58 protein-coding genes, 1 pseudogene and 1 riboswitch (1 of these 60 running past the window's edge) are annotated in these 57,400 nt (G+C 42.9%); of the genes and pseudogenes, 14 read left to right on the top strand and 45 right to left on the bottom strand.

The genetic code is table 11. The annotated features are described in order from the left end of the window. Positions 1-108: 108 nt before the first annotated feature. Both ACQCVE_RS10945 and corA read right to left on the bottom strand, forming a co-directional pair. The gene (locus ACQCVE_RS10945) at positions 109-312 is read right to left on the bottom strand and encodes a hypothetical protein (RefSeq protein ID WP_426845068.1); all 204 of its coding nucleotides are present in this window, start codon (positions 310-312) and stop codon (positions 109-111) included. A gap of 77 nt (positions 313-389) precedes the next feature. Continuing rightward, positions 390-1,355 (bottom strand): magnesium/cobalt transporter CorA, encoded by a 966-nt coding sequence (gene corA, locus ACQCVE_RS10940; RefSeq protein WP_426862813.1) that lies wholly within the window; start codon positions 1,353-1,355, stop codon positions 390-392. Between the two features lie 195 nt (positions 1,356-1,550). On the opposite strand from corA, the gene ACQCVE_RS10935 reads away from it, so the two are divergent. Next, the gene (locus ACQCVE_RS10935; RefSeq protein ID WP_426845066.1) at positions 1,551-2,711 is read left to right on the top strand and encodes an aminotransferase A; all 1,161 of its coding nucleotides are present in this window, start codon (positions 1,551-1,553) and stop codon (positions 2,709-2,711) included. Between the two features lie 42 nt (positions 2,712-2,753). Here the strand turns inward: ACQCVE_RS10935 and ACQCVE_RS10930 are convergent, their stop codons facing one another. From ACQCVE_RS10930 to ACQCVE_RS10920, 3 genes are all read right to left on the bottom strand, one after another. Continuing rightward, complete coding sequence (locus ACQCVE_RS10930; protein WP_426862811.1) at positions 2,754-4,541, bottom strand: PAS domain S-box protein; 1,788 nt, start codon at positions 4,539-4,541, stop codon at positions 2,754-2,756. A gap of 305 nt (positions 4,542-4,846) precedes the next feature. Further along, positions 4,847-5,029 (bottom strand): hypothetical protein, encoded by a 183-nt coding sequence (locus tag ACQCVE_RS10925; RefSeq protein ID WP_426862809.1) that lies wholly within the window; start codon positions 5,027-5,029, stop codon positions 4,847-4,849. A gap of 102 nt (positions 5,030-5,131) precedes the next feature. Then, entirely contained in the window at positions 5,132-7,297 is a 2,166-nt protein-coding gene (locus ACQCVE_RS10920) for a peptidoglycan D,D-transpeptidase FtsI family protein (RefSeq protein ID WP_426845063.1), read from the bottom strand. A 379-nt stretch (positions 7,298-7,676) separates the two neighbouring features. Here ACQCVE_RS10920 and ACQCVE_RS10915 point away from each other — a divergent pair, with 379 nt between their 5' ends. Then, positions 7,677-8,519, top strand: coding sequence for a CAP domain-containing protein (locus ACQCVE_RS10915; RefSeq protein WP_426845062.1), 843 nt, complete (start codon positions 7,677-7,679; stop codon positions 8,517-8,519). 53 nt (positions 8,520-8,572) lie between these two features. On the opposite strand, the gene ACQCVE_RS10910 is transcribed toward ACQCVE_RS10915, so the two are convergent. From ACQCVE_RS10910 to ACQCVE_RS10860, 11 genes are all read right to left on the bottom strand, one after another. After that, complete coding sequence (locus ACQCVE_RS10910; protein WP_426862807.1) at positions 8,573-9,454, bottom strand: NAD(P)-dependent oxidoreductase; 882 nt, start codon at positions 9,452-9,454, stop codon at positions 8,573-8,575. 20 nt (positions 9,455-9,474) lie between these two features. Further along, the gene (locus ACQCVE_RS10905) at positions 9,475-10,260 is read right to left on the bottom strand and encodes an SDR family oxidoreductase (RefSeq protein WP_426845060.1); all 786 of its coding nucleotides are present in this window, start codon (positions 10,258-10,260) and stop codon (positions 9,475-9,477) included. Positions 10,261-10,526: 266 nt separating this feature from the next. Beyond that, complete coding sequence (gene splB / locus ACQCVE_RS10900) at positions 10,527-11,555, bottom strand: spore photoproduct lyase (RefSeq protein WP_426862805.1); 1,029 nt, start codon at positions 11,553-11,555, stop codon at positions 10,527-10,529. A gap of 26 nt (positions 11,556-11,581) precedes the next feature. Next, entirely contained in the window at positions 11,582-11,821 is a 240-nt protein-coding gene (locus ACQCVE_RS10895) for a transcriptional regulator SplA domain-containing protein (RefSeq protein ID WP_426845058.1), read from the bottom strand. 162 nt (positions 11,822-11,983) lie between these two features. Then, positions 11,984-13,528, bottom strand: coding sequence for an ATP-binding protein (locus ACQCVE_RS10890; RefSeq protein ID WP_426845057.1), 1,545 nt, complete (start codon positions 13,526-13,528; stop codon positions 11,984-11,986). A gap of 167 nt (positions 13,529-13,695) precedes the next feature. Then, positions 13,696-15,417, bottom strand: a complete 1,722-nt coding sequence (gene ptsP / locus ACQCVE_RS10885; RefSeq protein WP_426862803.1) for a phosphoenolpyruvate--protein phosphotransferase — start codon at positions 15,415-15,417, stop codon at positions 13,696-13,698. Continuing rightward, positions 15,417-15,683, bottom strand: coding sequence for a phosphocarrier protein HPr (locus ACQCVE_RS10880; protein ID WP_426845055.1), 267 nt, complete (start codon positions 15,681-15,683; stop codon positions 15,417-15,419). Before ACQCVE_RS10880 ends, ptsP begins: the two co-directional genes overlap by 1 nt. Positions 15,684-15,784: 101 nt before the next feature. Beyond that, the gene (gene ptsG, locus ACQCVE_RS10875) at positions 15,785-17,884 is read right to left on the bottom strand and encodes a glucose-specific PTS transporter subunit IIBC (RefSeq protein ID WP_426845054.1); all 2,100 of its coding nucleotides are present in this window, start codon (positions 17,882-17,884) and stop codon (positions 15,785-15,787) included. A gap of 238 nt (positions 17,885-18,122) precedes the next feature. Then, complete coding sequence (glcT, locus tag ACQCVE_RS10870; protein WP_426845053.1) at positions 18,123-18,968, bottom strand: glucose PTS transporter transcription antiterminator GlcT; 846 nt, start codon at positions 18,966-18,968, stop codon at positions 18,123-18,125. 113 nt (positions 18,969-19,081) lie between these two features. Further along, positions 19,082-19,489 carry a DUF6843 domain-containing protein gene (locus tag ACQCVE_RS10865; RefSeq protein WP_426845052.1) on the bottom strand — a complete coding sequence of 136 codons (408 nt, stop codon included), beginning with the start codon at positions 19,487-19,489 and terminating at the stop codon, positions 19,082-19,084. A gap of 45 nt (positions 19,490-19,534) precedes the next feature. Beyond that, positions 19,535-20,596, bottom strand: a complete 1,062-nt coding sequence (locus ACQCVE_RS10860) for a Gfo/Idh/MocA family oxidoreductase (protein ID WP_426862801.1) — start codon at positions 20,594-20,596, stop codon at positions 19,535-19,537. A gap of 181 nt (positions 20,597-20,777) precedes the next feature. On the opposite strand from ACQCVE_RS10860, the gene ACQCVE_RS10855 reads away from it, so the two are divergent. Further along, a complete protein-coding gene (locus tag ACQCVE_RS10855; RefSeq protein ID WP_426845050.1) occupies positions 20,778-20,909 on the top strand; it encodes a hypothetical protein in 132 nt (43 codons plus the stop codon). A gap of 332 nt (positions 20,910-21,241) precedes the next feature. Here ACQCVE_RS10855 and ACQCVE_RS10850 read toward each other — a convergent pair whose 3' ends face one another. Both ACQCVE_RS10850 and ACQCVE_RS10845 read right to left on the bottom strand, forming a co-directional pair. Further along, positions 21,242-21,325: a putative holin-like toxin gene (locus tag ACQCVE_RS10850; RefSeq protein WP_426845114.1), complete on the bottom strand. Its 84-nt coding sequence runs from the start codon at positions 21,323-21,325 to the stop codon at positions 21,242-21,244. A 352-nt stretch (positions 21,326-21,677) separates the two neighbouring features. Next, a complete protein-coding gene (locus ACQCVE_RS10845) occupies positions 21,678-21,920 on the bottom strand; it encodes a hypothetical protein (RefSeq protein ID WP_426845049.1) in 243 nt (80 codons plus the stop codon). An 886-nt stretch (positions 21,921-22,806) separates the two neighbouring features. Here ACQCVE_RS10845 and ACQCVE_RS10840 point away from each other — a divergent pair. Next, on the top strand, positions 22,807-25,998 hold the full coding sequence (locus tag ACQCVE_RS10840) for an efflux RND transporter permease subunit (RefSeq protein ID WP_426845048.1): 3,192 nt from the start codon (positions 22,807-22,809) through the stop codon (positions 25,996-25,998). Positions 25,999-26,032: 34 nt separating this feature from the next. On the opposite strand, the gene ACQCVE_RS10835 is transcribed toward ACQCVE_RS10840, so the two are convergent. The 4 genes from ACQCVE_RS10835 to ACQCVE_RS10820 form a co-directional block, all read right to left on the bottom strand. Further along, positions 26,033-26,227, bottom strand: a complete 195-nt coding sequence (locus ACQCVE_RS10835) for a YvrJ family protein (RefSeq protein ID WP_426845047.1) — start codon at positions 26,225-26,227, stop codon at positions 26,033-26,035. A gap of 55 nt (positions 26,228-26,282) precedes the next feature. Continuing rightward, positions 26,283-26,501, bottom strand: coding sequence for a DUF2922 domain-containing protein (locus ACQCVE_RS10830; RefSeq protein WP_426862799.1), 219 nt, complete (start codon positions 26,499-26,501; stop codon positions 26,283-26,285). Positions 26,502-26,517: 16 nt separating this feature from the next. Then, the gene (locus ACQCVE_RS10825; protein ID WP_426845045.1) at positions 26,518-26,736 is read right to left on the bottom strand and encodes a DUF1659 domain-containing protein; all 219 of its coding nucleotides are present in this window, start codon (positions 26,734-26,736) and stop codon (positions 26,518-26,520) included. Positions 26,737-27,059: 323 nt separating this feature from the next. Next, a complete protein-coding gene (locus ACQCVE_RS10820; RefSeq protein WP_426862798.1) occupies positions 27,060-27,437 on the bottom strand; it encodes a PilZ domain-containing protein in 378 nt (125 codons plus the stop codon). 201 nt (positions 27,438-27,638) lie between these two features. On the opposite strand from ACQCVE_RS10820, the gene ACQCVE_RS10815 reads away from it, so the two are divergent. Then, a complete protein-coding gene (locus ACQCVE_RS10815) occupies positions 27,639-28,109 on the top strand; it encodes a hypothetical protein (protein WP_426862796.1) in 471 nt (156 codons plus the stop codon). A gap of 235 nt (positions 28,110-28,344) precedes the next feature. On the opposite strand, the gene pfkA is transcribed toward ACQCVE_RS10815, so the two are convergent. Continuing rightward, positions 28,345-29,304 carry a 6-phosphofructokinase gene (pfkA, locus tag ACQCVE_RS10810; RefSeq protein ID WP_426862794.1) on the bottom strand — a complete coding sequence of 320 codons (960 nt, stop codon included), beginning with the start codon at positions 29,302-29,304 and terminating at the stop codon, positions 28,345-28,347. A 153-nt stretch (positions 29,305-29,457) separates the two neighbouring features. Here pfkA and ACQCVE_RS10805 point away from each other — a divergent pair, with 153 nt between their 5' ends. After that, positions 29,458-30,486, top strand: a complete 1,029-nt coding sequence (locus ACQCVE_RS10805) for an EAL domain-containing protein (RefSeq protein WP_426862792.1) — start codon at positions 29,458-29,460, stop codon at positions 30,484-30,486. A gap of 189 nt (positions 30,487-30,675) precedes the next feature. Here ACQCVE_RS10805 and ACQCVE_RS10800 read toward each other — a convergent pair whose 3' ends face one another. The 3 genes from ACQCVE_RS10800 to ACQCVE_RS10790 are packed head-to-tail and all read right to left on the bottom strand — an operon-like array spanning position 30,676 to position 33,388. After that, on the bottom strand, positions 30,676-31,776 hold the full coding sequence (locus tag ACQCVE_RS10800) for a M24 family metallopeptidase (protein ID WP_426845040.1): 1,101 nt from the start codon (positions 31,774-31,776) through the stop codon (positions 30,676-30,678). Then, positions 31,773-32,276: a glycosyl-4,4'-diaponeurosporenoate acyltransferase gene (locus tag ACQCVE_RS10795; protein ID WP_426845039.1), complete on the bottom strand. Its 504-nt coding sequence runs from the start codon at positions 32,274-32,276 to the stop codon at positions 31,773-31,775. Before ACQCVE_RS10795 ends, ACQCVE_RS10800 begins: the two co-directional genes overlap by 4 nt. After that, entirely contained in the window at positions 32,273-33,388 is a 1,116-nt protein-coding gene (locus ACQCVE_RS10790) for a glycosyltransferase (protein ID WP_426845038.1), read from the bottom strand. Before ACQCVE_RS10790 ends, ACQCVE_RS10795 begins: the two co-directional genes overlap by 4 nt. A 216-nt stretch (positions 33,389-33,604) precedes the next feature. On the opposite strand from ACQCVE_RS10790, the gene ACQCVE_RS10785 reads away from it, so the two are divergent. From ACQCVE_RS10785 to ACQCVE_RS10775, 3 genes are all read left to right on the top strand, one after another. Continuing rightward, entirely contained in the window at positions 33,605-35,116 is a 1,512-nt protein-coding gene (locus ACQCVE_RS10785) for a phytoene desaturase family protein (protein WP_426845037.1), read from the top strand. Between the two features lie 179 nt (positions 35,117-35,295). Continuing rightward, positions 35,296-36,414, top strand: a complete 1,119-nt coding sequence (locus ACQCVE_RS10780) for a glycosyltransferase (RefSeq protein ID WP_426862790.1) — start codon at positions 35,296-35,298, stop codon at positions 36,412-36,414. 124 nt (positions 36,415-36,538) lie between these two features. Continuing rightward, a complete protein-coding gene (locus tag ACQCVE_RS10775; protein ID WP_426862789.1) occupies positions 36,539-36,730 on the top strand; it encodes a hypothetical protein in 192 nt (63 codons plus the stop codon). 144 nt (positions 36,731-36,874) lie between these two features. Here the strand turns inward: ACQCVE_RS10775 and ACQCVE_RS10770 are convergent, their stop codons facing one another. The 7 genes from ACQCVE_RS10770 to ACQCVE_RS10740 form a co-directional block, all read right to left on the bottom strand. After that, positions 36,875-38,782 (bottom strand): heavy metal translocating P-type ATPase, encoded by a 1,908-nt coding sequence (locus ACQCVE_RS10770; RefSeq protein ID WP_426862788.1) that lies wholly within the window; start codon positions 38,780-38,782, stop codon positions 36,875-36,877. 734 nt (positions 38,783-39,516) lie between these two features. After that, positions 39,517-39,876: a hypothetical protein gene (locus ACQCVE_RS10765; protein WP_426862786.1), complete on the bottom strand. Its 360-nt coding sequence runs from the start codon at positions 39,874-39,876 to the stop codon at positions 39,517-39,519. Between the two features lie 70 nt (positions 39,877-39,946). Continuing rightward, a complete protein-coding gene (locus ACQCVE_RS10760; protein WP_426862785.1) occupies positions 39,947-41,272 on the bottom strand; it encodes a polysaccharide biosynthesis protein in 1,326 nt (441 codons plus the stop codon). Between the two features lie 75 nt (positions 41,273-41,347). Beyond that, positions 41,348-42,415 carry a Ger(x)C family spore germination protein gene (locus ACQCVE_RS10755; RefSeq protein WP_426862784.1) on the bottom strand — a complete coding sequence of 356 codons (1,068 nt, stop codon included), beginning with the start codon at positions 42,413-42,415 and terminating at the stop codon, positions 41,348-41,350. Further along, on the bottom strand, positions 42,415-43,509 hold the full coding sequence (locus tag ACQCVE_RS10750) for a GerAB/ArcD/ProY family transporter (protein ID WP_426862782.1): 1,095 nt from the start codon (positions 43,507-43,509) through the stop codon (positions 42,415-42,417). The genes ACQCVE_RS10755 and ACQCVE_RS10750 overlap by 1 nt, the downstream gene beginning before the upstream one ends. 15 nt (positions 43,510-43,524) lie before the next feature. Then, on the bottom strand, positions 43,525-45,000 hold the full coding sequence (locus tag ACQCVE_RS10745; protein ID WP_426862852.1) for a spore germination protein: 1,476 nt from the start codon (positions 44,998-45,000) through the stop codon (positions 43,525-43,527). Positions 45,001-45,208: 208 nt separating this feature from the next. Further along, the gene (locus ACQCVE_RS10740) at positions 45,209-45,829 is read right to left on the bottom strand and encodes a cell wall hydrolase (RefSeq protein WP_426862780.1); all 621 of its coding nucleotides are present in this window, start codon (positions 45,827-45,829) and stop codon (positions 45,209-45,211) included. 282 nt (positions 45,830-46,111) lie between these two features. Between ACQCVE_RS10740 and ACQCVE_RS10735 the strand changes: the two genes are divergently transcribed. Continuing rightward, positions 46,112-46,600, top strand: a complete 489-nt coding sequence (locus ACQCVE_RS10735) for a sigma-70 family RNA polymerase sigma factor (RefSeq protein ID WP_426862779.1) — start codon at positions 46,112-46,114, stop codon at positions 46,598-46,600. A gap of 74 nt (positions 46,601-46,674) precedes the next feature. Here the strand turns inward: ACQCVE_RS10735 and ACQCVE_RS10730 are convergent, their stop codons facing one another. From ACQCVE_RS10730 to ACQCVE_RS10720, 3 genes are all read right to left on the bottom strand, one after another. Continuing rightward, positions 46,675-46,869 carry an abortive phage infection protein gene (locus ACQCVE_RS10730; protein ID WP_426862777.1) on the bottom strand — a complete coding sequence of 65 codons (195 nt, stop codon included), beginning with the start codon at positions 46,867-46,869 and terminating at the stop codon, positions 46,675-46,677. Between the two features lie 63 nt (positions 46,870-46,932). Beyond that, positions 46,933-47,571: an SDR family oxidoreductase gene (locus tag ACQCVE_RS10725; RefSeq protein WP_426845026.1), complete on the bottom strand. Its 639-nt coding sequence runs from the start codon at positions 47,569-47,571 to the stop codon at positions 46,933-46,935. 61 nt (positions 47,572-47,632) lie between these two features. Beyond that, positions 47,633-48,508 carry a patatin-like phospholipase family protein gene (locus tag ACQCVE_RS10720; RefSeq protein ID WP_426862775.1) on the bottom strand — a complete coding sequence of 292 codons (876 nt, stop codon included), beginning with the start codon at positions 48,506-48,508 and terminating at the stop codon, positions 47,633-47,635. Positions 48,509-48,730: 222 nt separating this feature from the next. Here ACQCVE_RS10720 and ACQCVE_RS10715 point away from each other — a divergent pair, with 222 nt between their 5' ends. Next, complete coding sequence (locus tag ACQCVE_RS10715; protein ID WP_426845024.1) at positions 48,731-48,913, top strand: YkvS family protein; 183 nt, start codon at positions 48,731-48,733, stop codon at positions 48,911-48,913. Between the two features lie 63 nt (positions 48,914-48,976). Here ACQCVE_RS10715 and ACQCVE_RS10710 read toward each other — a convergent pair whose 3' ends face one another. After that, a complete protein-coding gene (locus ACQCVE_RS10710) occupies positions 48,977-49,774 on the bottom strand; it encodes a peptidoglycan-binding protein (RefSeq protein ID WP_426862774.1) in 798 nt (265 codons plus the stop codon). 206 nt (positions 49,775-49,980) lie between these two features. Between ACQCVE_RS10710 and ACQCVE_RS10705 the strand changes: the two are divergent. Both ACQCVE_RS10705 and ACQCVE_RS10700 read left to right on the top strand, forming a co-directional pair. Then, positions 49,981-50,442: pseudogene (locus ACQCVE_RS10705) on the top strand (N-acetyltransferase family protein); the annotation flags it as partial. Next, positions 50,439-50,963: a GNAT family N-acetyltransferase gene (locus ACQCVE_RS10700; protein WP_426862772.1), complete on the top strand. Its 525-nt coding sequence runs from the start codon at positions 50,439-50,441 to the stop codon at positions 50,961-50,963. The pseudogene ACQCVE_RS10705 and the gene ACQCVE_RS10700, both read left to right, overlap by 4 nt. A gap of 48 nt (positions 50,964-51,011) precedes the next feature. On the opposite strand, the gene ACQCVE_RS10695 is transcribed toward ACQCVE_RS10700, so the two are convergent. From ACQCVE_RS10695 to queC, 8 genes are all read right to left on the bottom strand, one after another. Beyond that, positions 51,012-51,242 (bottom strand): hypothetical protein, encoded by a 231-nt coding sequence (locus tag ACQCVE_RS10695; RefSeq protein ID WP_426862770.1) that lies wholly within the window; start codon positions 51,240-51,242, stop codon positions 51,012-51,014. Positions 51,243-51,425: 183 nt separating this feature from the next. Beyond that, on the bottom strand, positions 51,426-51,671 hold the full coding sequence (locus ACQCVE_RS10690; RefSeq protein WP_426862768.1) for a hypothetical protein: 246 nt from the start codon (positions 51,669-51,671) through the stop codon (positions 51,426-51,428). Between the two features lie 36 nt (positions 51,672-51,707). Further along, positions 51,708-52,931, bottom strand: coding sequence for an ATP-grasp domain-containing protein (locus ACQCVE_RS10685; protein ID WP_426862850.1), 1,224 nt, complete (start codon positions 52,929-52,931; stop codon positions 51,708-51,710). A gap of 151 nt (positions 52,932-53,082) precedes the next feature. Continuing rightward, positions 53,083-54,108 (bottom strand): YheC/YheD family protein, encoded by a 1,026-nt coding sequence (locus tag ACQCVE_RS10680; protein ID WP_426862767.1) that lies wholly within the window; start codon positions 54,106-54,108, stop codon positions 53,083-53,085. 364 nt (positions 54,109-54,472) lie between these two features. Continuing rightward, positions 54,473-54,970 (bottom strand): preQ(1) synthase, encoded by a 498-nt coding sequence (gene queF / locus ACQCVE_RS10675; protein WP_426862765.1) that lies wholly within the window; start codon positions 54,968-54,970, stop codon positions 54,473-54,475. A 12-nt stretch (positions 54,971-54,982) separates the two neighbouring features. Continuing rightward, positions 54,983-55,714 (bottom strand): 7-carboxy-7-deazaguanine synthase QueE, encoded by a 732-nt coding sequence (gene queE, locus ACQCVE_RS10670; protein WP_426845018.1) that lies wholly within the window; start codon positions 55,712-55,714, stop codon positions 54,983-54,985. Beyond that, positions 55,707-56,147 (bottom strand): 6-carboxytetrahydropterin synthase QueD, encoded by a 441-nt coding sequence (gene queD / locus ACQCVE_RS10665; RefSeq protein WP_426862763.1) that lies wholly within the window; start codon positions 56,145-56,147, stop codon positions 55,707-55,709. The genes queE and queD overlap by 8 nt, the downstream gene beginning before the upstream one ends. Further along, positions 56,144-56,803, bottom strand: coding sequence for a 7-cyano-7-deazaguanine synthase QueC (gene queC / locus ACQCVE_RS10660; protein WP_426862762.1), 660 nt, complete (start codon positions 56,801-56,803; stop codon positions 56,144-56,146). Before queC ends, queD begins: the two co-directional genes overlap by 4 nt. A gap of 161 nt (positions 56,804-56,964) precedes the next feature. After that, positions 56,965-57,009, bottom strand: a riboswitch (PreQ1 riboswitch). An 81-nt stretch (positions 57,010-57,090) separates the two neighbouring features. On the opposite strand from queC, the gene ACQCVE_RS10655 reads away from it, so the two are divergent. Next, positions 57,091-57,400, top strand: the 5' end (the start) of a protein-coding gene (locus tag ACQCVE_RS10655; protein WP_426862760.1) for a DUF2254 domain-containing protein. It continues 1,010 nt past the right edge of the window; 310 of the gene's 1,320 nt are visible here — the first part of the coding sequence; its start codon is at positions 57,091-57,093; the stop codon falls past the right edge of the window.

Genomic DNA, 57,400 nt, shown 5'->3' with positions numbered 1-57,400 from the left:
TTGCCAGGTGTATGGAATCTGGATTTTCTGCAGCATCCCTGACGTTAGGGAATGGTTCTATCGGAATGAGCATGAAAAAACTTTTTTGCATTAAAAAATCCGGTCTCTCTATACAAGGGACCGAATTTCATCTTCCATTTTTTTCATCTTTTCTTTAAACTCTTCTCTTCTTTCCGCCTGTTCATAAATTTTATCCAATTCCTGTTTATAAAATTTCATATGCTCTAATGTCAGAGCATTAAACATTTCGCTCCTTAATTTGACAACAAGTAATTTTTCTTCCGGTGTAAGATAGGTATCATCTGGAAGCACAAATTTCACCTTCTTATAAGGATTTTTTGTGTACATATAGATTTTCGATTAATAAATAGGTCTTATGGGGGGGCGGGCTATAATTTTGATTTTTTGTAGCGGAGCCAGCCGACCTTCCAAAAGAATCCAACCATAACAATCACGATAACAATCATGATCCCAAGAACAACAAAATAATTGTTTCTTCCCTGCAGCTCCGGCATATATTGAAAGTTCATTCCATACAGACCGGCGATGAAGGTAAGCGGAAGAAAGATGGATGACATTACGGTAAGAGTCATCATAATCCGGTTCATTTTATCCGAACTGATGGAAAGGTAACTGTCTCTAATATCCGCAGTCAGCTCTCTGTTTGCATCAATCATTTCAACCAGCTTCAGCAGGTGATCATAAACATCCTGCAGGTAAATTTCTTTTTGCTTTAGACCGCTGAGCTTTGAAGAGGAAATCATACGGTACAGCAAGTCTCTCATAGGGATAATGCTTCTGCGGAGACTGGATAAATCTGTACGTATTTTAAACACTTCTTCCATAATGGAACTGATTGTCTGCTCCCCGGATTTATCTTCCATCGAATTGAGCACATCTTCCAATTGGTAGACTGGAGGAAAATATTCATCCACCAGTTTATCAAGTATCTCGTACATGATTTGCATGGGCCCGGATTGCATACCAGCATCCTTTTTCACACGCAAAAATAAATTACTGATTTCCCTGACAGGCTTTTTATGAAAAGAAACAAGATACCGGTCACTGACAAATAGATCGACTTCTTCGGCATCCAGGGTTTTTTGATGGATGGAGTGGAGCACCAAAAAGAAATAATCGTCATAAAAATCCATTTTGGGCCGCTGTACAAATTCTACACAGTCCTCAATTGCGAGTGGATGGAACCTGAAAAATTTTGAAAGCAGCTGAATCTCTTTTTCGGAAGGTTCCTGAAAGTCAACCCAGTACCACTTGTATCCTTCTTTTTTCAATGAACCCAGCGGTAAATCGTATATAACTTCTCCGGAATCTGTTACGGCGAGTGTTCGAATCATTTATTCCATCTCCGATTGGCAGTTTTACTTTTAAAAATTTACCCTGATTAAGCAGATTCAAACCTTGCGTACCATTTTAACATTCCATTAGGCGCTTTTAAAAAGGCAATTGGCATGAGAAAATGTTTATCTTTACAAAATGGAGATAAGATTTGTTAAAATGATACATAAGCACGAGGAAGAAAAGGTGATTTGATGGAGCATTTAATCCAGCCCAGAGTAAAAGAGATCGAAATGTCTGGAATCAGAAAGTTTTTTAACTTAGTTGAGAATTATGAAGATGTTGTATCCCTGACAATCGGGCAGCCCGATTTTTTCACCCCGCATCATGTTAAGGCTGCGGCAAAAAAAGCAATTGATGAAAACTTCACCTCCTATACTCATAATGCGGGGTATGCAGAGGTTAGAAAAGCAGCAAGCGACTTTTTACTGAAGAAGTACAAACTCTCCTATAGTCCTGAAGAAGAAGTCATTGTAACCGCAGGAGCAAGCCAGGCCATTGATATAACGCTAAGGACAATCCTCTCTGAGGGAAGTGAGGTCATTCTCCCCGGGCCGGTTTATCCCGGGTATGAGCCGATTATCAGGCTTTGCGGAGCCGTTCCTGTTCATGCTGACACAGCCAGAACCCAGTTCAAATTAACAGCAGAACAGATTGAAGCACGATTAACAGAAAGGACAAGATGTGTCATCCTGCCTTATCCATCCAATCCGACAGGCGCTGCTCTGGACCGTGAAGAGCTTGAAAAAATCGCCGATCTTTTAAGAGGACGGGATGTTTTTGTTCTTTCAGATGAAATCTACAGTGAATTGGTGTTTACTGGAACTCACTATTCCATTGCAGCATTGCTGCCTGAACAAACCATAGTTATAAACGGGCTGTCTAAATCCCACAGCATGACAGGATGGCGAGTGGGGTTTGTATTTGCCCGGAAAGAGATTGCAAAGCACATGCTTAAGGTACATCAGTATAATGTATCCTGTGCTTCCTCCATTTCTCAGAAAGCCGCTTATGAGGCGCTGACAAACGGAATTGATGACGCGTTTATCATGCGCGAACAATACAGGAAAAGAATGGAATACGTGTACGGCAGGCTTATAAAGATGGGAATTGAAACAGCCAGGCCTACGGGTGCATTTTACATATTTCCTTCCATCAAAAAATTCGGCTTATCTTCCTTTGACTTTTCTCTTTCCCTAGTCAGTGATGGAGGAGTAGCCGTGGTGCCGGGAAGTGCTTTTTCCAAGTACGGGGAAGGATTTATCCGGATCTCTTACGCTTACTCAATGGAGCAGCTGGAGACAGGGATGGACCGCTTTGATCATTTTATCCGAAATGTGGTCCAGCCGGTTTAAAAGAGATTTTGACAGCTGAATGCTATAAAAAAGGGAGGACGCTCACCTGACTGAGCGTCCTCCTTTTGTTGGAAAGCAGATCGTGAATGTGGTGCCCTTTCCTTTTTCACTTGCAATGGTTACTTTTCCAAAGTGGTTTTCAATGATTTTATATGTAATCATGAGTCCTAGACCGGTCCCCTTTTCTTTCGTCGTAAAAAATGGATCACCCATCCGCTTTAAGATGGACTCGGATATCCCTTCCCCCTCATCCTGAACGGTTACCACGATTTCGTCGCTGCTTCCGCTCGTGTTTATCTTAACTGAACCTCCATTTGGCATCGCATCAATGGCATTCTTAATCAAGTTAATAAAAACTTGTTTCAGCTGATTGGGGTCTCCGTATAAATTTGAGTTTTCGTTCGTAAGAGAAGTCTTAATGTACACTCCGTTCAAATTAGCCTGTGTTTCAAGAAGAGTGGTCACTTCATGGATCAGCAGGTTTAAATTTGTTTTTGTAAACATGCTCGTTTGCGGTTTAGCAAGCACAAGAAGCTCGCTCAAGATTAATTCAATTCTGTCCAGTTCCCCAAAAACGATTTTAAAATACTCATCATTGCTGGTGTCTTTTGTTTTCATAAGCTGTAAAAATCCTTTGATTGCTGTAAGCGGGTTTCTGATTTCATGGGCGATCCCCGCAGCCAGCTGTCCCGCTACAGACAATTTTTCAGATTGCAGCATCAGCTCTTCAGTTTTTTTCTTTTCTGTTAAGTCCCTTAAGATTACTTGAACCGCAGGCTCACCAAAGTAACTGGTGGGAATGCAGACCATCTCGGTAAATATAAGCTGGTTTTCGTAGGTTTTCCACTCCACTTCCCCAACCCTTGAATCCGACTGCCCTGTAAGAACCTCACGAATGAGAGTTTGTGCATGAATGAGCTGATCTTCCTTCATAAATCGGGTATAGCTCTTCCCAAGCATATCCTGATAGCCTGAAGCTCTAAACAGACGTACCCCTGATTCATTAATAAATACCCATTTATCATTATGAATCACAGCGATGGTGTCCAAAGAATTTTGAATCAGTCTTTGATAGCGTTCCCTGCTTTTTTGAAGGATTTTCTGAAATCTTTTTCTGGCAGATATATCAAGCAGGACTACAAGCTCTGCATGCTCTTTTCCATATTGGATCGATGACGTTTTCACTTCCAGCTCAATTGGTGTACCGTCAAGCCTGTGCCAGATTTGTTCAGTAACACCTGCCCTCGCTCCCTTTTGAAGCCGTTCAATCCTGTTGCGGAAAATCTCCTTGTAATCTTCCTGAATTAACTCCAGGGAATTCAGTCCAATCAGCCTGGCGTCATTTGCTCCTGCTTTCAGCAGCGCAACCGCTTCTTTGTTGGCAAAGTGAATCACCCCTTTAACCGTTATAATAAGCGGGCTTGGCAAATGATTCAGAAACATCTTTTCCGCCGTTTCTTCGTCCAGGAGCGTGGATGGATTGGATAAAGCATCTTCCGGATCAGAAAACGTGATCTTCAGGACGATTTCTTCCCGTTCGCCTGCTTCTTTATGGCTCCGGATAAAATCCATCACTGCTTCTGCCCAAACACTTCCGTTTTCCTTCGTTTTCATTCTGAATGAACACGGAAACATATAGTGCTGATTCTGCAAATAGCTCTCTACAGCCTGCACATCCTCACTATGTACATAGTCTGAAAGGTATCTCCCTATGAGTTCTTCCCTGCCGGAGCGTATAAATTCCTCTGCATTGGCTGAAACGTAGAGAATCTTTCCTTTAGAGTTTAGGACCGTGTATACGTAATCTGTTTCTTCCGTTTGCTGATCCATTGCTTCCCCCCCTTTTTCGGAAAAGCTTTCAATTGGAGCATACTTTTAAATCTTCAGCCTGGGTATGATATCTATAAAACAATTCGAGAAATTTTATCTGAATCCTTCAAACACTTTCAAAAGTTTCCAATATTTTCAGGCCTAGCTTAACCTTGCAAGAGCTTGCTCGAGACTCTCAAAATGAAGAGGGTGCTTTTCCCTGTGCCATGTTCCGGCAGGACCGGAAGTCAATGTGAGCTAATGAACATCATCTTCACGTAAACCGCAAAAAAAACACCCGCTTTGGTTAAAGCAGGTGTTTCGGCTCAATTCATTCCTTTGTATTCCCCTTGATTTTTAGACGCCTTTTCTTTTTTCGCTTTCTCATGATGAAGCTGATTGACATGATGGCTTCCTGATTCATGGGCAAATTCAGTATCTTGCTTTGAAGAATCAAATCCTTTTTTATTTTTCTGTTCAGCATCATTCTTCTTTGTGCGTTTTGCCATTCTTTTTTCACCCCTTTTCTTTCCTGCTTTATAGTTTCTTTCGAAAAGGGGCAGTATATGATTGGCAAAAAAAAGAACCGTATAAACTGCGGCCCTTTATGATTAGCTGGCGGCTTCTTTCTTTTTGTCAATGATCACTTTCGATTTATCTTCTTGGGCATTATATTTTTTTTCAAGCTGTACATAAGCCTTCATGATCCGGTCTCCGATAAGCCTGCTTGCGGCAGTCGCCGAAGACCTTTCCTTCACATTCGGCACGGTTACACTAAACGCTACTTTGGGATGGTCGGTCGGGTAATACCCTACAAAAGTAACATTGCTTACAGGCTTTAATTTAATTCCCTGCTGGATATTTGTGTAAAAAGATTGAGTGGTTCCCGTTTTCCCCGCAACATCAAGGCCGTTAAAATAGGCCCTGGCTGTCCCCCGGGAACCTTTTGTAACGAGTTTCATCCCATCCTGGATCCGCTTGATTTCATCTGAAGTATTATTAATGGCATTCAAAATTTTGGGGTCTCTCTCAAATACAAATGGCCCAAGCTGATGATCGTTCATCGGTTCGTGAACAGACCTGACGACTCTTGGTTCAACCCGGTATCCTCCGTTTGCTATGACAGAGATGTACTGGGCCATCTGCAAAGGAGTATACGTATCATATTGGCCGATTGCGACATCAAGAAGCAATCCGCCTACCGAGTCCGGATACGCTCTTTGACCGTCTGCTTCACCGGGCAAATCGATGCCGGTGGGCACTCCGAGGCCAAATTGATCGTTCAGGTTGCGGAATTTCCGCAGGTCATCCGGTCCCGCGGAGAATTTCCCGTTGGGTACATATGGAATATCGGCAATTTCCATCGCCGTCCGGAACATATAAACGTTCGAGCTGACTTCCAGTGCCTCGCGGTCATCGACCCATCCGCTCGGGTGCAGGGATTTTTTCGGAGCGGTACCCTTGAGAAGAATCGGGATATTGTCATTAAATGACGTCCCAGGCTCCAAGCCTTCCTGAAACCCCCCTAAGAGGGTAGCCCCCTTAACAGCTGATCCCATTTCATACTGGGTTGTGTAGGCTCCATAAGAAAAATCATAATATTTTTTTGAATTAAAGCGGTCGTAGCCTTTTCCAGCCATAGCGAGGATATCGCCCTCGTAGGGATCCATCATCACTGCAAAGGCACGGTCGGCATATGGGCTTACGGCTACAGCTTTTTTCAATTCTTCCTCGACAATTTTTTCTACTTCACGCTGAAGCTCCGCATCAAAAGTCAGCTTCAGATCAAGTCCTCTTCTGCCAGGGTCCACGACCTTCTCGGAAATAGTGCTGCCGTTTTTATCTGTGATATATTCAACCTTCGCTTTACGCGGATTTAAAAATTCTTCATATTGATACTCAAGGCGAGACTTCCCTACTCGGTCGTTGCGTGCGTACCCTCTCGCCTGGTAATAAGGCTTACGTTCTTCCAATATACCCTGGGAGGAGCTTGTGACCCCTCCAAGTATACTTTCCAGCGTATCTCCAAATACGTAGCTCCGGTTCCAGTCTGTAATGATGTTAACACCCGGCAGAGATTCGATATTCTCTGAAACCCGGGCCATTTCATCATTCGTAAGCATATTATGCGGCCCTGGAACTTCATCTTTAGGAGCTGCCTGCGACTTAATGATTTGCGGTTCATACTCATATCCTGAAGAGAAACGTTTGTATAGCACCGCAAGCTCCAGTTCACCCGGATTGTTTTTTATCACATTCACTTCATGCTGAGGCACCCTCTCAACCTGAAGCTTATATTGATCCTTCCCTTTCCTCTCCAAATCCTTTGCCGTTAAAAGTTTTTTAGCCTCCTCTTCGTGGGAGGCCAGCCAATAATCACGGATATCCCGTTCGCTTTCCTGTCCGGCTGTATATTGAATTGCTTCTTTTTCAACCTCGATGTATTCGGCAAGCTTTCTTGCTGTCTCCAGCTTATCTGCCGTTTTCGTGCTTTTTTCTACCGTGTAAGTAATGGCAGGTACACTTACGTTGTCAACAACCACTCTGCCATACCTGTCATACATTTTCCCCCGGGGCGCCGGATAAGAAGAGATATTTGCTTCCGTTCTGGTTACTTCCTTCGTATACTCCTCTCCTTTAACAATCTGAATAACGCCCAGACGGACGATAAGCATCGTGAAAATGAGAAATACGCAAAAGAAAAAAATATTGATGCGAAAATGGCGGGCTCTTTTCAGCTTTCGATCCTCCGATGAATGTGTCCCTTGTTCTGTCAATTTCGTACTCCTTTCAAAATAGATATCTATTAAATGAAAAGTTTTGTAAAATAACATCCCTATTGTAACACTTGTGTAATAGTTGTCATATGTCGAACGGCCTATTTTTTGTGTCAAGTACAAATTCAATGAAAAAACTTCAACAGATGGTATTTTAAGGAGATTTTCGACTGTGAAAAACTGCTCTACTTACAGAATGAAAGTGGATTAAACCACTATTATATAAGGGATTTTTTAAGTTTCGGGGTTTTATTTCAAAGGTAAACATGTCAATGGAAATCGGTGGCTGAAATATTACAATTCTGCCGTGTTATGATGAGTTTGTGCAAGAGAGAAGCACGAAAATACAATCACACATTTTTTAGGAGGGCTTTAATTTATGAAGAACACTACTAAGAAATCTTTTATTATATCAGTCGCTGCTGCGGCAGGATTCGCCACTTTCGGAGGAGGCAACCCGGCAGGTGCACAGGAACTTTCTCAGCAGAATGTACAGGCTAAAGTGACTGAACTAAGCAAGAAATTTAATATCAGCCCTGAGCAAGTTCAGCAGGCAGCTGAAGGCAGCGGCAATCAGCAGCAAATTCAGGAGCAAATTCAGCAGCTTCTAGGCAAGCAGGCTCAGGCCGCACAAGGTCAGAACGGTAAGGATAAGGCTCAAAAACCAAACTGCCTGCCAGGACAAGAACCGGAAGCAGCTAAAGAACAGGCTCCAGCTCCTGCCAAAGAACAGGCTCCAGCTTCTGCTAAAGAGCAGGCTCCAGCTCCTGCACAAGGACAGCAGCAGGCTCCTGCCAAAGAGCAAGCTTCTGAACCTAAGCAAGAAACAGCTAAGTCCGGCGCCCTTAGCGAGTTTGAACAGCAGGTTGTTGAACTGACAAACCAAGAGCGTGAAAAACAAGGTCTTAAGCCACTTCAAGTAGATGAAGAGCTAAGCAAAGTAGCTAAAGAAAAGTCTGCAGATATGCAGAAAAATAACTACTTTGATCACAATAGCCCAACATACGGATCTCCGTTTGATATGATGAAACAATTTGGGGTTGAATACAAAACAGCAGGGGAAAACATTGCTATGGGGCAAAAATCACCTGAAGAAGTTGTACAAGCATGGATGAACAGCGAAGGTCACCGTAAAAACATTATGAATTCCGAGTTCACGCACATCGGTGTAGGACATGTTGAAGAAGGCAACTACTGGACTCAGCAGTTCATCGGTAAATAATAGTTTTATAGTTTAGCAGACAGCCGCTCGTAAGCGGCTGTCTTTTTTATCAATCAGGAGAGCCTTTTTTGCTTCCAAAGCTTGTATAAAGCATGTGTTCCGCTGTTCTCTTCTCCCATATTTTCCAGTGTTTCAAAAAGCTCCAGTGCCAGGTCAAGTCCTGGAGTAGGGAGGCCAAATTGCTCTGATTCCTCTTTGGCAATTCTCATATCTTTTATAAAATGCTTTACATAAAAGCCCGGTTCAAATTGATTGCTCAGCATTCGGGGGGCAAGGTTGCTGAGGGACCAGCTTCCTGCTGCCCCTGTGGAAATGCTTTTCAGAACCTGTTCCGGATTGAGACCTGAATTTTCTGCATAGGCTAGAGCTTCACATACCGCAATCATCCCTGAGGCAATTGCGATCTGATTGCTCATCTTTGTATGCTGTCCTGAACCTGCTCCCCCCTGATGAACGATATTGTTCCCCATTGCCTGAAAAAGAGGCAGACAGTTTTCAAATGCAGATTCTTCGCCGCCTGCCATAATCGCAAGCCTTGCTTCTTTTGCACCAACATCCCCTCCTGATACTGGAGCGTCGATGGCATAAAGTCCTTTGGAACGTGCTGCTTCAGCAATTTTTACCGCAAGTGATGGCTTAGAAGTTGTCATATCAATTAAATAGGCACCCTTTTGAGAGGAATCGATAATACCGTCTTCATCAAGATAGATCGCTTCAACATCACTTGGATAGCCGACCATCGTAATCACAAAGCCGGCTTCCGCCACAGCTTCCTTGACGGTATCGGCCCATTTTGCCCCTTTCTCAAGGAGATCTTCTGCTTTATTCTTTGTTCGGGTATATACTGTTAATGAATAGCCTTTACTCATTAAATGTTCTGCCATGCTATTCCCCATGACCCCTGTCCCGATAAATGCCACGTTTTCTCCCGCCATAGGACCTCTCCTCCTTGTTTCTATACCGATTTTACTAATCCGCCATCTACCAGCAGCGTCTGGCCCGTTACATATGTATTTACGCCTGAAAGCATAAAAACAGCATAATTGGCGAATTCCTCGGGATCACCATACCGGCCGAGCGGAATACGTGCTTTATTATTCTCGGCCGCCTCATCAGGAGTAATGCCCTGTCTTTCAGCTGCTGACTGATCCAGGAACGCTACGCGGCCGGTCGCAATCCTTCCCGGAGCAAGTGTGTTAATCAGAATATGATAAGGGGCAAGCTCCTGGGACAGAGTTTTAGTCAGTCCGACAATTCCCATCCTGAACGTATTGGAAAGCAATAACCCTTCAATAGGCTCTTTCACGGAGGAGGAAGCGATATTAATGATTTTTCCGCCTTTTTCTTTCATATGGGGCAGGACCTGACGGATTATGCGCACATAGCTGAGAAGATTCAACTCAAATGCTTCATACCAATTTTCATCTGTCATGTCCTCAAACGTTCCGGCTGGAGGCCCGCCTGCATTGTTCACAAGGATATCAATTTCCCCAAACTCATCGATGGTATGTTCAACAAGAGCTTTAATTTGCTGCGGGTCTGTAATATCACAAGTTTTACTGATAATTCTTCCGTCTCCTATGTAAGCAAGTTCCTGCTGAACACTTTCCAGCTTCTCAGCATCGCGCCCGCTCAAGATCACATTTGCGCCTTCCTGCGCTAATTTTTTGGCGACCGCTTTGCCAAGCCCCTGACTGGATGCAATAACAAGAGCTGTTTTATGCTGCAGATTCAAATCCATCCATATCACCCCTTTTCTAAGATACTCCAATTTTATCACACACAGGAACTGCTGGCATTTTCAGCGGCTTCCTGTCATTCCTGATAGACAGGGAAAATTTTGTATTCTCATTTTTTCTGTCAGGTATGCCAATGCTCGTGCATATTTTATAGAGCTTCAGATTAATCACTTTTCGACCCTTTTCAATACTCTTGCGCACCAAAAGAAAAACCCGAGAATGCTCGCAAATCAAGCATTCTTGAGTTTATCTAACCTTTTCCTTCTGTTTACGTAAAATATTCAATTTTCGCCTGCGGAAAGTAGGCTTCAATATAATCTTCCAGTGTATCCCTTAATTCCTGTTCCTCGTCCTTCTGATAAATATACTTGCCAATTCCGTACCTTCCCCATTTATATCTGCGCTCATCCTCGCTCATTTCTAGTTTTGTTTTCGGGTAATTCTTTTCGATTACCCTTTTTGCAGGCTTAGTAAAACGGTGCTGGATCATTTCAAACGTAATATCCTGAACAGCGTCTTTAGGGAGTGATTCATAAAGTTTAACAAACAGCTGTTTATATCCTTCCTGCCATCCTTCATGAATATAGATTGGTGCTACGATAAACCCGAGCGGATATCCTGCCCGGGCAACTTTAACCGCTGCCTCGATCCGTTTATCCAAGGGAGAAGTGCCCGGCTCAAAATGCTTAATGACATAATCTGCATTGACACTAAACCTAAACCTGGTTTTTCCGTTATGATCTGCATCAAGAAGATGGTCTACATGATGAAATTTAGTTACAAAGCGGAGCTGCCCAAGATCGCTTTTACCAAAATATTCAATCGTCTTTTTCAGTGAATGGGTGAGATGGTCAACTCCGACGATATCAGAAGTACAAGAGGCTTCAAACCTCGTTATATCTGGTGCTCTTTCCTCCATATATGACTGTGCCTGTTCAAGTATTTCTTCAACATTTACATATGTCCTAATGTAAGGCTTGCTTCCCATAGTCGTTTGAAGGTAGCAATAATGACAATGGCCCATGCATCCTGTAGCAAGCGGAATGGCGTATTCAGCTGAGGGCTTTGAGCTATCGAACTTTAGCGTTTTTCTGACCCCTATAACCAATGTTGATTTCGCATTTCGGTACTGCTGAAGGTGATTCTTTCCAGGTATATTCCGGACTTGGTTATGGGAGGTTGTCTCTCGTAGTTCAAGTCCCATTTTTTCGAATTTTTCTTTCAGTTCGACACCAAGGGGGTACTCCAGAGCCCTTGGTTCAAAATAAACAAGCTGTGGAACAAATGGTTTAACCAATCTTAATTCCCTCCTTTATGTATGCATCACTCGTATTGTTCACGGTCAAATAATTCATTATAGAGCTGCTCTGCTTCCTCAAATGAAGCAAACACCGCATCATCCGGAAGCAATTCGTGATAAGTGTCATATAGAAACAAAGCGATGTCATTCTTGTCCTCAGGGTGCTGGACCACTTCCGCTTCTTTGATTACTGCTACATTGGCTGTGTGAGGATTTCTATAAATAACGTAAACCGTATCTCCTGCTTTATGCTCTGCTCTCACTGATGTGTCAGCTCCTTTTCTGATCTTCTATGTTAATCTTTGCGGGATAGCTGAATTTTATGTCATGGCATAAAAAAAGACTGAACTATTGGGCAATAGTCAGTCAGGTATGTTTTAGGCGGATCCTGAACGAATTGGAGATTCCTTCTCATATTCATGGTTTTATGGAAGCGGAAGAATAAGCTTCACCGTTGTCCCTTTACCTTCCTCGCTTTCTATTTCAAGGGATCCCCCATGCTGGGCTGCAATTTTTTCTGTAATCACAAGCCCCAGTCCAGTTCCTTTTTCTTTAGTTGTAAAAAAAGGTTCTTTAATTTTATCCAGCTTTTGCTTAGGAATACCACATCCGGAATCATTAATGATAAGGGCAGCTGTTTTTCCATCATTTTTTTCTAAAGAAATTCGGATCGTTCCCCCATCAGGCATCGCGTCACTGGAATTTTTCAGGAGATTAATGAGTACTTGTTTAATTTGATTCCTGTCTCCGTATACAGTGACAGAGTCTATTTCGTCCATTTTTATCACAATATTTTTAAGCGCCATTTCAGATCCGAAAAAAGTAATCGTTTCTTTAAGGACTTCCCTTAAATTGAAGAGTTTACGGTTAACGGACTGGGGCTTTGATAAAATCAGGAATTCGCTGACAATGTCATTAAGGCGCTTAAGCTCAGAGAGCATAATTTCCGTATAGGGATAATCCTCTGGAGACTTTTCTTTTAAGATTTGAAGGAAACCTTGCAGAACAGTTAAAGGGTTTCTTATTTCATGAGCTACACCTGCTGCCATCTCTCCTGCTACTTTAAGTTTTTCTGCCTGAATAAGCATCAATTCTTCATTTCTTCTTTCGGTCACATCACGAATAACTTCGGAATGGGCAATCAGCGCGCCACTTTCACCATAGATAGGCGATACGGCAGCCTCGACCTCAACCCTCTGCCCGTCCGCTGTTAAATCTGAACGGGTTACCATGCTTCCAAAACTGTTCGGCTGAGCGATAGCTTGATGTGTATATTCACCGTATGGATACTGCTTCCCTTTTAGTTCATCCTCATGGAGCTTATATAACGATTCAAAGGCGGGATTTACAGCAATTACTTTATATTCCCGATCCATTAATACAATCGCATCCTTGCTCTGTGAAAATAACAGCTCAAGCTGCGCTTTAGTGGACTCCAGTGTCTCTGCCATTTCATCCTTTTGTTCATTGACCTGTTTCCATAGGCCGCCAATAAACCTTAAATAATAAAGCTGGAAAAACAATACCAGGATGGTGAAGAGGATGTAATAGGCTATTTCCTTTCGGGTAATATCCTGAAGGAGGACATCGAAATACGTATAAAAGAAATAAATCTGCACAGCAGCTGTAAAGAGGGAGGAAGAAATTAACAGGGTGCGGTTCTGATAAATGGTGCTGACCAAAATAGGCAATGTCAGAAACACAAGGTTTACAAAAGCAGGAACGGTCATATTCAGCATGATCAAATAAGCATAAAGCAGAGCAATCAAACAGAACATTAAATACTCCGGCTTAATCTTTTTTTCTCCCAAAAACAGAAAAATAAAAGGGATAGAAAAAGCAATTAGGAGGAGCCAATGATCCCGGTCCCCGTCTAACATATAAATAAAGAGTAAATCCAGTATGTAAAATACACAAAGCAGCCTAATTAAAAAGCGGTTCCTTTTTATAATGACAGGCTTTTTATCCATAAAACAACCTCTTCTTTATCAGTATAATCTCGTATGGACTGCCAAATGGTGCGGAACAGCCAGAACAAATGGTTATTCTTACCGCTATTATACCAGTTAATTCTAACCAATAGCCTATATTTTCTACATTAAACGCAAAAAAGACAGGCATTTGCCTGTCTTTTTAATCATGATTCTACATGAAAGGTTTGCTTTACAAAGTCAATTACTTCCTGAGTTGTTTCCATTCCCAAAATCTGTTCCTTATAGGAAGCAGCTTCTTCTTTTGACAGCCCCAGAATCTGAGTCCTTGCAGGAAGAATGGATGTTGCACTCATAGAGAATTCGTCCAGGCCAAGCCCAAGCAGAATTGGGATTGCAATTGGATCGCCCGCCATTTCTCCGCACATGCCAACCCATTTGCCCTCTTTATGCGCCGCTTCAATTACAAGCGTAATAAGGCGCAGAATGGCAGGATTGTATGGCTGATAAAGGTAGGAAACACGTTCATTCATACGGTCAGCAGCCATCGTGTATTGAACAAGGTCATTGGTCCCGATACTGAAGAAATCAACTTCCTTGGCGAAAACGTCAGCCATAACTGCTGTAGATGGAATCTCTACCATAATCCCAATCTCAATGTTTTCCGACACTTTCACACCTTTTGATTGAAGGCCTGCTTTTTCTTCAAGCAGGACCGCTTTAGCCTGCCTGAATTCATCAAGTGTGGCAATCATCGGAAACATAATGCGAAGATTGCCGTGAACGCTTGCCCGGAGCAGAGCCCGAAGCTGTGTTCTGAAGATATCCTGCTCCTCAAGGCATAGGCGGATAGCACGGAAGCCGAGGAACGGGTTCATTTCTTTTGGAAGATGAAGATAAGGCAGTTCCTTATCCCCGCCAATATCAAGTGTGCGAACTACGACTGGCTTGCCTTCCATATTAGTGAGAACGGCTTTGTATGCTTCAAACTGCTCGTCCTCTGTAGGAAGCTGATCACGCCCCATGTAAAGAAATTCCGTACGGTAAAGGCCTACTGCTTCCCCGCCGTTTTCGATCACACCCTTTACATCTTTTGGTGTACCGATATTTGCTGCAAGCTCGACATGATGGCCGTCTTTTGAAACGGTCGGCTCATTAACGAGTTTTGCCCACTCTGCTTTTTGAGCTTCATGCTTCTTTTTCTTTTCTTCGTAAGCAGCAATGGTCTCGGAGGAAGGATCGATGATTACATCACCGCTCAGTCCATCAACGATAACCATCGTACCGTTTTGAATTTTAGCTGTTGCTTCTTTTGTACCTACAACAGCCGGGATTTCCATGGATCGGGCCATGATGGCGGAATGGGATGTACGTCCGCCGATGTCCGTCGTGAATCCAAGCACAAATTGACGGTTGAGCTGAGCTGTGTCAGAAGGAGTTAAATCCTCCGCTATGATCACGACTTCTTCAGAAATAAGAGAAGGGCTCGGAAGCTCTACGCCAATCAGATGGGCAATAACACGCTTTGTAACGTCGCGAATGTCAGCGGCACGTTCCTTCATGTATTCATTGTCCATGGATTCAAACATACTGACAAACATATCAGCCGTTTCTTTCATGGCGAATTCAGCATTGGAAGCTTCACTGCTGATTTTATCTTTTACAGGATTCAACAGCTCCGGATCACTTAGTACCAGCAAATGAGCGGCAAAAATCTCTGCTTTGTCTTTACCAAGTTCGTTTAGTGCATGTTCCTTGATTCGTTCAAGCTCTGACTTTGATTTATGAATAGCTTCTTCAAACCGGCGGATCTCAGCATCCTGATCCGAAACTGTGGTTTTGGATACAGTAAGATCTGGTTCTTCAAGGCGGTATGCTTTCGCAATCGCAATACCGGCAGAAGCTCCGATACCGTTAAGTTCCAGCATTATTCTCCAAGTCCTTCATTCTTCATCGTTTCTTCAAGAGCAGCAATTGCTTCACTTTCATCAGAGCCGCTTGCTGTGATTTTAACTTCAGAATCTTTGGCGATTCCAAGAGACATAACGCCCATGATGGATTTAAGGTTGACCGTTTTTCCATTGTATTCAAGATTGATATCCGCATCAAAACGGCTTGCCGTTTGTACCAATACTGTTGCAGGACGTGCATGAATACCGGATTCCGCAGTTACTTTAAATGTTTTTTCAGCCATGTTAATCTTCTCCTTTATCACAATAGGTATTTTTAATTGTTCACAATATGTTATCTTACCAGTCCCGCTTGTCATCTGACAAGTGGGAGCTGGCATAAAGCTTATTTGCTGATCTTAATAATACTCTTTTGTTCGCTTTTCACTTCTCCTGTTTCCAGAATCTCAATGGACTCTCCGTCTTTGAGATTCGTGAATACAATCGGTGTAATGATTGATGGAGCATTGGCCTTTACAAACTCAAGGTTTACCTCGAGAAGCTTCTGGCCTTTCTTAACAGTGTCCCCTTCGGCAATGAAGGACTCAAAGCCTTCACCTTTAAGATTAACAGTATCAATTCCCACATGAATCAGAATTTCATGTCCGCTTTCAGATAGAAGCCCAATTGCATGCTTTGTCGGGAAGATATTTAAAATTTTGCCGTCTACCGGTGATACAACCGTTCCATCAATTGGATCAATCGCAAATCCGTCTCCCATCATCTTACCTGAGAAGACTTGATCCGGCACTTCAGTAATCGGAAGAATGCGGCCATGTATCGGTGATACAAAGTGTTCTTCATCAAAATGATTTTGCAGAGCTTCAGGATTCACTTCTTCAATTTGCTGCTCCACTTCATCTTTCATGCTGGAAGTATCAGCAGCTCTTGGGCGTTTGCCTGAAATAACATCTTGAATCTGCGATTTTAAATTATCGGATTTAGGTCCGAAGATCGCCTGAATATTGTTTCCTACTTCAAGCACTCCGGAAGCACCCAGGTTTTTCAGACGGTCCTTTTTCACATTCTTTACATCTTCAACCTGGACACGAAGTCTGGTGATACAAGCATCAAGGTGTTTAATGTTCTCCTGGCCGCCAAGTGCCTGAAGGACTTCATATGGAAGATCTCCGGCAGGACGTTGGGAACCTTCTCCGTCCGTTTCTGCATTTGCCTCTTCACGGCCCGGTGTTCCAAGATTAAACTTGCGGATAGCAAATCGGAAGCCAAAGTAATAGATGACAGCCATAACCAGTCCAACTGGAATGACTAGCCACCAGTCTGTACGGTTTGGCAGGATCCCGAATAGAACATAATCGATGACCCCGCCGGAGAAGGTCATACCAATTTTAACATCGAGCATTTGCATGATCATAAATGACAAGCCCGCAAATACAGCATGAATTCCGAAAAGAATAGGTGCGACAAACAAGAAGCTGAACTCGAGCGGTTCTGTAATACCAGTCAGGAAAGATGTTAGTGCTGCGGACCCCATGATCCCGGCAACAAGCTTTTTGTTCTCCGGGCGTGCCTCGTGATAAATCGCAAGTGCTGCAGCAGGAAGTCCGAACATCATGAAAGGAAATTTACCAGTCATAAACGTACCTGCAGTCAGTTCAGCACCGTCTTTTATTTGAGCCATAAAAATCCGCTGGTCGCCGCGGACAAGTTCCCCTGCCTGGGTCGTATAATTTCCGAATTCGAACCAGAATGGTGCATAGAAAATGTGGTGAAGCCCAAAAGGAATAAGAGACCGTTCAATAAGACCGAAAAGAAATGCAGCTAATGTACGGTTTGATTCAAGCAGTCCATTTGAGAAAGCATTCAATCCGCTTTGTACAGGCGGCCAGATAAACAGCATGATAATTCCGATAATTAGTGCTGAAACAGCTGTTACAATCGGTACAAAACGCTTTCCGGCAAAGAATCCAAGATATTGAGGAAGCTCAATATTGTAGAAGCGGTTATACATGGAGGCGGCAAGCACCCCTATAATAATCCCGCCGAAAACCCCGGTCTGGAGTGTGGCAATTCCCAGTACTCTGGCGTATTCAGGGTTACCCGCTGCTAAAAACTCAGCTAATTGTACAGCATCAGATGGTAGCTGTCCTGTTTGAGTAAGAACAGCACTCATCGTTGCGTTCATGACCAAATATCCAATGATTGCCGCGATACCGGCAACCCCATCGCCATTTGCTAAACCAATGGCAACCCCCACCGCGAACAGAAGCGGCAAGTTCGAGAAGACAATGTCCCCTGAGGACTCCATTACCTTTGCGATCAATGTAAAGGTTTCATTTGAAAGCGCTGGTATTTTTGCAGTGAGCTGGGGGTTCTGCATAGCATTACCGAAAGCAAGCAAGATCCCTGCTGCAGGTAATATAGCAACAGGCAGCATAAGTGCTTTCCCGATTTTCTGCAATACTCCAAATAAGTTTTTGAACATTCGATTCAATCCTCCTTGAGCCTATTGTGTGCTTGCAGCGGCTAAAAAATCCAACAATACATATTGAAACCGTTTTCTTACTAAAGGTAACTAAATGGGACCCTCAAAAATAAAACAGAAAAAGGCATGGTGAAAAAGGCATAGAGATTTCCTGTTTCTCCTTCCCTAAATGGAAAGCAGGAAAACCTTTCCCCTTTATCACTCATGCCTGATCGAATCAGTTACACGCTGGTACCGGTTACGATATTTTATTGGATAATCGGTATAAATGCATGGTCAGATAAACTGCTTCAGCATTATATACTGGCTTTTTAAGCGTTTGCTGCATCACTTTAATTAATTTCCAAGCAGTATTATAGCACAGTGGATATTCATTTTTCAATAGGTCAGCCATTTTTTCCGGTTCATCCAATTTTTCTCCAGCCCGAACCCGGTCTATCGTGAATCGGATATGGCGGACAAGCCTTAAATAGTTAATGCTTTCATGATCTATTTGGATTTTAAGAGAATCTTCAATTAAATTCGTCAGCCTGGCAATCAGCTGGGACGATTGGTTTACTTCACTTAAGGGTTTATCCGTAATGGCACCGTGAATATGAAGGACAATAAATCCCACTTCGCCTTCCGGGAGAACGACATCAAGGCGGCGCTCAATAATATCAACAGCCTCTTTTGCCAATTCATATTCCATCGGATAAAGGGTCTTCGTTTCAATCATGAAGGGGTTTTTTAGGTCCATGCCCTGTTTTATTCTCTTAAGTGCAAATGAAATGTGATCCGTCAGCCCAATATGAATATGTTCGTTCAAGGGGTGCTTAAGCTTAGTTTCTATGTGCTGGATCACTTCATGAATAATTGCTATCACATCTTCATCGATATGCGGCAGCAGCAGCTTATACTGCTCCTGTTCTTTCTCATCCTTTAAAACAAACATCTTTTCATAGGAATCTTCCTCGATCCGATCGCCTCTGGATCTGCCAAAGCCAATCCCCCTGCCAATCAGTACAACCTCTTGAAACCCCGGGTGATCAGCAATCAGCACATTATTATTAAGGACTTTCTTAACGATAAAGGGCGTACTCACGACCTACCCAGCTCCTTTTCCTGCTATAACCCTTCATATCGTACAGGTGTTTACGCCCGCCGTCAACGAATTTTGTCGGATACTGTAGAAAAAAAGCTGAATGGAATAGCTGGTTACGGATGCTCCGGTTTGTATTCGTTTTTCTGGAAATCCTTATCCGTACCTACAAAAAAGTACTGTTCTGCTGCTTCTTTGGATTCCCTCCCGCTGGAGTTGCCATGAATCATTTTATCAGGATTAAGTTTCGTCTTTGTTCCGTTTTTGCTTATATAGTAATAACTGCTTTGAGCCCATCCTTCGTGTATACTGCGGCCATTTGTCTTAATCAGCCCATTTGAGTCAGCTCTCAGTATTTCCTGATGGTTTTGGGAGGTCGAAGCTTTCATCGTGCCTTTATATTCCACCTTGACCCACCCGGTATAGCCTTCAGGGATCAAAAAAGTTCTGGGCGCTGCCTGGTCATCTTCTTTGCATCCGGCAAGAAGAAAAATAATTGTTCCTGCTAGTATCCATCTATTCATTATGCTCACTCCTCTTTTTCTTAGAGTGGCATAATCACTATTTCCCTATTCAGCACCGCGGTCAATAAAACGGATAGTCCTTCCCTCTGCCGCGCTTTTCCGGGCGCACTCGATGACATCAATGACAGCTGCTGCTTCCGAGGCACTAACAGGCACCTTTTTCCCATCTCTTATGGATTCATAAAGTTTGTTATAGAAGGTATTATATTGACCAGGCAGTGTTTCGATATTCCCTCTGAAGTGCAGACCATTGAAGTCTGTATTCAGGATTCCCCACGATTCTTCCGGTTCAAATCCAAAATCTTTTTCATCCGGCCAAGCTCCCGCCTTTAATCTTTCCTCCTGGGGATCTATTCCATATTTAATAAACGACCCTTTGCTGCCGTGAAGCTGATAACGGGGGCCCGGCTCTCTAATAAGCATACCTGATTTAAGAACAGCTGTAAGGGTTTTATAATGAAGGTGGATGTCAAATGCATCATCGGCCATTCCCCCTTCCCTCTGTATCTCGATATTGGCAGTTACCTCTTCCGGCTTTCCAAACAAACACAAAGCCTGATCGATCAAATGTGAACCCAAATCGAACAGTACCCCTGAACCGGGTAAATCTTTCTCTCGCCATGAATCGAAGTTCATGCCGCTTTCAAACCGGTCAAAGTGAGCCTCAAAAGCGGACGGGTTTCCTGCCAGTTCCTGCTTAAGCAAGGCCTGCACCGTAAGAAAATCCCCATCCCACCTCCTGTTATGGTAAACGGCAAGAACAAGATTTCTTTTTTTCGCAAGATCATCAAGCTTATACCCTTCAGATGAAGTGACCGTGAACGGCTTCTCCACCAGAACATGCTTATCTTTCATCAGCGCCTCTTTAATCATTTCAAAGTGGTATTCATTAGGAGTGGTGATTACAACAAGTTCAATGGAAGGATCCTGAATCATCTGATCAAAGGAATGGACCCGTTCAACATAAGGGTAGCGTTTTCTTGCAAGATTTTTCGATCTTTCCATTACCATCGCAAATTCAAATAAGGGGTTTGTGTGCAGAAACGGTGCGTGGAAAACCTCTCCCGATAAACCATAGCCAGCAAGTCCGGTCCGTATTTTTTTCAATTTTATTCACTCCTTTATTGGTGGGCAGTGCGGTGGTATTTTCGTCCAGGAACATTCGGAAGATTAAACTGATAAGAAGCCGCCAAAATGTATAATACAGAAAAAATAGGTAAAAATAGGATTCGTATGTGGTGAAAATATACCCCTTACGCTACATGTTTAAGCAAAGGAGGGATAGGAAATGGCTAAAAATCAGCAAAATGAGAGCAAGGAACAGCAAATGCAAAAACAGCAAAATCAGCAAAACCAGAAGTCTGATACTGAATTTGGTAAAGAAATGAACGCTCCGAAATCCAATAAAAATCAAAAATAAGAGCTACATACGAAAGGCGGATAGAATCTATTTCTACCCGCCTTTCGCTTGTTGAACAGGTCTGTTCTGGACACTAGGAAGCTATTCAATTTTTCCAATGTTTGAGGGGAGCACGGCGTGGGAAAATCAACCTGAAATACACGTGGATGGTTGAGCCGTTTTTCCGGTCAGCTTCCGCTTTTGTGATAAAAAAAAAGAGCATCAAAGCCCACTCTTATGATATACTGTTAATTGGATGATAAATGCCAGTTTAAAGGCTGATTAGATGCGCCAACATCTAATTCAGCCACAGCAGAATTACTCTTGAATTTAGCCTTCCCGCTTAGGGTGGGCTATTTTTTTCTCGGAAAAGAAAGAATCGCGATAACGACAGAACCAAACGTGAGCATTAAAATCAGACTCTCATAAATGGTCATGCTGCCTCACCCCCTTTCCGCAAGGGGATTCTCCCGTGATCCGGGCAACCTGCTGCAAGTCCATTATAGCATAAACCAAACCTGAAATAGAACATACGTTTGGTAAAATAAGTCCTATAGCCCATTATTGACTAATTCTATCTAAAACTTCCACGCTTTAAGGCTGTTTTTTAAACACCTTCTTATTTATATGTTTGCTCCGCCACAGTGGCGTCTCACCTGGCCCCGCTGCTCTTAGCTCGGAGTTTCAAGCCTTCCGCTACAGACTATAGGCATTTATAATCAGCACCATTCTTAAAGGTCCGGCTTTCCGGTTCAGACCTAAAAAAAATCCGCGGTCAGCGGATCTTTATTATTGCTTGGATTGTATTGCATTATAGGAGATTTGGACTTTCGCAAGCGTTCCCTTTAATAAATTCTCATGGCATATATCTTTTTTTTCATACATAAATGATAAATCACTTATCGATCTCGATAAAAGCTCCACAGCCTTCATTAGCCCGTTCTGATCTCCAACATAGCCGTCTTTAAGCAAAGTTTTTAAAATTTCTTCTGACAGCTTTTGAACCTCTTTCATTTTTTCCATTTCTGACACAGCCATCACCCCTTTTTAAAGTGTATGCTCCTCAGTGGAAAGTTAAAATCGTGTATAAAAACTATTCGACATGAAGCGAATGAATCCTTTATCGGGACTTGGGTTGAATTCTGTAATTCAACATTCCGGATTTTATGTTCGCTTCCTTATATTTAATATCGTTCCACACTTCTGTAAATAAGTGTTTGTTTGTATTTCCATCAAGGATACCCTTATAATTCTCCACTTCTTAAAATCCATAATTTTTGCATATCGAACACTCTGTACAACAAATGTGTACATAACATGATACCTCATATCCATATCCCTCCAAGTATACCGGGTTATGAAAAAGAACGAATGTTCCTTCTTGCCAGCATACCGCATGCTTGTTCGTATATGCTAATCTGAATAAGAAGATAGGGAGGCAGCATGATGAATTTTATTTTCCATAGCAGCATCGAGCATAGAAGACCCATTCAGCTCATTTATTTAGCTTCATCATCAGGAGAGATCACCCAAAGAAATATAATTGTATTGAAAAAATCTGCAGACTATTTGATTGCTAAATGTCTTCTGAAGGGCGGCATCCGTTCTTTCCGGCTGGATCAGTTACTCTCGGCAGGGTGCTCCGCATCACAAAAAAAAAGCGAATCGGCTAATGAGCCGGTTCACACTTGCAAATTAGCGTCAAGGCTGCAAAATGGAGCATTCTATACCCGTCACTTACAATCTTTAAGGAAAGAACACATTCCGCTATTCAAACAATTAAACGCATTCAGCCAGCCTTTTATTAAGTTTTCAGTTTTGACATAAATTAATTGGGATAATTGATGCAATTTCTGAACAAAGAGAGTATAGTAAATCTTGTATAACTTTTGTACAACTAATACAAAGAGGTGTAGCCATGAACTTTTTAACAAAATTCAGCCTTAAAAATGCAGTCGCGGTATTTATTATTTCTTTTTTGCTGATACTTGGAGGGCTATACAGCTTTACCCAGCTTAAAGTGGATCTGCTCCCAAACATTGAATTCCCTCAAGTATCTGTTGAAGCAGTTTACCCAGGAGCATCGCCTGATGATGTAAGCGAGCAGGTAACCTCCAAGCTCGAGGAAGAATTTAAAGCCATTGATGGTGTAAAAAAAATCACAAGCTCCTCATTTGAAAGTGTTGGAATCATAAACCTGGAATTCCCTTTTAACACGGATATCGATGAGGTGGAAGATCAGCTTAATACGTTAATTAGTGAAGCAAATCTTCCGGAAAATGCTCAAACGAATATTAACCGCTTCTCGTTTGGAACTTTCCCTATTTTTAATATCTCACTGTTCACAAAAGAAGATGGAGATATTGAAAAATTGCTCCAAGAGGATGTTATACCGGAATTGAATAAAATCTCAGGTATAAACAGCGTCTCTGTAGGGGGATTAAAAGAAGAGGCTGTGCGGATCACTGTAGATAAAGAAGCAGCAGAAAAGAATGGCCTGACTCTTACACAGATCAAAGAAAAAATCAACGCAAAATACTTATCATTCCCTGCTGGAAATATTACGAATGAAGAGACAGAAATACCTATAAGAGTTCAGGAAGGCTTAGATGAGGTAGAGGCCCTTAAGGAACTTCAGGTTTCAGCTGGAGCACCAGCAGCACCTCAGCAGGGACCATCTGGCCAGGCGCCGGGCGCCCAAGGCGGTCAGCCTGCAGGCGGCGGCGCGGAGTCTGGTTCCCAGTCAAGCGGCAGCTCCTCACAGAGCGGAGCATCCCCAGCTCCAAATGCCCAGCAGGCTCAGCAAGAACCGGTAAAGCTTAAAGAAATTGCTGAAATTGAAACCATCACGGAACGGCCGGAAATTACACGCTACAATTTAAAAGATTCTCTATCAATGGCCATTACAAAAAAACAGGATGCCAACACTGTGGAAGTCGCCGATCGGGTTATAGAGACCCTCGAAAAATATGAGGATAAACTTGATTACTCCATCGGATTTGATCAGGCAGAGGGCATTGAAAAATCAGTTGAAACACTTATTCGCGAAGGCTTGCTCGGGGCCTTATTTGCATCCGTTGCCGTTCTTGTGTTCCTTCGCAATTTCCGGGCAACCATCATAGCGATCATCTCCATTCCGCTATCCCTATTAGTCACATCCATTTTCCTCAATCAGCTTGATATCTCTCTGAATATCATGACACTTGGAGGTATGGCGGTTGCAGTCGGAAGGGTTGTAGATGACAGTATCGTTGTTATTGAAAATGTATTCAGGCGAGTCCGCAAAACAAATGCGGACGTTACGAATGAAATAATAGAGGATTCGACTAAAGAAATATTAAAGGCCATCACTTCCTCTACGATTACAACAGTTGTTGTATTTTTGCCGCTGGGCTTTGTTGGAGGAATCACAGGAGAGTTTTTCCTTCCTTTTGCTTTAACGATCATCTTTGCTTTGCTGACATCACTTATTGTAGCGGTAACAATTGTACCGATTCTCGCCCGATTCTCGTTTAAAAAAGTGCCGAAGGAAGAAAAAGAAGGTCCTTTGCAGAAGTTTTATGCAGGCGTGATCGAATGGTCCTTGAATCATAAAATTACCATAATCGGTTTATCACTGCTCTTGTTATTCGGATCCGTTTTCCTTGTCAGCGGCCTTGGATTTACTTTCATTCCGAATGAGGAACAGAAAACCCTCGTTGCGAGTGTAGAACTTCCGTCTTCCACAACCATTGATAAAACGAACGAAGTATCATTGGAACTGGAAAAAATGCTTGATAAGGAAGAACCGATTGAAGAGGTTACAGCCGGTGTCGGAAGCAGAGACTTTAATACCGGCCTTAAGCGCGAAAACAAAGCGAGCTACTTTATTACACTCAAGGATGGAACGGAAGTTACAGAGTATATTAAAGACCTCCAGACTAAGATGGAAGACATCACTGCTGAATTAGAGCCTGAAGCTAAGCTTGGCATACAGGAACAAAGCAGCGGCGGTCCCCCATCAAATAACAATGTAAATATTGATCTGTATTCTAATGATTTGGGAGCACTGTCTGAAGCTGCCAAAAAAGTTGAAGATTATATGAACAAAAATGAAAACTTAAAATATGTATCCAACAATTTTGCTGAAAGGCAGAAACAGGCAGAAGTCATCATCGATCCGGAAAAAGCTGATGAGTTTGGAGTATCCGGATTCCAGGTTCTCGGCATCGTTTCAGATCAGACGAAACCGGTCGAAGTAGGAGACCTGGAGCTTGACGGAGAAGAGCGTACCGTAGAGCTCAGCTACAGCGATGATGTTACATCTGTAGACCAGCTGAAGGATACCGTAATCTTCAGTCAAAAGGGGCCAATCAAACTGTCTGATGTAGCAGAAGTTGAGGAGAAGGATGCTTTTACTTCAATTCAGCGCCTGGATGGCAAAGTATATGCACAGGTCAGTGCCCAGATCTCTTCTGATAACATAGCGGAGGTTTCGTCCGCTGTCATAGAAGGTGTAGAAAATGATGTCAATCTTCCTGATGGCGTTTCCCTTGAAGGCGGCGGCGGAAGCGATGAAACCGTACAAACCTTCCAGCAGCTCGGGCTTGCCATGCTCGTTGCCATCGGTCTGGTCTATATCACTATGCTTATCACATTCGGCAAAGCCCGAATTCCGTTCGTCATTCTTTCATCGCTGATTTTCGTACCGATCGGATCCTTGCTTGGATTATATCTGGCGAAAGAACCGCTGAGTGTCAGCGTAATGATCGGATTATTGATGCTGATTGGAATTGTTACGACAAACGCTATCGTAATGGTTGACCGGATCGGTCAGAACCGTGAACAAAAAGGTCTGGTCATCAGGGAAGCCTTAATCGAAGCAGGTAAAACAAGACTGCGCCCGATATTGATGACAGCATTCGCCACCATAGCGGCTCTTCTTCCGCTCGCCTTTACAACGTCCTCCGGAACGTTAATCTCAAAAGGCCTGGCAATTACTGTTATTGGAGGATTGACCTCCTCCACCTTGCTGACATTGATTATTGTACCGGTAGTGTATGAGCTATTCTTCTTTAAACAATCAAGAAAAGAAAGACAGAAAAAAGTGGAAACTGCGGAAAACGCATAAATGAAAAAACCGGTCTCTCAGGAGACCGGTTTTTTTAGTTAATCTTCTCACTCAGTTGGATCTTTGCCAATCGTTCTCCCGGGTCCCGGCTTACTTCCTGTATTCTGACCGGCAGCATTTGAATGGTTTGAATTAATACATCAAGCTTTCCTTCAATCCGGTGCATTAAATACATCGTCACCACAATTGGAAATCCGGTGTCCCCAATCAGCTGAAGCCACTGCTCCATTTAAAGCCCTCCATTTCCTAAACAGGGGCCTGACCAAGTCAGACCCCTGTTTAAATTAGATAATCTCAAGCTCCACTACATTCCGCTCTACCACTCTTGCACCCTTTTTCGCAGTCAGATTGCCTCCTGAAGAAGTAAAGATATCTGCTGTCAGCAATCCGTCCATAGCTGCGGTAATTTCTTCATCTGTCAGTGTTTCCTTAGGGGCATCTACACTGACTGTCACAGTCCTGCCTAACTCGTTTCCAAATTGCAATTCTAATGTTTTAGCCATTTAATCCTCTCCTTTTTTAGTTTTGAATTTCATTCTGGTCCAGACGCTCTGCTGTAAACAAAGGATACTGCTGCAGTCCTGATAAGATCCCTGCTGCTGCATTCAGCTGGTCTGCATTTGCGGTTGTTTTTACATTGCTGTATGTCTTTGATTTGAATACTTGCTTGCCCTCCTGGTTAAGCCCAAGGTCATACACAAGTCGAAGCTGACTGTCAATAAGAAGTGTAGTTGCCATGTTTCTCACCCCCTTTCGCTATAGCAATACAATCGAAAGGGGAAAAAGTAGCATAAAAAAAAGACTTTTTTCAAAATCTGAAATAAGCCTTTTCATCCTGTCCTTAACAAAGCATAATTATGATCCTAACATCTGCTGATTGGAACGTATCAACAGCCACGTTTAAAGGAACTTCTATCTAAAGTGCCAAACCGTATACAATTGGGGTTTTTAATCGGCACTCGCCTTTCACTCTATCCTCTCACTGATGGAAGGCTCTTGCCTTCAGCGATCCAAGCGGGAAGTCCAGAATATCCCCAGGCCTTCCTATGGCTTGAAATGTGTCAGATGCCCCGGGGATTTTTAGGTTTTTGCTGTGCAAATTCTTTTAATTCCTTAACAATCCGGTTTTGCAGAATTTCATCATTTAAGCTTCTGACGCCGTATTGAAATCCAGTAGCGGTTCTTTTTTTCCACATTGGCTCCCCTTTTAGTTCCAGTTCTTCATTTCTGATTTTAAAAAGGATATTAAGGATGACCGGTTTTTCCATTGGAAGATCCAAATGGGTAACCAGCTTCAAGCCTGATGGGCTGATATCCATAATCACGGCTTCTCCCTGTTTTGAATTCACAGGCTCCCCTGCTTTTTCTGCTATGGAAAACGATGCTTCCATAGGGTCTGAGAAAACAAAACGGAACGATTCAGAACGATTATAGCGCATACTATGAAATTCTCCTCTTTTGCTAAAATTTGTCTAATGTAAAGGTATCTGAATGCAGAAGATTTTTCAATGTTTTTTTCTTACCGCATCATCCCTTCACTGCTTGCTGATTTCCTTAGTTAGTGGCTGGCCCGAACACCTGGTGTATGTTAGACGCTGAGGAGGGAATCCTAATAAAAACCGAGTGAACGGAGCTTTGGAATGAAAAAAACAGGCAAACTTGAAGCCATCCTTTGGAGTATCGCCCTGCCAGGCTTTGGTCAGTTTTTAAATGGTCATTTTGGTAAAGGCCTTGTCTTTATTACACTGGAATTTTTAATCAATTACAACGCCGGCTTCAACCTCGCAATAAAATTCAGCTTTAACGGAGATATCGCAAACGCTTTTCAAACGGCAGATCCTCAGTGGCTTATGTTTTATCCATGCGTTTATTTCTTTGCCATGTATGACGCATACAAATTTGCAAATGGACCTTCACCCCGTTTTTCGTTTCTCCCTTTTGCCTTTGCAGCTTATTTTGTTACGGTCGGAATCATGTACGCAGACAAAGCTGTAGTGTTCGGAATTCTCCCAGGTCCAGTTTGGCTGCCCATGCTCTTCCTGCTGCCCGGGCTCGCTGCCGGATTTGGCCTGCGCTTTATTCTGCTTAAACTTACTAAAGAAACAGAGTAGCTCAAACATCCAACCATTTGCACCGTTTTTACCTTCATGCGTACGCTCTCCCTCTTTCAGTTGATCTGCCGCAATCAGACTTAAACATACAAAAAAACGAGCCAGGACGAAGCACAATAAAAACCCGGGGCTGCACTGGGCTTTCCCGGGCTTTCTTAACATCATAAGCTGAAATTGCTGTATGTTCCTGTGTTTATCCGTTTCTCCTTTTCAGTAAGCTGCAGAGGCCTTTCCTTTAAATGGAAAGCTCCTGAGACAGTGTGTAAAGCTTTTCCGGCAGAGGATCTTTTTGGCCGGCTATGTCCAAAAGAGCGCGGTCTGTAATGATTTCATTGACTATTCCAATGGCTCTTCCCGATTTTCCTTCCAGCAGCAGTTCAACCGCTCTCGCACCAAGCCTGGAGGCGAGAACACGGTCCCTTCCTGTCGGTTTTCCGCCACGCTGTATGTGTCCAAGAACGCTGATTCTAGTTTCAAGATCAAACTTTGTCTTCAGCTCATCCGCTAAGTCCTCAGCACTTCCTACTCCCTCTGCAAGGACGATGATCGAGTGTTTCTTACCTCTGCTGATTCCCTTATTGAGCCTTTCCATCATTTCGTCCACCTCATGGGGATGCTCCGGAATCAATATGGTTTCTGCGCCGCCGGCAAGACCTGACCAAAGAGCAATATCACCGGCTCTTCTGCCCATCACCTCGATAATAAAGGTCCTGTCATGTGAAGTTGCCGTATCCCTTATTTTATCGATTGCATCAACTACTGTATTCAAGGCAGTATCAAATCCAATCGTATAGTCTGTACCTGCAATATCATTATCGATTGTACCCGGCAGGCCTATACAAGGGAAACCCTTCAATGTAAGCTTAGCTGCCCCTTGATAGGACCCGTCTCCGCCGATGACGACAAGCCCTTCAATCCCAAGCTTTCTTAACTGCTCAATTGCTTTATGCTGCCCTTCATCGGTTTTGAATTCTTCAGATCTGGCGGTATAAAGCATCGTTCCGCCCCGATGAATGATATCTCCTACTGAGCCCACCTCGAGCTTTTTAATGTTGCCTTCCATCAGTCCCTGATAACCCTGATACACGCCATACACGTCAAGCCCGCTGAAAATCCCTTTCCTTACGACTGCCCTGATCGCGGCATTCATTCCGGGAGAATCTCCCCCGCTTGTTAACACTGCAATTTTTTTCATTGTCATTCACCTCTTATAGATCGATCTTGATTGCTGTACGTATCTACTATAATCCCCATCCTTCAATTTCTCAAAACAAAACCCTTTATCATGAGGAGAACAATTTGGTATAATAGACACATTATAAAAGAACTATTTTTAAGGAGCGATCAAATGACCTTTTGTACGGCCTGTACCCCCGATCTCGCTATACCTGAGCAAGGCTACTTACTTTTGCTGCATTCCCGGCATGATACCCTGCCCCTTTTGGAACCCTTCTATACGAAGGATAAAGTTTATGCAGTTCCATACAGGAATCCAGATGAACTCTCTGACCGGCTTACCCAGATTAATTCAGAAACAGAGACAGCAAATATTAAAGCTGCACTAGCAGCAAATCCTAAAGAAGCAAAGACTTTTTCCCCTTTTGGCTACATCTATGAACGGGTAGTGCAGAGGGATTTGGTAGACCTGATCATGAAAGGTGACTTTTCCAGTTTTTTTCAGCCGATTGTTCACCTCGAAAGCGGAAGCCTCTATGGATATGAATCTCTGCTCAGAAGTTTTGACCCTCCTGTATCGCCCTTCCATTTATTTGGAACAGCTATAAAAACAGGTCTGCAATCCATCCTGGACCGCAGGGCAAGAGAGCTTGCAATCATGAGCCGTTCAGATTCCATCAAACCTGGAATAAAATCTTTTATTAACTTTATCCCGTCCTCTATTTATAATCCCGAGCACTGCCTGCAGCACACGTTTAAAATGGTCAAGCAATATGGCGTCCGTCCGGATGACCTTATCTTTGAAGTAGTTGAAACGGAAAAGATCAAGGACATCAATCATTTAAAAAACATTCTAGATACATACCGCGCTCACGGAATGAAGGTGGCATTGGATGATTTAGGAAGCGGCTATTCCACTTATGAAGTACTTGAAAAATTAAAGCCGGATTATGTAAAAATCGACCGGCAGTATATCTCAGATTGCTACAAAGATCCTGAAAAACAAACCTTTCTGAACAAAGTCCAAGGCCTGGCAAGGGAATTATCCATAACTGTTCTCGCAGAGGGAATTGAATCAGAAGAAGAGTTTTCTTATTTGCAGTCTATCGGCATCCACTTAGGACAGGGATATTTTATCGGCAAACCAGCAAAAAGCCCGGCATCACAGGAAAGCTTGTTCTCGCAAATACCGGTCCACTAACAAAAGCGGAGGCGCCTGGCCAAATAAAGGTTGTCTGTCCCGCATCCTCCCGCAGCAGAGAACGGCCAAGTATTTTAATGGGCACCGGGGCAACTTGATCGCCGGAGCCCCGGCGAGAACTTATTCTCTTTTTAGTTATTATTGAATCGCTGAAAGACCGCTCCGGCTCCTTACCCGAAGTGGTTTCATTTATTTTATCACCTGAAGCTCTTTCGGATACGCCGTTAAGGCACGGGCACCTTCCGCTGTAAGAAATACATCATCTTCAATGCGCACCCCGCCGGTTTCCGGAACGTAGATGCCCGGTTCAATCGTAAAGGTCATCCCTTCTCGAAGGACCCCATCGTTTGTATGAGCAATTGAAGGGAACTCATGCACACTGATTCCCAATCCGTGTCCAAGACGATGCGGAAAGTTTGAACCAAACCCTGCTGCACGGATAATATCCCTGGCAATTCCATCTAAATCCCCTATTCTTATTCCGGGTTTAGCCGCTTCAAGAGCAGCGTTTTGGGCTTTCAGGACGGTCTCATAGATAAGCCGCTGCTTCTCATCCGGTTCCCCGTATACCACCGTTCGGGTAATATCAGAGCAATACCCATCGAGAACCACCCCTAAATCAAACAAAACGAAATCCCCCTCCTGCAAAACAGCATTCCCTGGATTTCCATGAGGCTGGCCTGACTTTTTACCAAAAAGAACCATTGTGGAAAATGACATTTCCTTTGCACCTTTTCGTTTCAGCTCATACTCAATCTTTGCGAGAACTTCCATTTCTGTCACACCCGGCTTTAACGCAGCCGCCCCAACCTCAACTCCGTAATCAGCTAGCTCAGCAGCCTTTTCCATAATCGTAATTTCACTCTTGTCCTTAATAGAGCGTAATTCATTTAATATGGTTTCAGCAGATCGAACGGAAGGGGAACCTGTGATTTCCAAAAATTCCTTAGCTCTGGAGTAAGGCAGCAGCTCACATTCCATGGCAGCTCTCTGTATGGAGGGCAAGCCTCTTTTTGCCAAAGCCTCCCTGATTAGCATAAATGGCTGCTCATGGTCTTTATATCCAATCATTTCACAGGAAATGCCGGCCTCTCTTGCCTGGTCCGTTTCCATTTCCGGGCAAACAAAAAATGGGGGCTGCTCCCTGAACAGAAAGAGTCCCATCATCCGTTCATGGGGATCTGTCAGGAAATTGGTTAAATAAAATACGTTTTCCGGGGAGTGGATATATGCTGCATCCACTCTCTCCGCCTCCATCCATTCCTTCAATCTTGCCAATCTCCTATTCATCCTTCTCCCGCCTTTCCCTGTTTCATTTCATCATTTGTCCTTTTTCTGAATAAAGTCCTTTCCAGCCTGATGCGGTTGTATCTCTGAACCGCTATAAAAGGCAGGTTGAACACTATAGCGTATAGAGCAATCACCAACCCCCCCGCCAGGCTGTTCCAATAAAAGAAAAAGAAGCAAGGCAGCATTTGAAGCCAATGGGCCAGCTCTCCCCTCCTTGTTTCTGCGATGAAGCGTTTGAGACCAGCTGTGTCAGACCCTTTTAACGATCTCTTAGAAAATCCTTTATTGAACCACCCGCCTGCCTCGGGAAGTTTGTCCTTCCATTTTTTGATCAAAAACCGTTCATACAGCCTTCCATCCTGCTCCCATTTTCTTCTCTTGTACAGAAGTGAAGAGGCTTCAAACCTATTCGCTGGAATAAGAGAAATGAGCCAGGATGTGACTAGCGGAATGACCAGAAGCAGGAAAACATTCAGTGTTATGAGCTGAAGGGCCGTCATTTCTCTTCTGTCCCTCCACTGCTTTTAACAATGCTTCTCCCCTTCCAGCTGGCATTTTTCCTAATGAATGTCTGATACAGAGAAAGGCCGAACACAAGAATGAAATAGATCACATGCAGAGGAAAAAGCAGAACGGAATAGAAAGGAAATGTTCCGAATTTTAATAATATACTGCGGAGCTGTATAAAAGCTGCTGTGTATAACAGCAGCATCGGCAGCCAGCTGCCTGAAAAAAGATCAGGTATTTTAACCAGAAAGGAAATATATCCTGCTAGCCATACAGAAGAAAGCACCAGCAAGAGCAGCCGGGCCGTTTTAGCTCCTGAGGCGAAGCTTTTCGCCCAGCCGAATGTCATACTTTTCGGTCCTTCGGGATACATTCGCATGGAGAGTGCTTTTTTCCCGCTTAAGAAATACACGGTTTTTCCGGCGTTTTTAATTTGTTCCCCCATTGCCATATTTTCAACAATGTCGCTCTTGATGGCTTCGTGTCCTCCCCAGCCGAAATAATCCTCCCGTTTGCAAAGAAGGGCCTGTCCAAAGGCTCCCGCTCCTTTTTTCCGGACCCATTCCGGTGTAAATGCCCCGATTGCTCCGACCGTCATCAAGTGAAAAATGGCAGAGAGAGATTCATAGGCTTTTTTTGTTTTATGGAAGGGATGAACAGTCAGCACCCCTTTCTGCTCAATATGCCTGAAAAAATCCGCGAACCGCCGCAGCCCATTTTTTTCAAAGTAAGTATCGGCATCCAGAAATAAAATCCACTCTCCACTGCTGTTTTTGGCACCGTTCCAGCATGCCCACGATTTACCTGACCAGCCTGAAGGCAAGTCCGGGACATTAACCACCGATGCCCCGAATCGTTCCGCTACTTCTCCCGTAAGGTCCTCTGAGTGGTCATTGGCTACAATCACTTCATAGGGAGCCTCGCTTTGAGAGGTGAGGGAATCAAAGAGCATCTGAAGGTTTTCCTCCTCATTTCTTGCCGGTATAATAATTGAGAGTTTCTCTTTTACAAAGCCGGCACTTTTATCTGCAGGAATCGATTCTAGAGTGGGTATTTTCCAGAATAAAATAATCCCGATTATTAATGCAATCATAATCATTGCCATGTAAATCCACCTCACTGAAATGTTCCTTCATTATACCCTATACCCCAGTTCAATTAAATTGAGTATCGGAAAGTCATTTAGGTTTTCTTATTGAAGTATTGTGGAAAATACTACATATATGTATGAATAAATTTTTCAGCAATTGGGATAAAATGAGTTCAGAACATATTCCCATTGTAATCCATTTTCACACATATTCCTAAGGAGGCGAAAGCATTGAGAAAAAAAGTAGTTGTAATCGGGGGAGGACTAGGCGGGATGTCCTCAGCAATCCGTCTGGCTGCAGATCAGTATGATGTGACCATTGTTGAGAAGGGGGAACGCCTTGGAGGAAAGCTGAACATAAGAGAAGGAAATGGATTTAAATTTGATACCGGCCCATCCATCCTGACGATGCCATGGGTTCTGGAGCAGCTGTTTCGCAGTGCCAACAGGAATATCCATGACTACATAAAGATCAAACGCATTGAGCCTCAGTGGCGGACATTTTTTGAAGACGGCACGTCCATTGACATTACCAGTGATTTGCATGAAATGATGGGGCAGATTAAAGAACATAATCCAGAGGATCAGCATGAGTTCTTTCAGTATATGGCCTATTGTACAAAAATGTATGAATACAGCATGAAAAGTTTTTATAAGCGGAGCCTTTCCGGAATCAGCGATCTTCGAAATATGCATACCATGAAGGAACTGCTGGCTATGGATCCAATCAAATCGATGGATCAGGTGACAAGAAAGCATTTTAAAAGCAAGCATCTTCAGCAGCTGTTTAACTTTATGATCATGTATATCGGCTCCTCTCCATACCAGGCACCTGCAGTCCTTTCACAGCTCGTTTATGTTCAGCTTGGAATTGGCATTCACTATGTAGAGGGCGGGATGTACAAGATTGCAGAAGCCATGTCCAAAGTGCTGCGCGAACTGAATGTCAACGTCAAATTGAACAGCAAAGTCAAAAGGGTAGTGACAGAAGGCGATACCGCGACCGGTGTTGAACTGGAGACGGGAGAAATGATTGAAGCCGATCTGGTCGTTTCCAACCTTGAGGCAATCCCGGCATACAACTCCATCATGGAGGAGCATAACGGAAGCAAAAAAGCAGCAGCAGAGCTGGAAAAATATGCACCTACGGTTTCCGGACTTGTTCTGCTTCTCGGAACAGATAAGGAATACAAGCACCTTGCTCATCATAATTTCTTTTTCTCGGAAGATCCGAAAAAAGAATTTGATCAAATCTTTAATGAAGGAATACCTGCCGATGATCCGACTGTCTATATAGGCATTTCCTCTAAATCAGATTCCTCCCAGGCTCCGGCGGGCAAGGACAATCTATTCGTGCTGACGCATGTTCCTCCGCTAAAAGAGGGAGAGACCTGGGCCGGAGTGAAAGAGCAGTACAGGGAAAAGGTTCTCGATAAATTAGAGCGCATGGGTGTTACGGATTTAAGAAACCACATTGAATGGGAATATCAGTTTACCCCTGATGATATTCAAGAGCTTTACGGCTCCAATGGAGGATCTATATACGGAGTGGCTACGGACCGTAAGAAAAATGGCGGATTTAAAATACCGAGCAGAAGCAGCCTGCTTAACAACCTCTACTTTACTGGCGGCTCTACCCATCCGGGAGGCGGAGTTCCTATGGTCACCCTCTCCGGACAGCTGACTGCTGATTTAATACTGGAAGATGATCTCGCTAAAGCTACAAAAAAAGAAATAGGCTGACCAAACCAAACTGGCTGATCAGCTTTATTAAGCTTATAATGGAAAAAGGGCTTGTCCTCCGAGACACGCCCTCTTTTTTTTGACGGCTGCACTTTATCGTTTAGATCTATTGATGCTTGATGCTGCATGCCAGCGCTTTAAACTAAAACTGTTTACTTATCTAAAAGGAGTGTGAACGAATGCTCGTCATTTACAGCGGTATTTTGCTGATTTTTCTTCTTTTCACCATTCTGAACTCCTTTTTTATGCCAAAACTGAAACCTGCAGCATTAAAGGAAATTCCCTCGGTTTCTATTATGATTCCTTTAAGAAACGAGGAGAGAAATGCTGAAGAACTCGTACATATGCTGAAAAAACTTGTCTATCCCGACTTAAGCTTTTACCTGCTGGATGATCAGTCCGAGGATGCAACCCGCTCCCTGCTTGAGCATCATATCGGCAAGGATGTCCGATTCACCTTGTTATCAGGCAAAAAACTGCCTGAGGGCTGGGCGGGTAAAGTTCACGCATGTCATACCCTTAGCTTAAATGCCCGGCAGGAATTTCTTCTTTTCATGGACGCGGATGTCCGTCTTCACCCTGAGGCAGTGGACAATGCCGTTGCCATGCTGCAGGAAAAAGGAGGGGCCCTGCTTACTGGATTCCCAAGGTTTCCTGTCAAGTATTTAATGGAAAAATGGCTTGTGCCCATGCAGCATTTTCTCGTCTATTTCCATTTGCCTCTCTTTCTCGCAAATTACACGGTCTTTCCTCCCGCTACGGCTGCACATGGAGCCTTTATGCTTTTTAGAAGAGAGGATTACTTGGAAGCTGGAGGACATGAGTCCATTAAAGCCTCAATTGTTGATGATGTGCACCTTGCAAAACGGATGAAGGATACGGGCAAAAAAGTTCTGCTCGCAAATGTAACAGATTTTGTCACTTGCTATATGTATACTTCCAGCAAAGAAGCATGGAACGGGTTCAAAAAAAACATCTTTCCTGGTTTCGGCCGCTCATTGCCTGTCACGCTTGCTTTATGCCTCTTTTACGCTTGTTTCTATGTACTGCCCGGAGCATTGTTCATTTATGGGATCGTTCATTTTTTTGCCGGACAATCTTTCTCCCTGTTTATGTTTTTTCCTTATCTGATTATTGTTGTGCAAAAAATGTACATCGACAAATGTTCAAATCAGTCTCTCCTTCTTTCATTTTCCATGCCTTTTTCCGGGGCAGCCTTTATTGTCCTAATGCTTGTGTCAATGTACACGTCTCTCCGGAATAAAGGCTATGAGTGGAAGGGAAGGACCTATTCCTGAACATACCCCGTTTGCGTCAGATCTCCTGCCATACTGGTACAGCGATTTTGTGTAAGGTTTAGTTTTTCTTTCTCCTTATTTTTCTGTATAATAACGTTGTTCGTATACGTAAGGAGATGTGTATATGGCTGAATTTATAAAAAAAAGAAGCGTTGTCCTTTTAACCCTTTTCGGACTTGCCTGTCCGTTTATCGGCATGGCGCTTATTGATTTTTATTATTATAGCTCTCTAATAGGCTGGATCGCCGGTTTTATTAGTATTGTATCTGCTTATATCATTGTGGTGCGAAGGCCTGAAACGGAGCCAGGAGCGTGACTTAATACAGCCCTCTGATCGTAAGCCGGAATGTGCATGGAAGAGGGCGCAGGAGATGGGCAGCCGCCCGGCCCTGCCGCTGAGCATGCTTAAACATAGACCAGCGGCTTTCAATCTCCTTTCCAGAAGAAATCAGCACCCTCATCAGCTGCTTCTCAATAGCCTTAAGCCATTTGCTATCACAAGAATGGTACTGCCCTCGTGGCCGATCACCCCTAAAGGAAGACTTAAAAATTGCAGAAAATTCGAACAGATCAATAGAGCGATCACAGTCATTGAGAAGATGATGTTTTGTTTAATGATCCGGTTCATTTTTCTGGATAAAATAATGGCTTCCGACAGCTTCTCCAAGTTATTCTTCATTAAAACGATATCCGCTGTTTCCAGAGCTGCATCTGAGCCCTCTCCCATTGCAACGCCGATATCCGCTGCCGCAAGTGCCGGTGCATCATTTATTCCATCACCGATCATAATTGTTATTCCATTGGATTTAAGCTTTTTAATTTCATTGACCTTATCCTCTGGCATACACGTTGCACGGTAAGAGTCTAAACCCGCATCCATTGATATTGCCTTTGCAGTATGCTCACTATCCCCGGTCAGCATAACGGTTACAATCCCTTTTTCCCTAAAGGAGCGGATGGCGCTTTTTGTTTCATTGCGCAACGTATCCTTTAACGCAAAAACACCTGCAACACCTTTTTCGTCACGAACGAATACAGCTGTTTTCCCTTCTGCGGAAAATCGGTCCGCGGCTCCTCCGGCAAACCTTTCAGCTTCTGTTCCTCCTGCAAAATCTTCTTTTCCAATATAATAGGTCTGTCCGTTCCATTCGGCAAAAACCCCCATCCCTGACTGTTCCACCACGTTCACAGGGGACGGTGCTGCGTCATCAAATTGCATCGCGTACTTTGAAATTGCTTTAGCGAGCGGGTGATTAGACCTGCTTTCAATGGACAGCACAGCGCTTAAAAATTCAGGCTGCTGAACATCCTCGCGCAAAACCAAATCGGTTACAGCAGGATTGCCCTTCGTCAGTGTTCCGGTTTTATCAAACGCAATCACCGATGTTCTGGCCAGCCTTTCAAGATGGACACCCCCTTTGAATAACAAGCCGCTTTTTGCCCCATTGGAAATAGCTGCCAGGGTAGCCGGCATAATGGAAGCCACCAATGCGCAGGGAGAGGCTACCACCATAAGAACCATCGCACGGTAAAATGTTTCGTCCCATGACCATCCAAAAAGATAATGGGGGGCAATCATCATAATCCCGGTACCAGCCAAGACGGCTTTAACGTAGACATTTTCAAATTTCTCGATAAACAGTTGGGATGGAGATTTCTCGGATTGAGCGGACTGCACCATCTGAATAATCTTTGAAAACAATGTCTGTTCATTTTTCTTTGATACCTGAATGGTAACAGATCCTGTTAGATTGACAGTTCCGGCGAACATCTCTTCCGTTTCCTTCTTTTCGGCAGGAATGGATTCTCCCGTCAAGGCCGATTGGTCAACAGTCGTTCGCCCATTATACAAAAAACCGTCTGCCGGTATTCGTTCCCCGGGTTTCACAAGAATCAGGTCACCTTTTATCAGTTCACTGACAGGGATGATCCTTTCTCCACCGTTTTCAATAAGCACCGCTTCCTCGGGCTGCAGCTTCATCAGAGCCGAAATTTCTCTATGGCTTTTATTCATCGTATACGTCTCAAGAGCACCGCTTAGCGAGAATATAAAAATCAAGATTGCCCCTTCCATCCAATGGCCGATTAACGCCGAGCCAACAGCGGCAAAGATCATCAGGAGCTCTACATTCAGGGTCCGCTCCGCAATCGTTTCCTCTATCCCCTCTTTAGCTTTCGCAAATCCCCCGATGGCAAAAGCCATAATAAATAATGCAGCAGAAGCTTGCTCGGAACTCTGCTGCAAAGACCAGCCGGCAACAATGAAAAGGCCTGAAACGATGGCAGCAATTAATTCACTGTGTTCCTTCCATTTAGAAGAAGTATAAGTAACAAAGTCCAATTTAATCACCTCTAATTGAGAATGCAAATCATCTTCACTTCTGTAAATTTACTTGTTTTAAGCATTATATGAACCATTATAGCAGATGAATCAAAATATATATATTATAATTATTATAATTTATATTTAATAATTATTATAATTAAAAGCGAAATGAAAAACCGGTTATGAATGCGGCCGGTTTTTCATTGTGTCCAACTAGTAACGTTCATTTCCTTGAATCTTCTCTTTCTCCAGACGGACTTGTTTAGTACTTAAACTTTATTGAATTATTATCCAGTTCGAACGCAGATCAATAACTGAAAAAGGAAAGTACCCAGCCCAATTTATCTGTTTGATGCTTATTAATACCTTTGCTGCGGGCAAAAAGAATGATGGGATCATATAATACATAAATAGACTGAATTTTTAATCTACTTTCTCCATTGCATAGTTTTCAGCCCTTTGGAAATGTTTAGTTATAGGAGGTGGGATATCTTGGCCTTACTTGTCATATGCAAATCCTGCAACGGCTCCGGAAAGCTGAAACGCATTACCTTTCTTCCATTTAACAGTAAATGCAGCGGGTGCAATGGGACTGGAAAACAAAACGAACTGATTTATAAATCATAATTTGCCCCCTGCCCTGCTTCCCCAGTGCCTTGATAACTCCTAGATCATGGCCGCCCGCTGTATATGGGACGCTTATTTAATAAGAAATTGATCCAAATTAAAACGGCTCCCTCCCGGAAGCCGTTCTATATTTTCTAAATGGCATTCATTCACTGCCGTCCTTTGCCGCAGCCGCTCTCATCAGTAAGTGTGTAGCCCTTTACCGCTATCCCTTTCCGCTTTAAAAAGCGGATACTCATATTGCGTTCCAGCTTTGTCGCTGCAATCAGGTATATTTCACTGCCCTGAATATCAACAAAGGCTTTCTGCAAATACGGAATAGGAATATTTAATGTTTGCTCCTGGACTATATCGTTCCTGTTGTTGTAATCCCGCACATCCACGATAAGCTGTCCGTCCATTCTGTCTAACGGCAAGCATGGAATATTCCGAACAGGAATGTATCTTTGATACCATTCAAATGCACTGTATAAAACGAGAATAAAAATAGCTGCTGCCAGCATAATCAAGGTAATCCTCCCTGCAATCATTCGTATCGTCATTATACCTTCTATGCTTCAGGCTATTCAATTTGCATGCTCAGGTGAAACGGCTGCTTGAAAGTAAGAAAAGGGACAAGCCAATTTCCCTGCAAATTGTAACGTAATGAAGCAGAAACAGAAGGATAATCCCCATATTCATTCCTAAAATGACACCTGTCATTTGAAATTGGCTCATGGACCCTAGTATATACATCATGAGGAAAGAGACGATGTGAGACCAGACTGAATGATAAAAAGCATCTTTTACTAGCCCCAGCCCAATCAGATATGCCTGGAGCGGATGAATGAAAAAATGAAACAGAAAGTATGGCCACAGGAGCTTTAAATATAGAGAAGCTTCCGGCGATTGAAAAAAAAGATGGGTTAGCGGCTCTGCAAACCAGTACATAAGATAAACGGCAGGGATCCCATACAGAAAAGTGACCCACATCGATTGCTGCAGTAAACTGCGCAACTGCTCTCCATCCTGCTTAGCATAAGCTTCTGAAACATTCGGAAGGAGAGCCACCATTATGGAATGGGATAAAAAAGCAGGAAAAAAACCGATGCTCATCGCTACCCCTGCAAGCAATCCATACTGTTCAGTAGCCATCACCCCCCCTGCTCCTGACACAACCAAGGCACCTTTAATTAAAAAAGGCTGTATCGCATTGGTTATGGCATTGAAAATTCTTAAGGCTGTAGTAGGGACCGAAACTGACATTAATGCTTTGTGAACATCGCGACCATCCATATCATGATGGGTCACCTGCTTCATCATTCGGTACTGAAGCAAGTATTGAGCAAATAAATAGAAGAAAACAACGGCTTCACTTCCTATTAATACGGCCAGAGCAATAAATAATGCGGAGCTTTCATTAAAGCTCAAGCCTTGGAAAAGCAAGTAAAGAACGATGAGCTGCACAGCTTTTCTTAAAAAATTTGATATGGCGATTTTATCCATTTGCTGCACACCCATAAAATAGCCTCTCGCAATAGAAGAGAAGGATACGATGGGGACAAGCAGAAACAGCAGGTAACGGACAAGCGGGTGATACGCTGAAAAGATCGGCAGAAATGGCAAGATAACAAGCACAACAATTAAGATCAAGCCTGTTAGCTTATAAACAAACCTTAACGCATGCCTGAGCATGCTGTAGTGATATTCTTTTTTTTGCTCTGCCACAAATTTGGATATGGAAACAGGCAACTCAAGACTGGAAATCACCACTACAAAAAATATAACGGGCAGCAGCTGCATATACATTCCCATTCCATGTTCTCCAAGCTCTTTCGCCAATATCATATTCAGGAGAAATTCCAGGCATTCTCCAAAAAAAGCTGCCAGCGCCAGCAGCAAGGCTCCTTTTGCAAATGAACTCATCCGCAGCACTCCCATCTTCATTCCGCTTTTTCATCATATGAGAGGCTGGGACAAAATATTTTCTTTATCAAAGGTTTATTCGATAACTCCCGACTCAGTAATGATAATATTCGCTTCGATTTCAACCTTCAAATCCTGATACGATTTTTTCCATTCATCCATTTTAAAGGACCTGAACGTATGAGAAGCTGTATCCCCTATTCCAGTAGGATCAGTATTCAGGGATTTAAACTGATCAACGAGAGCCAGGCATTCTTTTTCCACAGCTTTTTTGAATTCCTCCTGAACTTCTTGAATGGTCTTCGGAGTTATTTTTTTACCGGTAAATTCACGGATGTGCCCTTCAAGCTCAATCGTAAATTTCACCTTCTCCTTAGATTCCATTTTCACATCTTTTTTGGATGTGATGCTTTTGACTGAAACCGTATCTCCGCTTTTAAGACTGAATGTGTAAGTTCCTTCCATGTATTGATCTGTCAGCAGTTTAAAAAACATCATCTTATCTTTCTGAACTTCCCCAACCATCCGTTCTTCACTGAATAATGCGACTCCTGCAATCTCCAGCTCATCTTTACCGGAAAGCTGGAGAATTGGCAAGTAGGGATCCTTTCCCTCGTCATAAAGATTATATAAGAACAAATGGAGATTCTCTCTTGGAAGATCCCGGCCTTCGATATTGTGTTTGATTAAATTGTGCAAATATACTGCGGTCCCTCTGATCCCATACTGGCCCTTCAAAATCTCTGAAGCTGTTTTCCTCCCAATTGCCAAGTATACTCTTGACCCAACACTTGCATCCCTCTGAAGGGCATCCAGAAGATCCTCAAATCCTTCCGCAGCCAATTTTTCACCAAAAACAGCTACTTGAAGTTTGCCGTACACAAGCGGATCTGATGATTTGCGCTGAAGGTCTGTCAGCAAATCTCTCGTTAACACGGCTTTTTCCTCCAGTACTTCACTTTGGACAGGCTGCTGTTTTTGATAAACAGGAACAATTACAGTTCCCATTAATGCTCCGTCCTCCTCCAGATCGTATCCGGATGCCAGAATGATGTTTACATCATCAATGATTTCCTTTTGTATACAGCCCGTCTGGAGAAAAGAGAGCAGTATCATTATGAGGAAAAAAACGGTGGTTTTCATCACCCGGAACCCCCTTCCTTTTTCATCTTTTTAATTATGATCTGAAGAATTAAAATGAATGGAATGTACAAATAGAAATACAGCCCGACGTCTCCCATGAAGCTGTTAAACTTGTCAATTTGCTCCCTGGTCGTCAAGAGGATCACCGAAATGAAAGTCAGGCCGAGAACCATTAACAGCGTTTTCTTTTGAGGAAGATTCAAGGTTTGCTTTATTCCTCTGCTTGCACACCATAACGTCAGGCAGATATTTGGAAGGATGACAAGATTCCAATTGGCAATTCCAATGTATTCGAAACGTTCCACAAAGGGGATTTCAACAATTTTCCAAATACTAAGGGTAGCCCAAATATTCTTTTGCAGCTGCTCTGGACTAAAAAAAACAAGGGTGACAATCATAATGAGTAAATAGAGGGAGGTCGTAAAAAAGATGGCACCGTGTGCCCATTTTTTTGATTTTTCCGGATGTTTAATAAAGGGATAGTAGACGAGGAGGGCTTCAAACCCAAGAACCGTCAGCGACATACTCTGCGTTCCGGACAGGATCTCTCCGAACGAATGATCAAAGACCGGGAAAAGGTTCTGCCAATCGGCAAATTCCAGCGGGAAGAAGAACGTAAAAATCAAATAGCCCGGCAGAATGACTCCAAAAAAGCAAATCCCTGTAACAACGCGAAATCCGCCTGTAACAATATAGTAAACAAGGATTAAAAACAGGATGCTGAATATCCAGATATTTAAATCCGGGAACATCCACACTTGAATAATTTCTACAAACGTCCTCAGCACTTCAATGGCGAGCAGCGTAAAATAAATGGAAATCAGCAGGTTCAATCCTTTTCCAAGCCACTTTCCAAACAGCCGATGATGAATATCATGGATATTTCCATCGTTTCCTTGAAGAATTTTGTAAATCATCCATACCATCAAATGGGAAAACAAGCCCGACAGGATAACTGGGATCCAGGCATCCTGTCCTGCTTCATTTGCAATAATTCTTTGAAAACCTAATACTCCAACTCCAAATTGCAGGGAATGAATGAGGTAAAAAACAAGAAAATGAGAAACCTGATATTTTTCGGCTATCTTCGTCATCCTTGTTCACCCCTTCTATTCATCGATATCTTTATTTTCTTTCGCTTTCTTTTTATTAAATCGAACCGGCTGTTTTGTACGCAGCTGAATCGGCCTCATCGACATTAATGGAAAAGGCAGCCGGATCAGCGCATCCTTCAAATCCGCAGACCGAGGCGGATAAATCGGTCCGAGAAACGGCCTTCCAAGAGAAGTGAGCTTTAAAAGATGGGCTGCCATAAAACAGAAACAAAATACAATGCCGAGCAGTCCATAAAATTCCGCAAACAGTAAAAAAGGAAATCGGAGAAGGCGGATTGTATTGCTCATTTTATAGACAGGCGTTGTAAACGATGCGAGCGCAGCAAGTGAGACTATGATCAGCAGGACATTGCTTGTTAACCCCGCTTCAACAGACGCCGTTCCAATGACAATTCCCCCCACAATCCCAATGGTCTGCCCAACCTTTGTAGGAAGCCTTGCCCCAGCCTCTCTCAGCAGTTCTATCGTGAGTTCCAAAAATACAGCCTCTAATATAGGAGGAAGGGGTATTTCCTCTCTTGAGCTGATCAATGTGTTTAAAAGGTCTCTTGGGATCAGTTCATAATGAAAATTAAGCGCTGCCACATAAACTGGTGTGACTAAAACAGAGAATGCAACGGATGCCAGCCTTACAATCCGGAAAAATGAAGCAACGATATAATTGAAGAAATAATCATCGAATGCTGAAAAAAACTCCACTAATGTGCTTGGGCCAATCAGCACCTGTGGAGAGCCATCCACAACAATCACTATTTTGCCCTCTGACAGAATGGAAACAGCCCGATCCGGACGCTCAGAATCCAGAAGCTGCGGAAAGGGAGAATGATGATTATCAGATATTAGCTGAGTTAAAAAAGAGCTGTCGCTTATATGGTCGATGTCAATCTCATTAAGTCTCTGCCAGACGGTCTTTACATTCTCCTCATCTGCAATGTTTTCAAGGTATAGGACAGCCGTCTTCGTCCGTGTAAGCTTTCCTATTTGGATTTCTTTAATTCTGAGCTGATCGGATGGCAGCCGCTTCCGGATTAAATGTATATTCGACTCCAAGGATTCAACAAAGGCTTCCTTTGGGCCAACTACACTAAATTCCACTTCAGGAAGGCTCACTTGTCTTGCTTTTTCCATAAATACTCGAATGAGAAGGCATGAAGCACTGTACTCAGTCAGGGCAACCATTATAAATCCCTGCAGAAGCTTTTCCTTTATGACATCCGTATCTGAAGTTAAGATGACATCTTCAATTGGCACCATCCCTTTTAATTGCTCGAGGGAAGACCATTTCTCCCTGTTAAGAACAACCAGAACGCTTTCATGAAGCATCTTCGTATCAATCAAAGTGCGGTAATAGGAAACCCAATATTTAATAGCGGCTCCGTGATTTTCATATTGAATAAAATCTGACGAGCTCCTGAGCACGCCCATCAGCTCCGTCATTGAAGCTTTTAACGTGCCGTCTAAATTTTTCATCCCATCCAAAAGCCTCAACCCCGGTCTGTTATCATTACCTTTATTTTGCGGAAAAGGGATAAAAGTATACTTAAGGGTTCTTCCTGAAAATTCTTTAAAGCGCTTAGCAAACGGCAGGTGCATGACCCGCCGTTTTCCGTTTTCCTGCAGAGCAGGTTTAATTACCAAAAAACCCCCTTCCTTGGAGCTTGGAAGGGGGTTCACCTATTTACATAGCAAAGCTGTGATTGCCAATTGTTTCCTTTATTTTTCTTGTTTTAATCCATTCGCTTTCAGCAGTTTCTGAGTTGAAAAAATAGAGATAGTGAACAGATTTCCTTTTAAGAGCCTCATTGGCCGCTTTTTTGGATTCCTGGTCAGGTTTGTTTTGAATGCTTCCATTTCCTACAGGTGAAAAAGCATTTTTCTCGTAAATGACTTTTTTAACGGAATCAGGGAACTCGTCATGCTCTACCCGATTTAATACTACAGAGGCAACAGCAACCTTGCCTTCATAAGGCTCTCCTTTAGCTTCTGCATGAACGAGCCGTGCAAGCAATTTTTTTTCATCTTCAGAAACGGAAATTCCCGGCGCTTTTTCCAACGCTTTCCGCTGAGACCTTTTCTCTGGTATCCGCAGTGTATCTCCCTCAACTGCTGCCGTTCTCTCTAAGTGGTTCCATTTTTTTATATCATCTATAGAAACAATAAAGGCTAAGCTGATCATTTCCAATGTTTCTCCCTTTTCGACCTTATGCTTTTCAGCAGCAGAAGAAGGTGCTGCGCAAAAGATAAAAGCAATCCATAAGGCAATAGCAATGTTGAGTCCTCTTTTTATATTTTTTCTCACATTCCAACCTCCAAGGCAATCAAAAAAATTTACATGCTCCAGCCTAACAGCTTTTCTATAAAAAATCATTAGTAATGCTTACCATCTAAAATCGATGATAATAAGCCATTGGCAATTGGAATGTTTCATTAAAAACGCAAAATGATAAGAGAAATCCTTAATTTTGATGCTGAATGACGTTTTATCTGAAGGAAAAACCAATTTTTCAGAAAAGAAAAAGCATTTTACTATAGGCTTACCGGCGGAATAAATAAAGGGTGCATCCTTTAAAGGAACTGTTCATTGACGTACTCAGAATTGCTAAAAGCCTATAAGCCAATGATTCTGCATTTATTAAAGCGATTATCCATTTACAGGAATTACGAAGAATATTTTCAGACTGCCTGTATTGCATTATGGGAGGCTTCTGAGCAATATAATCCTTCAAAAGGTCCGATGGACGCTTATTTTTACCTCTTCATTAAGGGGAGATTAATGAATGAGATGACCCGTCAAAACCGTTTTCTGCAGAGGGAAGAGCTAAAAGATATGAGTTTGTCCGAGGGCATTTCCCATGAAGGCGAAAAGGAAGAAGGATATGACTGGGCGGATCTCATAAGTTCACTAACGCCTAATCAAAAAAAATGGGTTATCGGCTATGCGTTTCAGGGACTCTCAATTGCCGAAATTGCCTGTAAAGAACGGGTAACTCCTGCGGCAGTGAAAAGCTGGAGAAGAGCAGCCGTCCAAAAGCTCAGAGTCAAGATTAAGAATCTGGGTAAACCTTATTAAGTTTAGTAAGCATAAAAAAATTCAATAAATAGTAAAAATTAGAAAAACGCCTGAACTTAGGCGTTTTTCTAATTCTAGCTTCTCGCGGCCTCCAAGTACGTATAGACTGTATAGCCATTGTGTTTGGCTATTCCCCGGAAATGCTTGAAGTCCTCTCTGCTGACAAGGATTTCACGAACTTGCAGAAAGAGGTCTTTTGGCACCGGATATTCAGCCAATGCACCACTTTTAAGCTGATCGAGCGAATCATGAATGGTTTGCGGATCCATTTTGCAGCCCCCTAATGTTTTGATATTAGTTTACAGGGCTTGCAAATATGAATCAAACCCTATTTACATGATTGAGCTTATCGCTTTTGAAATATCCGTATCACCGCTGATAATTTCAAATGTCTGATTATGAGACGAATCCTCTTCAAGACATGACACCAGTACTTCTGCCACATCCTCCCGCGGAATGGAACCTTCATGGTTTACTTGTTTCCCGGCTGCAATCTTACCGGTGCCTTTTTCATCTGAAAGTGCGCCCGGACGGACGATTGAGTAGGAAATTTCCGCATTTCTTAAATATTCATCCGCGATAGCTTTCGATCTTAAATAAACCTGCATCTCATCCGGTCCTTCTTCCGGTGTATCTGTTCCAATTGAGCTGAGCATAACAAACTTTTTAATGTTATGCTTCTTGGCCGCATCAATCAGCTTGATTGCTCCGTCCTGATCAATGGCAATGGTTTTGTCGTCTCCTGTTCCGGATCCAGAACCGGCCGCAAAAATGACGGCGTCTGCCTGGCTGACCGCTTCCGATACATCTCCTTCAAGGTCCGCCACTACCGTTTTAGCACCCTTCTTTTCCAAGCCTTCAGCCTGTTCGGGATCGCGAATCATGGCAATGGGTTCAAATCCCTTTTCAGCCGCTTTTTCAATCACATATCTTCCTGTGCTTCCGTTTGCTCCTGCAATTAGTACTTTCATTGTTATCACTCCTCTGCTTTTACTCTTCCCTGCACTGAAATAAAGTAAACAGATGAACACTTTACTCCCGAAGAAAAGGCTGTCCGCTGTTTACAAGCCAGCGTCTGAGACTTGAAAGAGTCCTTTTCGCATCTTCAATACCCTGCTTGTACAGAGCATCAAGCTTAACAGGGTTCCGTTCAATTCTTCCCACTTCCAGCTTAGCACTCGGCCTGATTACAAAAACTTTTCCTTCTTTCTCCTGAGCTTCAATGTACGCGAGTGTCTCATTATACATCCTATAACGGCCCAAAACAGCCGCGGCCAGTTTGGGATGCTTCCTGAGGGACTGTCTCACCATCCATTGGCCCTTTGGCGGAGCCTTCACATACCCTTCATTCCTGGTCAGCACTACGACGTTTCGAAGGATGCCGTCCCTCTCTGCTTTTTTAATGGGAATGGAATCAACAATCCCCCCATCCATCAGCTCTTTACCCTGAAATGAGACCATTGGCGCTATAAATGGAAGAGAGCTTGAAGCCCTGATAATGGTAAGCAAATCTCCCATTGTTTCAGGCTTAGTAAAATACACCGCTTTTCCTGTTGTACAATCCGTCGCACCAATGATTAATTGTTCTGTATTTTTTGTAAATGCCTCAAAATCAAACGGAACGAGCCGGTTCGGTATTTCATCAAAAATATAGTCCATTCCGAAAAGCTGACGGCTCTTGAGATAATTTTGCAGTGATAAATATTTGGGGTCCCCGGCATAATCAATGTTAACGGTCCGGTTTCTATCCATTTGCCTTGATATGTAGGAAGCCGCCATGCAGGCGCCTGCTGAAACTCCTATAATGTAAGGAAAATAAAGATCCTGCTCCATAAAATATTCCAGTACTCCGGCTGTGTAGACGCCTCTCATTCCGCCGCCCTCTAAAACTAAACCCGTTTGTTCCAATTTTCTTTCTCCTTTCAGCCTTCGTTATTCAAATAATCATCTTTAATATGCATGGGGAACGCTGTGAATCCACAAAGTCATGATATCACAATAAGATTATGGCTCTCTGTTTAACGGCTCCTGCCTGAATACAGCGCTATCAAAATAGTCTTTACTTTATTGCCAAAATAGTGCAGAATGTTTTCTAATGGGGGTAGTTAGTACGATTGAAGGAGAGAGGAAATGAAGATTGCTAAAGTAGGAAATCTTATAGAATTTAAAAACGGGCTGCGCGGGATTGTTGAAAAGGTGAACGAAAATTCGGTTATTGTCGACCTGACTTATATGGATAATTTTCTTGACCTTGAACTGGAAAGGCGCACCGTGGTGAACCATAAAAATTATAAGATTCTTAAGGAATCCTGATCAAACTGTTTCTTTTATCTCGTCATATCTCTTAAAAGGGGACGGCATCGGCCGTCCCTTTTCCTATTGATACACTTTTACTTTGACTTGCTTATTACCCCAGTTCATCGCTTGTCCAAGATCTTCAAAGAATACATCGATTTCATTTCCATTAATCGCCCCACCTGTATCTCCGGCAATTGCTTCACCATATCCTTCCACCTCAACCCTAGAGCCGAGGGGGATCACATTAGGATCCACGGCAATGACCTTTGCCCCCTTGAATCTGTTTAAATCAATTCCCATTTTTGTTATCCCTGAACAGCCTTTGCAGCTGGCTGTATACGCTGTGCTATGTACGGTTAATTCTTTTACGGTTCCGGATACAGGTTGATCTTTTTCTTCGAGAGCGGCTAATGTTGCGGGACCGGCTATTCCATCGGCAGTGAGGCCTCTGGAAATTTGGAATTTTATTACTGCATTTTTTGTACCGCTTCCATAAATTCCGTCCACAGTGCCGGTGTAAGTTCCCCAATTCTTTAATTGATGCTGCAATTCTGCAACCGGCTTTCCAATATTGCCTGCCCTTATCACTTTTAACTTGGCGATGGTTCGCGGACCTGCTATACCATCCCTATTAAGACCCGTCCTTTTTTGGAATAGTCTTACAGATTCTTCTGTAATGGACCCGTAGTTTCCTGTATTATCGAAATATGGATAGACATTCTTTGCAAGCAGATGGGTTTGAAGCTCCTTTACATCCTCATTTGACATACCTCTGTGAAGCATTTCATCTCCCAATGCAGCTTCTCCTTTAAGAGGTACATAAATTGCAGAAGCAAAGAGAAATGCTCCCAGTACAGCACCGGTCTTTTTAATCATGACGTTTGGCTCCTCCTTTAGTTAAGATGAACACCTAAAGGCTTCGAAAAAATAAGTTTTTTATAGCGGCAGCTGAATAAAAACAGAGCAGATGTTACAGAAAAAATCCTTATTTTCCCTTTATTTCTATCTTTTTTCACAGTCTGACAGGAGTAAGAATAGCAGCAAAAGAAAGGGGTGGCTCCAGTTGATTAAACCGCTTTGCTTCACGACATTTAAACCTGCTTATTAAGCTGGATTCTCAAACTGACACAATGCTGTTTGAACCCGAAGAGCGTTCAAACAATGAAGAACTTTATTTTGATAAGCTGGAAGCTTTTTTTTCCCAGGGTTCTAAAATTTGGGTTAGTGAAAAGAGGGGCATTTTCCAGGGGCATGTCACTGCCATTGCAGGGCAATTGAAAAGGAACCGCCACAAAATTTCACTGGTGATCGGCGTTTTGCCTGAGTACCAAAATATGGGCCTTGGAGGAGAATTGATGGATCAGGCACTTCGCTGGTGTATACAAAAGCAATTTCATCGTGCAGAGCTGTCAGTTATGACACATAATAAGCCCGCAATTGCTCTTTATGAAAAGAATGGCTTTTTAATAGAGGGAACAATCAGGCATTCTTTGCTAGTGAACGGTGAATGGGTGGATGAATACATAATGGGGAGGCTTTTATGACATTTCCTAATCTGCTTACGAAAAGATTGGCTTTAAGAGAAATAACCGAAGCAGACACAGAAGGTCTTTTAGCTATATTTACAAGTGGCGATGTGCTCCAATATTATGGAATGGAACCTTTAAAAGATGCCGGAGAAGCTAAGCTCCTTGCTTTACGTTTTAAGGAAGGATGGCGGAACCGAACCTCAATCCGCTGGGGAATACAGTTTGATGGGAAGCTTTGCGGGACCATCGGGTTTCACAATTGGAATTGTTATCACAAAAGAGCAGAAATAGGATACGAGATCCATCCTGATTATTGGAGATCCGGTCTGACCTTCGAGGCATTGACTTCAGCAGCTGATTTTGGCTTCAGCGAACTTGGACTGAACAGAATCGGTGCTGTTGTAAGGCCTGAAAATACGCCTTCGTTACGTCTGCTTGAAAAAGCGGGATTTGAGAAAGAGGGAGTCATGAAAAAGGCTCAATATTCAAAGGGATTGTTTTACGATTTAGTTCTTATGGGAAAAATCTCTGATTAATCATACAGAATTCAAAGAAAAGAAGCACCTGCCTTGGTACTTCTTTTCTTAGAAACCTGCAGTTTTCATCCTGAAGCTGTTTGCGTTTTTGTCTTCTACCGTAACCAGTTTTACATCGCTCATTAAAAAGCTCAGCAAATCTCCGCGCTTATCTTCAAAACTGATTCTTTCATCTTGACAAAACTCTTTAAGCACGGCTGATTTATCAAGCTTTGTCTCAACTTCTCTAGTCACATAGAAGTCATTGCTGAAATGATAGCGGATTTTGTATTGATTCATTTCTCTCACTTCCCATAAGTTTTACATGGGTATTCCACAAATGTAATGAGAAATCCTGCTTGTTTCTAAATGTCCTGTCTAATTTCCTTCAAAAAAACAGATTATCTTACTGGCGAATCCTTGATTTGAGTTTATAGCATTGCTAAACCTCATGTTTGTAAGAAGTATAAGTCTGGCTGGCCGTTAATCCTTACACTCGTCATAGTGACAGTTGATTTTTAAATAGGCAGTGCCTTTTACGATTTTATTTAAACTTAAAATCGTTAATATGTCCCCTAATTCCTGCTGCCAATTTGGCTGCTTCAGCAAGTCCATGACGCCATGTAATCCTTTCAGCTGTTTAGCCTTCCAGCTCATGCATTTAAGCTCTTCTATCCTTTCTTTTTGATTTGAAAGCATCATTTCATTAAATTTCACTTTATTCAGCATTTTTTCCACCCGCTTTTAATGGTTTTATAGGTATCTCTATACATGATCCGACTCAAGATTAAATGAGATTTCCTTTGCAGCTTCTAATGCTGCCTTTCTCGCTGATGCATAGCTATCCGCTTCTGCCATTACATACCCATACCGGTCTCCCATGGATAATGGAGGGCGCAGCATCTTCCCTTTGCGGGGCTTGATGAATACCTCTGCCACCCCCGGGTGCTTTAAAGCCCTGCCAGTGCCAGTAACATTCTGCAGCCTTCCACTTTTATCGATTGTGATGTAGTGGACGTATACGAACTTATTATGCTTTCTCGTTAGCTCAGGAGTTCCCCCCAAGTAAAGTTTTAACGTTTCTTCCACCAAATTAATTCCATATCCCGCTTCTATCATCCGGTTCATTGCTCCACCCGAAATCCTGGGGTTAATTTCTATTAGCTTCCAATTGCCATTCACGAGTTTCATCTCGACATGGCAGGCTCCATTTTCCATTTTAAAAGCACCAACTATTAAATCGACTGAGTCCCGAATGCTTTCATGCAGACGGCTATCCATTTCTGTGCACAAACTGTAGCCCGTTACAATAAACCGCTGGTCAAATGTGATCTCCTGCTTGATAACAGCTGCGATGTTTATCTTTCCATTATGAACAATCACTTCAATTAAATATTGAGGACCTATTAAATATTCTTCTACTAAAATAGGAGTATTTTGATACTTTTTACTCAGCCCTAAAATAGCCATTTGCAGCTCAAATTTGCTTTTTATATACAGGACATCTTTAGAGCCGGCTGACACAGGGGATTTTACAATGAGCGGGAAGCGGGTGTTTATTTTTTTTATAAACCCGCTTACTGATTCTTCAGGGTTATACACAGAGAAATAAGGGGATTGCGGGAGATGTTTTAACATATTCCTTGTTCGTATTTTATCCTCCATGTCCAGAAATTGCTTAGATGAAACGGTACTATCCGTAAACCGTTCATTTAAAGCTGCTGCAATATGAACGTATGGATCTACAAAGCTGACAATTAACCTGATCTTTTTTCCTTGTTTCTGCAGTTCAATCATGTTTTCCGCTAACTCTTCTTTGATGATATTCGAAAACACCATTTGATGGACTTCCGTAAATTCCTCTCTCTGTTCAAGAAATTGCTTTTTATTTGTAATCAGCACCGTAAAAAAACCTAATCGCTCTGAGGCCTTCATTGCTTCTCTGCTGGATCCGGATTTATTTGTTCCAATAAACACGATTGTTTCCATTGTCTTAATGATCCCACCAAACTGTAATTTTCTATGCATAGTTTGTCTACTGTAGTATATAGATGAATGGTGGTTTTGGTTCTTCATACAACTAAAATAGGGGATTGCCTGGTCCATCAACCGCTCTGACGAAGCACCTTCTGATGCCCCATCAAGCTTTGCTGTTTTGCGCCGCCAAATACTTGGCATAGAGGATCGTGTTTTTAGCAACATCAAGTTCTCCCCGGTAAATCACAGGTATACCCGGTCTCCAATTCACTTCAAAGATCCATAATTTCTGATTTTCGTCTATGCCCACATCAATTCCCAGCTCATCCAGGGACTGATCATATAACGTGTCAAAATGGCTGGCGAAACGAATCGCAAAGTACTCCAGAGTTCTTTTGACATCAAACCAGGAATGATCAAACTCATTTCTTAAAAAATCTTCTAAATAACACGTGTATCCCCCCCCGCCCAGGTTGGAGGCTATGCTTCCTGACGGGCCTATCCGTGGGAAAATGGACGTAATTACCCATTCACCTTTACCAGCTTTTTGTACATGCAAACGAAAATCAAATACATTACCCGCTTTTGTTTTACATGTTATAAATGGCTGGATTAAGAAAACTTCATCTAGGTCTTTAATGGATTGAACAAGCCTTTCCTGATCCAGGCTATATATTTTCCCCTTGTCATTTATCTTGAACGTACCTGCTTCAGCTTCTTCTATGAAAAGGATACCTCCTCCCTGATTTCCGGATAATGGTTTAATAATGACTTTCGAGTATGAATGGACCATCTCAAATAATAATTCCAGATTTGATAATTCAGCACTTGGAATTAAATATTGCTCGAATTGCTTTCCGTTCTTGATTTTTTCATATACTGTCAGCTTATTTCCGATTGAATGACTCGTAAATGGGATTCTTTCATACAAATGGTCAATGATTTTTTCGCCATTTTCAGTAGCAGGATAACTTGCATTAAAAATAACATCCGGAAACGGAAATTCCTTATCAATCCATTTTCCATCTTCATACTTTTTCCCCAGAATGGTTTCTCGGTTTATATCCACTTTCCCAGCGGTAAAATAAAAGAACTCTGCCCCTTCTGATTTTGCTGCAGAGGCGTACGCATAGCTCCTTTTTACTTTTTCAGGATCCGCCCTGTGATGAAGCATCCCAATCAGGGTCATACCCCCATCTCCCTTACTGATATTTTTTACTTTTCTTACGTTTAAGCTTTTCCATATACCAATTTATGAAGAATTTTTCCTTTTGCTATTGGCTTTGTTAAAGCATGGTGTTGATTTTTCCCACCTGTTGATTGGAGCGGAAGACGTGAGACTCCGAGCTAAGAGCAGCGGGACAGGTGAGACCCCGCAGTCGCGAAGCCAGGAGGCGGCTCACCGCCCAGCCCTTGGATAAGCGAACGCCTGCTAGCTGCAATCAACAGCCAAGTTTAAAAGAGATTTGCTTTTAAGACCCTTTCAAACCATTCAGATTTTCACCGGCTTAGCCGAACGAAAAAACAGCTTCCAAATGGAAGCTGCCTGCCTTTTATCTGTTATCAATTTTCTCCGGATACAAATCATGATTCATCAGCCGATGCTCAGCCATTCTTTCATACTTCGTGCCGGGCTTACCATAGTTTGTGTATGGATCGATGGAAATCCCTCCTCTTGGGGTGAATTTCCCCCACACTTCAATATATCTGGGGTCCATTAGCTGAATTAAATCGTTCATGATGATGTTCATGCAATCTTCATGAAAGTCTCCGTGATTGCGGAAACTGAACAAATAGAGCTTCAGCGATTTGCTTTCGACCATTAACCGGTCTGGAATATAGCTTATATAAATGGCAGCAAAATCTGGCTGGCCGGTTTTCGGACAAAGGGACGTAAACTCAGGGCAATTGAATTTAACAAAGTAATCCCGGCCCTGGTGCTTATTTTCAAAGGATTCCAGTATTTCAGGTGTATATTCAAACAAGTATTTTGTGCCTTCACTGCCAAGCAAGGTTACTCCGGTTAATTCTTCATCTCTTCTTCCGCTCATTTTCTTATCTCCTTAAACTCCGCGCTTGTTTCCCCAAAGCAGCGTGTGAAGCTGCGGCAGAACGCGGACTGAATTTAGTTCCTCATCTTCTATTACTAAGTCAATCAGCCATTCATAGCGGCTCATTAAGTTTTGAATCAGGACTTCGTTATTTGTTAGCCCCGGATCATCATTCCCCACTTGAAGATAAAAAGGGATGGAAGGGAATTCCTGGTGAATCCTCTTTGCATAAGCCAAATCTTCTTCATTAAAAATGACAATCTTTAAACTTGCTGTTTGAATCCTGCCGGCTGCTTGCAGCCGGTCCATTAGGCTCCGCAATACAGAAAAATCCGTTTTCATTCCAGAACTCGGCGGTTTAGGTGAGAGGGTCAGGTCATCAATTTCTGTAAACCATTCCTGGTACCTGCTTCCCTGCGTTTCAAGTGCAATTTTTTTGCCTTTCTCTTTCAGAAGTGAAATAACAGAGCGGAGGTTTTTCAGCAAGGCGGGATTGCCGCCTGACACGGTTACATGGGAAAATCGATTTCCTCCGATGCGGTAAAGCTCAGCCCACACTTGAGCGGCATCCATCTGGACAATTTCCTCTGCTGCCGTTCCGTCCCACGTAAAAGCAGAATCACACCATGAACACGAATAATCGCAGCCTGCCGTTCGGATAAACATCGTTTTCTGCCCGATGACCATTCCTTCCCCCTGTATGGTCGGTCCGAAAATCTCCAGTACCGGAATGGTCTCAGCCATTCTGCTTCACCTTCTTCGGTCTGTACAGCACATAGCTGGTCGGTGTTTCTCTTACAAATACTTGCAGACAAACGGGCTTGCCGGGCATCTTGTCAAGCTCCGCCTGGATCATCCCGTAAATTTTTCCGGCTACTACTTCCGTTGTTGGAAAATCTTTGGGATCGTCAGAGCTGAAAAGGGGATGTTCGTTTAACAACGTATGGTCGAACTGGCCATGAACCAGATTTTTAAGTGTTTTAAAGTTTACTAAAAATCCGGAATCATCCAATGTATCCCCGGCAATCGTTACATTGATATAGTAAGTATGGCCATGTATATTGCGGCAAGGACCGGCACTTTTATGCGGGATAAAATGAGCTGCAGAAACCTGCATATCTTTGTTCAGTTCATACTGATAATCATGGTTCACTTGCGGATAAATCTGCTGAATCATTGTGCAGCCTCCTTATTGGTTAAATAGCAATCCAATCCATTCCTTCTCAGTCTGCAGGCCGGACAATCCCCGCATCCATCTGCCGGGATTCCGTTATAGCACGTCAAAGTCCGGTTCCGTATATATTCGAGCACGTTCAACTCATCCGCCAGCGCCCACGTTTCCTCTTTATTCAGCCACATGAGAGGCGTATGGAACACGAAGGATTCATCCATAGCAAGATTGACGGTAACGTTGCAGGATTTTATAAATTGATCCCGGCAATCCGGGTAGCCGCTGAAGTCGGTTTCACAAACGCCGGTTACGACATGCCTTGCTCCAATCTGGGATGCAAGCACAGAGGCAAAAGACAGGAAGAGCAGGTTTCTGCCGGGGACAAATGTTGAAGGAAGTTCTCCCTCCGCTTGTTCGATCGCTATTCCGTTTCTCGTTAACGCATTTGGGGCAAGCTGATTCAAGAGCGACATATCCAGCAAATGATGAGGGACTTTCTGTTCCTTCGCAATATTTTCTGCTATTTCGATCTCTAGCCTATGGCGCTGGTTGTAATTAAACGTGACTGCCTCTACTTCCTTAAACGTTCTCAATGCCCAGAATAGACAGGTTGTGCTGTCCTGGCCCCCGCTGAAGACGACAAGTGCTTTCTCATTTCTCATAATGGTTCTCCTCCAGTTTCATTTTAGAGCTTCCAGCTGCAGCCAGGTTTACGCCTTACATGATTGGTGAATTAATAAAGGCACCCCATTTAATGAGGTGCCTTAGCGGATCATCTATAAAAAAACAAAAAACAATATCCAAGGAACGCCTCAAGATATTGCTGTCCTTAGTTTTTTATAGAGGGTTGTACTAGAACCTCTCCCGTTCAAGAAAAACGGACTTGTATTTAGCTGTAAAGCTACTATACATCATAATAGCCAATCTGCCAATAACCGGAGGAATGAAGATGGAAATGAACCGATTTTTGCAAGTTAGGGCAAGCTTTTGGTTTATCCCGCTGCTATATGGATTAATTGCCCTTGTTCTCGCTTATGGCAGTATGGAACTTGACCGTTACGCCGCTCAGCATACAGGTCTTTATGATTACATACCGGATCTTTTTTTATCGGATATGCAGCTGGCACAAACCATATTAAGCTCTATCGCTACTTCTCTGTTAACCATGACAACAATCACATTTTCATCCATCCTAGTGGTACTGACCACTTATGCAGCGCAATTTTCACCCAGGGCCCTTCAGAACTTCACCTCCGACC

Source organism: Metabacillus sp. 113a, assembly GCF_050107635.1.
Lineage (GTDB): Bacteria > Bacillota > Bacilli > Bacillales > Bacillaceae > Metabacillus_B.
This window is presented reverse-complemented; position numbering and strand designations above follow the sequence as displayed.

What these genes read in the sequence shown, in the direction of transcription:
- corA (WP_426862813.1), bottom strand. Translation starts at nt 1,355, where the DNA reads ATGATTCGAACACTCGCCGTAACAGATTCCGGAGAAGTTATATACGAT.
- ACQCVE_RS10935 (WP_426845066.1), top strand. Translation starts at nt 1,551, where the DNA reads ATGGAGCATTTAATCCAGCCCAGAGTAAAAGAGATCGAAATGTCTGGA.
- ACQCVE_RS10930 (WP_426862811.1), bottom strand. Translation starts at nt 4,541, where the DNA reads ATGGATCAGCAAACGGAAGAAACAGATTACGTATACACGGTCCTAAAC.
- ACQCVE_RS10925 (WP_426862809.1), bottom strand. Translation starts at nt 5,029, where the DNA reads ATGGCAAAACGCACAAAGAAGAATGATGCTGAACAGAAAAATAAAAAA.
- ACQCVE_RS10915 (WP_426845062.1), top strand. Translation starts at nt 7,677, where the DNA reads ATGAAGAACACTACTAAGAAATCTTTTATTATATCAGTCGCTGCTGCG.
- ACQCVE_RS10910 (WP_426862807.1), bottom strand. Translation starts at nt 9,454, where the DNA reads ATGGCGGGAGAAAACGTGGCATTTATCGGGACAGGGGTCATGGGGAAT.
- ACQCVE_RS10905 (WP_426845060.1), bottom strand. Translation starts at nt 10,260, where the DNA reads ATGGATTTGAATCTGCAGCATAAAACAGCTCTTGTTATTGCATCCAGT.
- ACQCVE_RS10890 (WP_426845057.1), bottom strand. Translation starts at nt 13,528, where the DNA reads ATGGATAAAAAGCCTGTCATTATAAAAAGGAACCGCTTTTTAATTAGG.
- ptsP (WP_426862803.1), bottom strand. Translation starts at nt 15,417, where the DNA reads ATGCTGGAACTTAACGGTATCGGAGCTTCTGCCGGTATTGCGATTGCG.
- ACQCVE_RS10880 (WP_426845055.1), bottom strand. Translation starts at nt 15,683, where the DNA reads ATGGCTGAAAAAACATTTAAAGTAACTGCGGAATCCGGTATTCATGCA.
- ptsG (WP_426845054.1), bottom strand. Translation starts at nt 17,884, where the DNA reads ATGTTCAAAAACTTATTTGGAGTATTGCAGAAAATCGGGAAAGCACTT.
- ACQCVE_RS10865 (WP_426845052.1), bottom strand. Translation starts at nt 19,489, where the DNA reads ATGAATAGATGGATACTAGCAGGAACAATTATTTTTCTTCTTGCCGGA.
- ACQCVE_RS10855 (WP_426845050.1), top strand. Translation starts at nt 20,778, where the DNA reads ATGGCTAAAAATCAGCAAAATGAGAGCAAGGAACAGCAAATGCAAAAA.
- ACQCVE_RS10850 (WP_426845114.1), bottom strand. Translation starts at nt 21,325, where the DNA reads ATGACCATTTATGAGAGTCTGATTTTAATGCTCACGTTTGGTTCTGTC.
- ACQCVE_RS10840 (WP_426845048.1), top strand. Translation starts at nt 22,807, where the DNA reads ATGAACTTTTTAACAAAATTCAGCCTTAAAAATGCAGTCGCGGTATTT.
- ACQCVE_RS10835 (WP_426845047.1), bottom strand. Translation starts at nt 26,227, where the DNA reads ATGGAGCAGTGGCTTCAGCTGATTGGGGACACCGGATTTCCAATTGTG.
- ACQCVE_RS10830 (WP_426862799.1), bottom strand. Translation starts at nt 26,501, where the DNA reads ATGGCTAAAACATTAGAATTGCAATTTGGAAACGAGTTAGGCAGGACT.
- ACQCVE_RS10825 (WP_426845045.1), bottom strand. Translation starts at nt 26,736, where the DNA reads ATGGCAACTACACTTCTTATTGACAGTCAGCTTCGACTTGTGTATGAC.
- ACQCVE_RS10820 (WP_426862798.1), bottom strand. Translation starts at nt 27,437, where the DNA reads ATGCGCTATAATCGTTCTGAATCGTTCCGTTTTGTTTTCTCAGACCCT.
- ACQCVE_RS10815 (WP_426862796.1), top strand. Translation starts at nt 27,639, where the DNA reads ATGAAAAAAACAGGCAAACTTGAAGCCATCCTTTGGAGTATCGCCCTG.
- pfkA (WP_426862794.1), bottom strand. Translation starts at nt 29,304, where the DNA reads ATGAAAAAAATTGCAGTGTTAACAAGCGGGGGAGATTCTCCCGGAATG.
- ACQCVE_RS10805 (WP_426862792.1), top strand. Translation starts at nt 29,458, where the DNA reads ATGACCTTTTGTACGGCCTGTACCCCCGATCTCGCTATACCTGAGCAA.
- ACQCVE_RS10800 (WP_426845040.1), bottom strand. Translation starts at nt 31,776, where the DNA reads ATGAATAGGAGATTGGCAAGATTGAAGGAATGGATGGAGGCGGAGAGA.
- ACQCVE_RS10795 (WP_426845039.1), bottom strand. Translation starts at nt 32,276, where the DNA reads ATGACGGCCCTTCAGCTCATAACACTGAATGTTTTCCTGCTTCTGGTC.
- ACQCVE_RS10790 (WP_426845038.1), bottom strand. Translation starts at nt 33,388, where the DNA reads ATGGCAATGATTATGATTGCATTAATAATCGGGATTATTTTATTCTGG.
- ACQCVE_RS10780 (WP_426862790.1), top strand. Translation starts at nt 35,296, where the DNA reads ATGCTCGTCATTTACAGCGGTATTTTGCTGATTTTTCTTCTTTTCACC.
- ACQCVE_RS10775 (WP_426862789.1), top strand. Translation starts at nt 36,539, where the DNA reads ATGGCTGAATTTATAAAAAAAAGAAGCGTTGTCCTTTTAACCCTTTTC.
- ACQCVE_RS10760 (WP_426862785.1), bottom strand. Translation starts at nt 41,272, where the DNA reads ATGAGTTCATTTGCAAAAGGAGCCTTGCTGCTGGCGCTGGCAGCTTTT.
- ACQCVE_RS10755 (WP_426862784.1), bottom strand. Translation starts at nt 42,415, where the DNA reads ATGAAAACCACCGTTTTTTTCCTCATAATGATACTGCTCTCTTTTCTC.
- ACQCVE_RS10750 (WP_426862782.1), bottom strand. Translation starts at nt 43,509, where the DNA reads ATGACGAAGATAGCCGAAAAATATCAGGTTTCTCATTTTCTTGTTTTT.
- ACQCVE_RS10745 (WP_426862852.1), bottom strand. Translation starts at nt 45,000, where the DNA reads ATGAAAAATTTAGACGGCACGTTAAAAGCTTCAATGACGGAGCTGATG.
- ACQCVE_RS10730 (WP_426862777.1), bottom strand. Translation starts at nt 46,869, where the DNA reads ATGGATCCGCAAACCATTCATGATTCGCTCGATCAGCTTAAAAGTGGT.
- ACQCVE_RS10725 (WP_426845026.1), bottom strand. Translation starts at nt 47,571, where the DNA reads ATGAAAGTACTAATTGCAGGAGCAAACGGAAGCACAGGAAGATATGTG.
- ACQCVE_RS10715 (WP_426845024.1), top strand. Translation starts at nt 48,731, where the DNA reads ATGAAGATTGCTAAAGTAGGAAATCTTATAGAATTTAAAAACGGGCTG.
- ACQCVE_RS10710 (WP_426862774.1), bottom strand. Translation starts at nt 49,774, where the DNA reads ATGATTAAAAAGACCGGTGCTGTACTGGGAGCATTTCTCTTTGCTTCT.
- ACQCVE_RS10700 (WP_426862772.1), top strand. Translation starts at nt 50,439, where the DNA reads ATGACATTTCCTAATCTGCTTACGAAAAGATTGGCTTTAAGAGAAATA.
- ACQCVE_RS10695 (WP_426862770.1), bottom strand. Translation starts at nt 51,242, where the DNA reads ATGAATCAATACAAAATCCGCTATCATTTCAGCAATGACTTCTATGTG.
- ACQCVE_RS10690 (WP_426862768.1), bottom strand. Translation starts at nt 51,671, where the DNA reads ATGCTGAATAAAGTGAAATTTAATGAAATGATGCTTTCAAATCAAAAA.
- ACQCVE_RS10685 (WP_426862850.1), bottom strand. Translation starts at nt 52,931, where the DNA reads ATGGAAACAATCGTGTTTATTGGAACAAATAAATCCGGATCCAGCAGA.
- ACQCVE_RS10680 (WP_426862767.1), bottom strand. Translation starts at nt 54,108, where the DNA reads ATGACCCTGATTGGGATGCTTCATCACAGGGCGGATCCTGAAAAAGTA.
- queF (WP_426862765.1), bottom strand. Translation starts at nt 54,970, where the DNA reads ATGAGCGGAAGAAGAGATGAAGAATTAACCGGAGTAACCTTGCTTGGC.
- queE (WP_426845018.1), bottom strand. Translation starts at nt 55,714, where the DNA reads ATGGCTGAGACCATTCCGGTACTGGAGATTTTCGGACCGACCATACAG.
- queD (WP_426862763.1), bottom strand. Translation starts at nt 56,147, where the DNA reads ATGATTCAGCAGATTTATCCGCAAGTGAACCATGATTATCAGTATGAA.
- queC (WP_426862762.1), bottom strand. Translation starts at nt 56,803, where the DNA reads ATGAGAAATGAGAAAGCACTTGTCGTCTTCAGCGGGGGCCAGGACAGC.